This window comes from Saccharibacillus sp. O23 (assembly GCF_002205895.1).
Classification (GTDB): domain Bacteria; phylum Bacillota; class Bacilli; order Paenibacillales; family Paenibacillaceae; genus Saccharibacillus.
The window spans coordinates 285,807-343,233 of the sequence record NZ_NJDE01000002.1; the positions used below are offsets into that span (position 1 = coordinate 285,807).

51 protein-coding genes and 1 pseudogene (2 of these 52 only partly in view) are annotated in these 57,427 nt (G+C 55.1%); 31 read left to right on the top strand and 21 right to left on the bottom strand.

Going from position 1 to position 57,427, the window contains the following annotated elements:
- Positions 1-294, top strand: the final stretch of a protein-coding gene (locus CDO73_RS02790; protein ID WP_088486967.1) for a hypothetical protein. Its footprint begins 747 nt before the window's first position; the window shows 294 of its 1,041 coding nt (coding positions 748-1,041); its start codon lies beyond the left edge, outside the window; the stop codon is at positions 292-294.
- Between the two features lie 240 nt (positions 295-534).
- Positions 535-1,203, top strand: a complete 669-nt coding sequence (locus CDO73_RS02795; RefSeq protein WP_088486968.1) for a hypothetical protein — start codon at positions 535-537, stop codon at positions 1,201-1,203.
- Positions 1,204-1,370: 167 nt separating this feature from the next.
- Here CDO73_RS02795 and hcp read toward each other — a convergent pair whose 3' ends face one another.
- A complete protein-coding gene (hcp, locus tag CDO73_RS02800; RefSeq protein ID WP_179218503.1) occupies positions 1,371-3,062 on the bottom strand; it encodes a hydroxylamine reductase in 1,692 nt (563 codons plus the stop codon).
- 196 nt (positions 3,063-3,258) lie between these two features.
- Here hcp and CDO73_RS02805 point away from each other — a divergent pair, with 196 nt between their 5' ends.
- The gene (locus CDO73_RS02805; protein ID WP_088486969.1) at positions 3,259-4,041 is read left to right on the top strand and encodes a hypothetical protein; all 783 of its coding nucleotides are present in this window, start codon (positions 3,259-3,261) and stop codon (positions 4,039-4,041) included.
- 119 nt (positions 4,042-4,160) lie between these two features.
- Here CDO73_RS02805 and CDO73_RS02810 read toward each other — a convergent pair whose 3' ends face one another.
- The gene (locus CDO73_RS02810) at positions 4,161-5,549 is read right to left on the bottom strand and encodes an MFS transporter (protein ID WP_088486970.1); all 1,389 of its coding nucleotides are present in this window, start codon (positions 5,547-5,549) and stop codon (positions 4,161-4,163) included.
- Between the two features lie 156 nt (positions 5,550-5,705).
- Here CDO73_RS02810 and CDO73_RS02815 point away from each other — a divergent pair, with 156 nt between their 5' ends.
- Positions 5,706-6,089 (top strand): ArsR/SmtB family transcription factor, encoded by a 384-nt coding sequence (locus CDO73_RS02815; RefSeq protein ID WP_088486971.1) that lies wholly within the window; start codon positions 5,706-5,708, stop codon positions 6,087-6,089.
- 185 nt (positions 6,090-6,274) lie between these two features.
- Positions 6,275-7,312 carry an alpha/beta hydrolase gene (locus CDO73_RS02820; protein ID WP_088486972.1) on the top strand — a complete coding sequence of 346 codons (1,038 nt, stop codon included), beginning with the start codon at positions 6,275-6,277 and terminating at the stop codon, positions 7,310-7,312.
- A gap of 85 nt (positions 7,313-7,397) precedes the next feature.
- Here CDO73_RS02820 and CDO73_RS02825 read toward each other — a convergent pair whose 3' ends face one another.
- From CDO73_RS02825 to CDO73_RS02835, 3 genes are all read right to left on the bottom strand, one after another.
- Positions 7,398-7,739: a cupin domain-containing protein gene (locus CDO73_RS02825; RefSeq protein WP_088486973.1), complete on the bottom strand. Its 342-nt coding sequence runs from the start codon at positions 7,737-7,739 to the stop codon at positions 7,398-7,400.
- 154 nt (positions 7,740-7,893) lie between these two features.
- A complete protein-coding gene (locus tag CDO73_RS02830) occupies positions 7,894-8,517 on the bottom strand; it encodes a YitT family protein (protein WP_088486974.1) in 624 nt (207 codons plus the stop codon).
- 169 nt (positions 8,518-8,686) lie between these two features.
- Entirely contained in the window at positions 8,687-9,055 is a 369-nt protein-coding gene (locus CDO73_RS02835) for a winged helix-turn-helix transcriptional regulator (RefSeq protein WP_088486975.1), read from the bottom strand.
- A 136-nt stretch (positions 9,056-9,191) separates the two neighbouring features.
- On the opposite strand from CDO73_RS02835, the gene CDO73_RS02840 reads away from it, so the two are divergent.
- Entirely contained in the window at positions 9,192-10,145 is a 954-nt protein-coding gene (locus CDO73_RS02840; RefSeq protein ID WP_088486976.1) for a DsbA family protein, read from the top strand.
- An 82-nt stretch (positions 10,146-10,227) separates the two neighbouring features.
- Positions 10,228-10,560, top strand: a complete 333-nt coding sequence (locus CDO73_RS02845) for a hypothetical protein (RefSeq protein ID WP_088486977.1) — start codon at positions 10,228-10,230, stop codon at positions 10,558-10,560.
- A gap of 108 nt (positions 10,561-10,668) precedes the next feature.
- Here the strand turns inward: CDO73_RS02845 and CDO73_RS02850 are convergent, their stop codons facing one another.
- Positions 10,669-12,096 carry an MFS transporter gene (locus CDO73_RS02850; protein ID WP_088486978.1) on the bottom strand — a complete coding sequence of 476 codons (1,428 nt, stop codon included), beginning with the start codon at positions 12,094-12,096 and terminating at the stop codon, positions 10,669-10,671.
- Between the two features lie 122 nt (positions 12,097-12,218).
- Here CDO73_RS02850 and CDO73_RS02855 point away from each other — a divergent pair, with 122 nt between their 5' ends.
- From CDO73_RS02855 to CDO73_RS02875, 5 genes are all read left to right on the top strand, one after another.
- Positions 12,219-13,091 carry a LysR family transcriptional regulator gene (locus tag CDO73_RS02855; RefSeq protein ID WP_088486979.1) on the top strand — a complete coding sequence of 291 codons (873 nt, stop codon included), beginning with the start codon at positions 12,219-12,221 and terminating at the stop codon, positions 13,089-13,091.
- 126 nt (positions 13,092-13,217) lie between these two features.
- Entirely contained in the window at positions 13,218-13,751 is a 534-nt protein-coding gene (locus CDO73_RS02860; protein WP_256972528.1) for a TetR/AcrR family transcriptional regulator, read from the top strand.
- 203 nt (positions 13,752-13,954) lie between these two features.
- On the top strand, positions 13,955-15,004 hold the full coding sequence (locus CDO73_RS02865; RefSeq protein ID WP_088486981.1) for an NADH:flavin oxidoreductase: 1,050 nt from the start codon (positions 13,955-13,957) through the stop codon (positions 15,002-15,004).
- Between the two features lie 229 nt (positions 15,005-15,233).
- Positions 15,234-15,782, top strand: a complete 549-nt coding sequence (locus CDO73_RS02870; RefSeq protein ID WP_256972529.1) for a DUF4334 domain-containing protein — start codon at positions 15,234-15,236, stop codon at positions 15,780-15,782.
- A gap of 68 nt (positions 15,783-15,850) precedes the next feature.
- Positions 15,851-16,813, top strand: coding sequence for a bifunctional helix-turn-helix transcriptional regulator/GNAT family N-acetyltransferase (locus tag CDO73_RS02875; RefSeq protein WP_088486982.1), 963 nt, complete (start codon positions 15,851-15,853; stop codon positions 16,811-16,813).
- A 97-nt stretch (positions 16,814-16,910) separates the two neighbouring features.
- Here the strand turns inward: CDO73_RS02875 and CDO73_RS02880 are convergent, their stop codons facing one another.
- Positions 16,911-17,783 (bottom strand): AraC family transcriptional regulator, encoded by an 873-nt coding sequence (locus CDO73_RS02880; RefSeq protein ID WP_088486983.1) that lies wholly within the window; start codon positions 17,781-17,783, stop codon positions 16,911-16,913.
- A 182-nt stretch (positions 17,784-17,965) separates the two neighbouring features.
- On the opposite strand from CDO73_RS02880, the gene CDO73_RS27325 reads away from it, so the two are divergent.
- From CDO73_RS27325 to CDO73_RS02905, 5 genes are all read left to right on the top strand, one after another.
- The gene (locus CDO73_RS27325) at positions 17,966-23,641 is read left to right on the top strand and encodes a rhamnogalacturonan lyase family protein (RefSeq protein ID WP_088486984.1); all 5,676 of its coding nucleotides are present in this window, start codon (positions 17,966-17,968) and stop codon (positions 23,639-23,641) included.
- A 333-nt stretch (positions 23,642-23,974) separates the two neighbouring features.
- Positions 23,975-29,083 (top strand): S-layer homology domain-containing protein, encoded by a 5,109-nt coding sequence (locus CDO73_RS02890; RefSeq protein WP_088486985.1) that lies wholly within the window; start codon positions 23,975-23,977, stop codon positions 29,081-29,083.
- A 145-nt stretch (positions 29,084-29,228) separates the two neighbouring features.
- Positions 29,229-29,804 carry a TetR/AcrR family transcriptional regulator gene (locus CDO73_RS02895; protein ID WP_088486986.1) on the top strand — a complete coding sequence of 192 codons (576 nt, stop codon included), beginning with the start codon at positions 29,229-29,231 and terminating at the stop codon, positions 29,802-29,804.
- Between the two features lie 197 nt (positions 29,805-30,001).
- On the top strand, positions 30,002-30,337 hold the full coding sequence (locus tag CDO73_RS02900) for an Asp23/Gls24 family envelope stress response protein (RefSeq protein WP_179218511.1): 336 nt from the start codon (positions 30,002-30,004) through the stop codon (positions 30,335-30,337).
- A complete protein-coding gene (locus tag CDO73_RS02905) occupies positions 30,334-30,963 on the top strand; it encodes a GNAT family N-acetyltransferase (protein ID WP_143536055.1) in 630 nt (209 codons plus the stop codon). Before CDO73_RS02900 ends, CDO73_RS02905 begins: the two co-directional genes overlap by 4 nt.
- Positions 30,964-31,042: 79 nt before the next feature.
- On the opposite strand, the gene CDO73_RS02910 is transcribed toward CDO73_RS02905, so the two are convergent.
- From CDO73_RS02910 to CDO73_RS02920, 3 genes are read right to left on the bottom strand one after another with little or no spacing between them, the layout of a single operon-like run.
- Positions 31,043-31,411 carry a GntR family transcriptional regulator gene (locus CDO73_RS02910; protein ID WP_088486988.1) on the bottom strand — a complete coding sequence of 123 codons (369 nt, stop codon included), beginning with the start codon at positions 31,409-31,411 and terminating at the stop codon, positions 31,043-31,045.
- A 4-nt stretch (positions 31,412-31,415) separates the two neighbouring features.
- Complete coding sequence (locus tag CDO73_RS02915) at positions 31,416-32,069, bottom strand: ABC-2 transporter permease (RefSeq protein ID WP_088486989.1); 654 nt, start codon at positions 32,067-32,069, stop codon at positions 31,416-31,418.
- Entirely contained in the window at positions 32,062-32,916 is an 855-nt protein-coding gene (locus tag CDO73_RS02920) for an ABC transporter ATP-binding protein (protein ID WP_088486990.1), read from the bottom strand. Before CDO73_RS02920 ends, CDO73_RS02915 begins: the two co-directional genes overlap by 8 nt.
- A gap of 204 nt (positions 32,917-33,120) precedes the next feature.
- Here CDO73_RS02920 and CDO73_RS02925 point away from each other — a divergent pair, with 204 nt between their 5' ends.
- From CDO73_RS02925 to CDO73_RS02950, 6 genes are all read left to right on the top strand, one after another.
- Positions 33,121-35,124 carry a TerD family protein gene (locus tag CDO73_RS02925; RefSeq protein ID WP_088486991.1) on the top strand — a complete coding sequence of 668 codons (2,004 nt, stop codon included), beginning with the start codon at positions 33,121-33,123 and terminating at the stop codon, positions 35,122-35,124.
- 354 nt (positions 35,125-35,478) lie between these two features.
- Entirely contained in the window at positions 35,479-35,754 is a 276-nt protein-coding gene (locus tag CDO73_RS02930; RefSeq protein ID WP_143536056.1) for a hypothetical protein, read from the top strand.
- Positions 35,755-35,815: 61 nt separating this feature from the next.
- Positions 35,816-36,301, top strand: coding sequence for a GNAT family N-acetyltransferase (locus CDO73_RS02935; RefSeq protein ID WP_088486993.1), 486 nt, complete (start codon positions 35,816-35,818; stop codon positions 36,299-36,301).
- A 91-nt stretch (positions 36,302-36,392) separates the two neighbouring features.
- On the top strand, positions 36,393-36,632 hold the full coding sequence (locus CDO73_RS02940) for a DUF896 domain-containing protein (protein ID WP_088486994.1): 240 nt from the start codon (positions 36,393-36,395) through the stop codon (positions 36,630-36,632).
- A gap of 190 nt (positions 36,633-36,822) precedes the next feature.
- Positions 36,823-38,904 (top strand): beta-galactosidase, encoded by a 2,082-nt coding sequence (locus tag CDO73_RS02945; protein WP_088486995.1) that lies wholly within the window; start codon positions 36,823-36,825, stop codon positions 38,902-38,904.
- Between the two features lie 103 nt (positions 38,905-39,007).
- Positions 39,008-39,850, top strand: a complete 843-nt coding sequence (locus CDO73_RS02950; RefSeq protein ID WP_179218514.1) for an AraC family transcriptional regulator — start codon at positions 39,008-39,010, stop codon at positions 39,848-39,850.
- Here CDO73_RS02950 and CDO73_RS02955 read toward each other — a convergent pair.
- The 4 genes from CDO73_RS02955 to CDO73_RS02970 form a co-directional block, all read right to left on the bottom strand.
- Positions 39,810-40,310 carry a DinB family protein gene (locus CDO73_RS02955; RefSeq protein ID WP_088486997.1) on the bottom strand — a complete coding sequence of 167 codons (501 nt, stop codon included), beginning with the start codon at positions 40,308-40,310 and terminating at the stop codon, positions 39,810-39,812. The two genes, CDO73_RS02950 and CDO73_RS02955, sit on opposite strands and share 41 nt — an antisense overlap.
- Before the next feature lie 37 nt (positions 40,311-40,347).
- Positions 40,348-40,929: a TetR/AcrR family transcriptional regulator gene (locus tag CDO73_RS02960; RefSeq protein WP_088486998.1), complete on the bottom strand. Its 582-nt coding sequence runs from the start codon at positions 40,927-40,929 to the stop codon at positions 40,348-40,350.
- The gene (locus CDO73_RS02965; protein WP_088486999.1) at positions 40,926-41,387 is read right to left on the bottom strand and encodes a nuclear transport factor 2 family protein; all 462 of its coding nucleotides are present in this window, start codon (positions 41,385-41,387) and stop codon (positions 40,926-40,928) included. Before CDO73_RS02965 ends, CDO73_RS02960 begins: the two co-directional genes overlap by 4 nt.
- Before the next feature lie 309 nt (positions 41,388-41,696).
- On the bottom strand, positions 41,697-42,596 hold the full coding sequence (locus CDO73_RS02970; RefSeq protein WP_088487000.1) for an AraC family transcriptional regulator: 900 nt from the start codon (positions 42,594-42,596) through the stop codon (positions 41,697-41,699).
- Between the two features lie 134 nt (positions 42,597-42,730).
- Between CDO73_RS02970 and CDO73_RS02975 the strand changes: the two genes are divergently transcribed.
- Positions 42,731-43,642: an SDR family NAD(P)-dependent oxidoreductase gene (locus tag CDO73_RS02975; protein ID WP_256972530.1), complete on the top strand. Its 912-nt coding sequence runs from the start codon at positions 42,731-42,733 to the stop codon at positions 43,640-43,642.
- A 375-nt stretch (positions 43,643-44,017) separates the two neighbouring features.
- Here CDO73_RS02975 and CDO73_RS02980 read toward each other — a convergent pair whose 3' ends face one another.
- On the bottom strand, positions 44,018-45,133 hold the full coding sequence (locus CDO73_RS02980; RefSeq protein ID WP_256972532.1) for an MFS transporter: 1,116 nt from the start codon (positions 45,131-45,133) through the stop codon (positions 44,018-44,020).
- A 211-nt stretch (positions 45,134-45,344) separates the two neighbouring features.
- Here CDO73_RS02980 and CDO73_RS02985 point away from each other — a divergent pair, with 211 nt between their 5' ends.
- Entirely contained in the window at positions 45,345-45,989 is a 645-nt protein-coding gene (locus tag CDO73_RS02985; RefSeq protein ID WP_088487002.1) for a TetR/AcrR family transcriptional regulator, read from the top strand.
- Between the two features lie 65 nt (positions 45,990-46,054).
- Here the strand turns inward: CDO73_RS02985 and CDO73_RS02990 are convergent, their stop codons facing one another.
- The 4 genes from CDO73_RS02990 to CDO73_RS03005 form a co-directional block, all read right to left on the bottom strand.
- Positions 46,055-46,441 carry a GNAT family N-acetyltransferase gene (locus CDO73_RS02990; protein WP_088487003.1) on the bottom strand — a complete coding sequence of 129 codons (387 nt, stop codon included), beginning with the start codon at positions 46,439-46,441 and terminating at the stop codon, positions 46,055-46,057.
- 211 nt (positions 46,442-46,652) lie between these two features.
- On the bottom strand, positions 46,653-48,857 hold the full coding sequence (locus CDO73_RS02995; RefSeq protein ID WP_088487004.1) for an MMPL family transporter: 2,205 nt from the start codon (positions 48,855-48,857) through the stop codon (positions 46,653-46,655).
- 308 nt (positions 48,858-49,165) lie between these two features.
- Positions 49,166-49,831 carry a response regulator gene (locus tag CDO73_RS03000; RefSeq protein WP_088487231.1) on the bottom strand — a complete coding sequence of 222 codons (666 nt, stop codon included), beginning with the start codon at positions 49,829-49,831 and terminating at the stop codon, positions 49,166-49,168.
- A gap of 2 nt (positions 49,832-49,833) precedes the next feature.
- Positions 49,834-51,018, bottom strand: a complete 1,185-nt coding sequence (locus tag CDO73_RS03005; protein ID WP_179218516.1) for a sensor histidine kinase — start codon at positions 51,016-51,018, stop codon at positions 49,834-49,836.
- Between the two features lie 222 nt (positions 51,019-51,240).
- Between CDO73_RS03005 and CDO73_RS03010 the strand changes: the two genes are divergently transcribed.
- The 4 genes and pseudogenes from CDO73_RS03010 to CDO73_RS27100 all read left to right on the top strand — a co-directional run bounded on the left by CDO73_RS03010 (position 51,241) and on the right by CDO73_RS27100 (position 53,147).
- Entirely contained in the window at positions 51,241-51,864 is a 624-nt protein-coding gene (locus tag CDO73_RS03010) for a TetR/AcrR family transcriptional regulator (protein WP_179218518.1), read from the top strand.
- Positions 51,861-52,268, top strand: a complete 408-nt coding sequence (locus CDO73_RS27090) for an MFS transporter (protein ID WP_256972533.1) — start codon at positions 51,861-51,863, stop codon at positions 52,266-52,268. Before CDO73_RS03010 ends, CDO73_RS27090 begins: the two co-directional genes overlap by 4 nt.
- A 12-nt stretch (positions 52,269-52,280) precedes the next feature.
- A pseudogene (locus tag CDO73_RS27095) lies at positions 52,281-52,883 on the top strand (MFS transporter); the annotation flags it as partial.
- Positions 52,884-53,147, top strand: coding sequence for a hypothetical protein (locus CDO73_RS27100; RefSeq protein WP_256972534.1), 264 nt, complete (start codon positions 52,884-52,886; stop codon positions 53,145-53,147). It abuts the pseudogene before it with no gap.
- A gap of 96 nt (positions 53,148-53,243) precedes the next feature.
- On the opposite strand, the gene pdxR is transcribed toward CDO73_RS27100, so the two are convergent.
- The gene (gene pdxR, locus CDO73_RS03020; protein ID WP_088487007.1) at positions 53,244-54,749 is read right to left on the bottom strand and encodes a MocR-like pyridoxine biosynthesis transcription factor PdxR; all 1,506 of its coding nucleotides are present in this window, start codon (positions 54,747-54,749) and stop codon (positions 53,244-53,246) included.
- 106 nt (positions 54,750-54,855) lie between these two features.
- Here pdxR and CDO73_RS03025 point away from each other — a divergent pair, with 106 nt between their 5' ends.
- Positions 54,856-55,779: a dihydrodipicolinate synthase family protein gene (locus CDO73_RS03025; protein ID WP_088487008.1), complete on the top strand. Its 924-nt coding sequence runs from the start codon at positions 54,856-54,858 to the stop codon at positions 55,777-55,779.
- Between the two features lie 87 nt (positions 55,780-55,866).
- Positions 55,867-56,745, top strand: coding sequence for a DMT family transporter (locus CDO73_RS03030; RefSeq protein ID WP_088487009.1), 879 nt, complete (start codon positions 55,867-55,869; stop codon positions 56,743-56,745).
- Between the two features lie 71 nt (positions 56,746-56,816).
- On the opposite strand, the gene CDO73_RS03035 is transcribed toward CDO73_RS03030, so the two are convergent.
- On the bottom strand, positions 56,817-57,427 hold the 3' portion of the coding sequence (locus CDO73_RS03035) for an energy-coupling factor transporter transmembrane component T family protein (RefSeq protein ID WP_088487010.1). It continues 184 nt past the right edge of the window; 611 of the gene's 795 nt are visible here — the last part of the coding sequence; its start codon lies beyond the right edge, outside the window — the gene reads right to left on this strand; the stop codon is at positions 56,817-56,819.

The window sequence follows — 57,427 nt, forward strand, 5'->3', positions numbered from 1 at the left end:
AGCAGTCTGCTGGCGATCTGTCCCGAAGGAAAGAATCTGGCTCGTATCGAATACGAAGTGGAAGGCGATATCCAGCTGGATTTTTATGCGAAAGATTACTTGGATGCCGAAGCGTTGTCGACCTCATACCCATCGCCTATGTCTGTAGCGTTCGGACCCACTTCGGAAAAATCCGATGTACGTAAAAGACAAAAGGCCATGATTGGCCCGATAGACAAAACGTTTAACGGAAGTCTGGTTGTCGAATTGCTGTCTTATCATGCAGAGTTTCCGGAAATCACGATCGAACTCTGATTGATTGAATCGAAGGAGGTTATTATGCGTCTAACCGATCTGAAAGACAGAATGCTGCTGCCCGACCTTAATACCACGAGTACGGATTAAAAAGTCGAGTCAGCCTAATCGGTCCGGTGGATCGAACATTTGAAGGCAGCATCGTCATCGAACTGATGTCGTACTACAAAGAACTTCCTGAAAATATTTTAACATAATGAAAAATTCACAATAGAAAACATAAGGGGTACACTCAAAACAATGGAAAAAACGAAAACGTTAGGTATACTGGGCGTCGTACATAACAACGAACTGCGCATACAAACCGGCTTAACGCTTGAGCTCATCCGCGAATTGATTACGGAGTTCAATCCGGACGCGATCTGCGGAGAAGTGCTGCCGACCAGCTTCGAGCGATACAAGCGTAATCGGGAAGAACGGGGCTATTGGGGTGAGCCGCCGAGCGAATACTATGACCTGATCTTCCCGCTGTGCGAAGAGAAGGGGATCGATTTCGTACCGATCGATTGGATCGAGCTTGATGTCTGGAACGACTTCGATCCTTTGCGAAACTATGAAGGAGAAGAACGCGCGAGGTTAGAGCAGGAAGACGAAGAATGGTGGCAGCGTCAGCTCGCAGGTGCGAGGCAGGGGAGGATTCCTTTCAACAACGAAGCCTTCGACGAAGCGACCCGGCGCAAATACGAACGAATGGCCGAGCTGGACCCGGAAGCGCATGCGTTTCGCTGGACCGGTCGGCATCTGATCATGGTGCAGCGAATTCGCAACACCATCAAGCAGCATCCGGGCCAACGCATGCTGTGCATCGTCGGAGCCGATCATAATCATGTGCTCAACGAAGAACTTCGGAATATGGAAGGATGCGAAGTCATCTATCCGCTGCGCGGAGAGCAGAGCGTTGCAAAATAACATAAAAATAAATATTTAAGATAATGAAAAATTCACAATAATAAAACCAAAGTCAAAACCGGAAAAAATTAAACCGAAAAACCGTAAACCATCGAAACCAAAACAGCCAAAGCGCTGACCTGAAAAGACCGGCGCTTTGGCTTAATCTTATGTTAAACTCGGAGAACTTAAGCCCCCATAAACATCTTCATATCGTCTTCGACGTTCGTGATGCCGCCGATGCCGAAGTTCTCGACCAAGACGTTCACCACGTTCGGCGACAGGAACGCCGGAAGCGTTGGACCGAGGTGAATGTTCTTGACGCCCAGATAAAGCAGAGACAGCAGCACGATTACGGCTTTCTGTTCGTACCACGCGATATTATACGAGATCGGCAGATCGTTGATATCGTCCAGCCCGAAGACTTCTTTGAGCTTGAGCGCGATCACGACGAGCGAATAGGAATCGTTGCACTGTCCGGCGTCGAGCACGCGCGGAATGCCGCCAATCTCGCCGAGATCCAGCTTATTGTATTTGTATTTGGCGCAGCCGGCGGTGAGAATCACGGTATCCTGCGGAAGTTCCTTCGCGAAATCCGTGTAGTAATCGCGGGATTTCATCCGTCCGTCGCAGCCGGCCATGACGAAGAAGCGGCTGATCGCGCCCGTCTTCACGGCATCGACGACTTGATCAGCGACGTTCATCACGGCATCGTGCGCGAATCCGCCCACGATCTCGCCGGTCTCGATCTCCGTCGGCGCTGCGCAGGTCAAAGCCTGCTCGATGAGCGCGGAGAAGTTTTTCGGCGCGCCGTTCTCGCCGTCCGGAATATGAGCCACGCCCGGATAACCGGTATTGCCCGTCGTATAGAGGCGGCCGACATAACTGTCTTTCGGTGGCACGATGCAGTTGGTCGTCATCAGGATCGGACCGTTGAACGATTCGAATTCTCTGTTCTGCTTCCACCAAGCGTTGCCGTAGTTGCCGTAGAAATGCTCGTATTTCTTGAACGCCGGATAATAGTGGGCCGGAAGCATCTCGCTGTGCGTGTAGATATCGATACCTCTGCCTTCGGTCTGTTTCAAGAGCTGCTCCAGATCTTTGAGATCGTGACCGCTGATGAGAATGCCCGGACGGCGGCCGACGCCGATCTTGACTTTCGTGACTTCCGGATTGCCGTAAGCGCCGGTATTGGCGCGGTCGAGCATCGCCATCGCGTCGACGCCGTATTTGCCGGCTTCGAGGTTCAGCGCGACAAGGTCGCCCGCTTCCAGCGTATCGTCCAGCGTCGCAGCCAGCGCGCGGCGGATAAACGCGTCGATTTCCGGATCGATCTCGTCCAGATGTCCGGCGTGATAAGCGTAAGCGGACATGCCTTTGAGACCGTAGATCAGCAGTTCGCGCAGAGAACGGATATCTTCGTTTTCGGTACGCAGCACGCCGACCGTCTTGGCTTTGGCATCGAATTCGCTTTCTTCGCCGGTCCAGACGGCGGCGTCCGGCAGATTGTCGGACGCGTTCGGGAACTGCGCGCCGCGCAGCGCGCGGATCTCGTCGCGAAGCGCCAACGCTTCGCGGTTTTTCGCGAGGAAGACTTCGCGGTCGAAGTTGGCGTTCGTGATCGTCGCGAACAGCGAGTCCATGATGAACAAGGAGACGCGACGTTCCGTCTCGGTCGGCAGGTCGAGATCCAGACTGAGGAACGAGATGCCTTTGAGCGTATGAACGAGCAGATCCATCAGATTGGCGACGTCATGCGGTTTGCCGCAGACGCCCGCGATCGTGCAGCCGGTACCTTTCGAAGCTTCCTGACATTGGAAACAGAACATGGACGGTTGGTTGTTTTCGATGCTTTCGTTAGACGGGGATTGCGAATTCATGGTCGATTTCCTCCGATTCTTATCGTGCAAAATGGGTGTTCGCTTGCCGTGTGAACGGTCGTATGATTTCATTGTAAAATATTCAAATTCAATGCTTGTGATTCCGCGCACAACAAAAAACACGACTTTGCGAACGTATCCGAATCCTGATGCAACGTTTGCCGAAAGGCGCGCGTTCTAACAAAAGAGGTGAATCATGATAGCATATTCGAAACTGGTCGCTTTACGTCCTCGTCTTGATGAAGCGCTGCGGTATTCGCTTCGCTTGCACGAGAACTATACGCAGACAGCAAGAGTCAAATTCGAAGAGAGGTTGAATCTTTTTTCGCGCGAAGAATTGATTCTGACTTGGGCATGCAGCCAAATCGGCCTAAGCGCCGAAGGAGAGCGGATCGAAACGGAGAACGGCAAACAACGAATTACCCGGTATCCGATTCCGATCCCGGAATCTGCCGAAGAACTGCTGATCCGATACGCGGGATATTATGTTTTTCGCAGCCGCTCCGAACTGATTCGACGATTAAGCGGATATACGGCACTCGCGCAAGAAACGGAGAAAGGATGGAGGATTCTTCAAGGACTCCCGGTAAGCCGCGCAGCTTCTGAAAAAGAGGATCGGCTCGACTATCCGGCATGGAGTCAAGAGCCCGCGTTCACCGACCGGCCTACGCAGATCGTTGCGATGGACTATACGGACGGACAATACGATTATTTCGAAGCCCGCGAAGACGTTGCCGGGGAGCTCGCCTCTTTGCAAACTCGTTTTGACGCCTGGATGGCCGCGCAAGAAGGAATCCAACCGTTTCGCGTTCATCAGACTCACGTATACGAGAACGAGATCGTATTCGAAGATTGGGGACATCTGATCGGTCACGAAGATTTCATCGATTGGATTCATACGCGAGTATGCGGAGAACGAGTCATACGTAAGCTTTTCGAAACGCCGAACGGGAAAGCCGCGGCTTGCGTTTCGTTCTGAAATGTCGCGAATCGGCGTCTACTTCCGTTTTTTTGCGCGCAAAAAAACGACGGCCGCCCAGAAAGGCAGACCGTCGTTCGATAAAGTTTCCGATCGATATCGAAAATAAAAAGGAACAGTCAGTTCGTTTGCGCGCGAGCGCTGTGTCGGCGGTACCAGATCGCGCTCAAGATCGCGACGAATGCCGAGATCGACAAGCCCCAATAGATATTGGAGTAAGCGGTCGAGAGCGGAAGGGCATGCTGCCATTCCAGCGCCGTAGTCGCCAAGGCCACGCTGAACGCTCCGCTGAAGAACTGAAGAAGCTGGAACAGTCCCATCCCGGAGCCGATAAACGATTCAGGCAGTACGCGGGACATCTCGTTCGAGAGACTGCTGGACAGCGCCGTAAACGAGATGCTCAAGATCATGTAGATGATCATCGCCGCGACCCAAGAATGGGTGATCAACAAAGCGAAGAGCAGCGTCGAGACGAGCAGCAGCGGCGGACCGTAACGCAGAATGCCGTGGTTGCCGTAGCGGTCGATGACTTTGCCGATCTTCCGCGAAGCGATGATCGCCAGCAGCGAACCCGGGAAGATGATCAATCCGGCATGCCCGGCGGTAAACGCGAAATTCCGCGTCAGAATCTGCGGCAGCAGGAACAGCGTCGAGAAGTTGCAGATATACGCCGTCATCCCCGCCAACGCGAGCAGCAGATAACGTCGGTTGCCGAACAGCGAAGGCAGAACGAACGGATCTGGCGTCAGACGAATGCGCATGATGAACAAGATCAGCGAGACAAGGCCGAGCGCGAGCAGCGCCCAGATCTGATTCGTCAGGAACAGCAGCAAGCTGGTAATGCCGACGGCCAGCAGCACGCCGCCGATCGCGTCGAACGAACCGCGTTTCGGCAGTTCTTTAGGCAGCAGCCAGAGGAAGAACGGTACGAGCAGCAGCACCGCGGCCGTAATCGCGAACAGCCAATGCCAGCTCAAGTTCTCGACGATCAGACCGCCGATGACCGGGCCGAGACCCAGACCGAGCGATACGGCCGACATGACCGTCGCCATCGCGGATCCGCGGCGTTCGAGCGGGATATAGCGCGTGAACAGCACCATCGCGAGCGATACCGCGCCGCCTGCGCCCGCCGCTTGCACGATGCGGCAGAGCAGCAGCACGATAAAGCTCTGACTGAAGAATCCAATGATACCCGCGCCGCCCAGCGCCAGCAGGCCGGCGATCAGCAGACGGCGGAGCGGAACGAAGTCGGACAACCGGCTGAACGTGATCGACGAGATCGCGAACATGATCGAATAGCCGGTGACGATCCAAGAAGCGGTGCTTGCCGAGATGCCGAAGTCGGCCGTCACGTCGGGCAGCGCCATATTGAACATGGCCGTGTTCATCACGACGAGAACGACGGCGAGGCTGAATACGAGAATGGTTAAGCCTTCGCGCGCGAGCAAGCTCGGCGGATGGGCGGATTGCGGCGATTCGGCCGCGTAAGAGGCTGTAGTAGGTTTCATGATGGGGCTCTCCTTTGTCTCCTGGCGGAGTTCTGTCTATTTCTATAGTTCGGTAATTAACGAACAATTGGAGTATAGCAGGAGAATGAGGTAAAATACAATTGAAACTTGATTCAACGTCCGCCATGCACACATTCACGGTCAGGAGGAATCCGAATGAAACCGCTCTATCATCCCGAGCGCAAAAATATAAATCTCGTCACGGTGCTCCACGCTCTAAGCGATCCGGCCCGGCTGGGCATCGTCGCGAAGGTCGCGCGCTGCGGCGAGCAGCCCTGCAAAAATTTCGACGTCGCGCTGGCGAAATCGACGCTTTCGCAGCATATCCGCATTCTGCGCGAAGCGGGCATCACGCGTACGCGCGCGCTCGGTACCCAACGTCTGATCTCGCTCCGCGCCGACGACTTGAACGAACGCTTCCCCGGACTGCTCGATTCGGTATTGGGCAGCTTCGAACAGGATCAGCTCGGTGCGCCGCCGAACCCCGAAGAAAAGACGGTTATTTCCGGAACGGCCTCGAACGCGCAAGAACGGCATTGATCCGAAACGAACCCGACGCGAATACGAAGAACCCGAACGGCCGCAAACGGGCCGAACGGGTTCTTTTTATATAGGCCGGCGTTTGGGACGGGAAGCGTCTAACGTTACAAGGAGTAGGCGAATGCTTCAAATCGAAAAAGCAGGGTTAAGCCGATGAAGAAGGAGAAAGAGAAGGAGATGACCTCATGACGAGCAAACTTTCGATTTGGCGCCGCTCTATCCCTTACAATACCGGACAAAGCAAATACGACGAGCTGGAGCTCCGAAACGAAAACCCGTCTAAAGCTCTCGCCGGGATTCGGGCGCTTGCCGCACTTAAAAGACCTTACGCCGGGAAGCGAAGGCATCGCATTCATGAAGCGACTTACGCGATCGAGATTCAAGGCGGCGAAGCGGCGGAAACTTACGATGACGTTCCCTGCCTGATCCCTTACTTGGCCGAAGGCAGCGATCGGGCCGTTATCATCGTCCCCGGCGGCGGATACGTCACCCGTTCCGTCAAACATGAAGGCGAAGGAATCGCCCGATCGCTTAACGAAGCGGGAATATCGGCTTTCGTGCTGGAATATCGGCTGAACCCTTACAAAGCGCCGGTTCCTTTTCTGGATTTGCAGCGAAGCGTTCGATATGTTCGCTCCCATGCCCGGCAGTTCGGCCTTCACCCGCAGAAGATCGGCGTGCTCGGTTTCTCGGCGGGCGGGCATATGGCCGCGGTACTGATGACGCTGCTGCGCGGTTCTTCCGTGAACGCGCAAGGTTACGACGAAGACGATATCGACCGCGCAGACGACCGTCCGGATCTAGCCGGATTAGTCTATCCGCTGCTTGATTGCGGCGATCTGCCTTCCGTCGCGGTTTCTCTTTTCCATAAGGAAGACGCGGAAGATGAACGAACGCGCAAGCGGCTGCTCGATCATTATTCGCCGGCACAGCATGTCCGGCCGGGCGACCCGCCGCAGTTTCTATGCTTCGGCGACAACGATATGCTGATCGGCTCCCGAGGCATTCTGGATTATAAGCGAAGCCTGGATGACAACGGCGTGCCGAATAGGCTGCTGACGCTCGAAGGAGCGAACCACGGTTTCGGAGACTGCGAAGCGAACGGTCTCGCGGAACGGCTGGTGGTGTCCGACAAATACGCCTATTGGAAAAAAGCGTTTGCCGATTGGGCCAATGCGATCTTCGACGGAGACCCCGAAACGCCGAGTTCTGGGCAGCCCTAAAGAAAATAAAAAAAGCCGGAACGCGATTGAGCCGCGTTCCGGCTTTCTTATCTTCTTCTTTTGATCCTTTTGGTCCATGCAAACGTCAAATGTTTTTCGCGTACTCTTCGCTCGGCGTGTCGATCAAGACTACCGACAGGCTCGAGCGGGCATCGTCCGCGCTGCGGTAAGCGAACGCTTCATGGCCTTCGACGCGTACCAGATCGCCGGCCTTCACCGGAGTCTCGACGCCGTCGGCGATCATGAAGCCGCTGCCTTCCAATACGGTCAGATACAAGGTCGCGCCCGGATGGTTATGCGTCGGAAGCTGATGTCCCGGTCCGAAATTCAATACGAACGCCGTATGGCTTTCTTTTTTGAACACGATTTTCTTCGTAAACTTGTCTGCCCGGTATTCCTGAAAGGTACTTAACGCTTGCTTTTCCATCTATGACTCACTCCTCGATTGGATTGTCGGATCTTCGGATCGCGTCTTCGTTTTCATTATAGACGACCGATCGCGAAGACTCGTGATTTGAGTCACAAATCTTGATAAAGATTCTCATTGCGTAAAAAAGAAAAACCGCGACCGAACGGGGAGGTCAAGCGACCTCGTCCCGTTTGCGCGGCATGACCGCAGCCGGTTTCTTCGCGCTGCGATCCGCGGTGATCAGATCGATCGCTTTGGTCGCGACCACCAGCATGATGATCGTGAACATCAGTTTCTCGATCCCGATAATGAAAAACGAAGAGACGGCGACCAGCGCGTCGCACAGCAGCAGCGCGTAGCTGACTTTCCAACCCCAGAATTTGTGCATGAGCTGCGCGATAATGACCGTTCCGGCCGTCGTGCCGCCCGCGCGGATGATCAAGCCGATTCCGAATCCGATCATGGCGCCGCCGAAGATCGCATTGACCATCAGATCGTCCGAAGGAATCCGCCAATGTTCGGTCAGATGCAGCAGCAGCGAATGAAGCGAAACCGCGACGACGGTATACGCGATCGTTCTGCGAGACAGCAGCTTATAACCGATCCCCACCAGCGCCAGATTGATCAGCAGCCCGGTCAAGCCCGGCGACCATTGGAACACGTAATACAAAATAACGGTGATCCCTACGACGCCGCCTTCGGCCAGCCCGTGCGGAATGACGAACACGTTGATGCCGATCGCGAAAGCCAGAGCGCCGATCGCGATCAACAGCAGGTCCATGCCTGTTTTCTTCACTCGAATAGCCTTCTTTCCCGCAATGCATTGCTGTCCACATTTAATCACGGAGGCGGGAAAATTCTCAAGAACTTGGACTACCAAGATACCATGCTGCTTCATTAGCAAGCTAAAGAAAGCCGCAGCGGCGCATAAGGCAGACTCGGTCTTCGGGAACGGTTCGAAGGATTCAGAGCGGTCGGGGAGACACGGAAGAAGAATCGGCGGCGATCAACGATTCGATATGCTGTTCGCCCCAGTCGACGATGGACGAGATCAGCGGAACCAACGCTTGCCCCGAAGGCGTGAGCGAATATTCCACGCGCAGCGGAATCTCCGGATACTGTTCGCGATGCACGATGCCGTAATCGATCAGTTCTTTGAGGCAGTTGGTGAGCATGGTTCCGGTAATGCCGTCCAAACCGCGCTTCAATTCGTTATACCGCACGACCGGCTGATTGGAGAGCATGGAGAGAATCGGCAGATTCCATTTACCTCCGATCACGCCGAACGCGAACGTGGCCGGGCAGAGCTGCTGCAAGTTTTCTTTGTACTGCATCGGACCTATCTCCTTATCCAAATTGATTTCTCAATAGTATACTTTTTATACTTGGTCAGAAAAATGATCGTACTTGTCGAAAGGATACCTTGTTCTATAATAATAAGCAAGAACAAGAGAGAAAGGAACGATTCTAATGAACACGCATTCTTCCGATTCCGGCCAAAAGCCGGGCAATAAGCCTAACATGGTCTGCGATCTGCAAACCGGGATTTGCGGCGAAGTCGAAGACGCCGGGATCGAAATGTTCGAGTTGGCCGCGCCGGCTCCGCAAATCACCCTTTACTATGTCACCGATCCGATCTGCTCGCATTGTTGGGCGCTCGAACCGGTCTTGAACCGTTTCCTGTGGCAGTACGGGCGGCATGTGAATGTTCGAACGGTGATGGGCGGTCTGCTGCCGGGATGGTCCGGTTTCGCCGACAAGGCGAACGGGATCGGACAGCCTTCCGACGTGGCCGGGCATTGGCGCGAAGTCGGCGAACATTCCCGTATGCCGATCGACGGATCGCTCTGGCTTACCGATCCGATTCAGTCGTCTTATCCGCCTTCGCGCGTATTCAAAGTAATTCAGGCTCGCTACCCCGGCCGGGAAAACGATTATCTGCGTCTGGCCCGCGAAGACGTCTTCGTGTTCGACCGGAATATCGGGCAAGAACGCGTGCTGATCCCACGGCTGAACGCGATGGGACTCGACGGAAAAGCGATCATGGCGGAAGCCGGTACCGAAGCGGCACAGGATCTGCTGGATCAGGATTTCGCGCTGGTCGCCCGTCTCGGGGTGCGGGGATTCCCGACGATCGTGCTGGCCGACGACAAGGGACAGGCCGTCAAGATCGTCGGCGTTCGTCCGCTGGAGACGTATGTCGAAGGTCTGGAACGTCTGCTCGGCCGAACCGTCGAACCTGAACCGGTACCCGAACTTGAAGATTGGCTAAAAAAAGGACAGACGCTGTTCGCCCGAGAGATCGAGGTCATGTACGATCTGAAGCCCGATGAAGTGGAGAATTTTATCAACGGGCGATTAGAAACGGGTCAATACGGGATCTGTGAAATTCTGGACGAACTTCTTGTGCAAAAGGTACGCTAGAACCAAATCGACCACAAATTTCTCGCTTCGATCATCCTGTGTTACAATCAAAGGAGGACACAAACAAAGAGGAGCAAACGAGATGCAATTGATCGGACAAGAGGTAGAGCACGTTACCTACGGGCAGGGGCAGATCGTTCAGAACGAAGACAAGCGAATCGAAGTGAACTTCTCCGGCGAGACGGAAAACAAGAAGTTCATGTATCCGGATGCTTTCGAACAGTTCCTCAGCATGACCGACGCGGCTTCTCAGGAAAAAGTATTAAAAGAAGTCGAACTTCTCAAAGAAGCTCGCCAAGCGAACGTCGACCGCATGGAGCGCGAACATCAAGAAGGGCGCGCAGCGGAGGCGGCCGCCAAGAAAACGAGAAAGTCGCCGGCCAAAGCCAAAAAAGAAGCGGCCGCGGCAAAGTGAACAGTTCTCCCGTCCATTCGGCAGACGCCGGAAGACGCGCGAAAGAAACCGAATCAGACATAAAAAAGCCGATCGATCCGTATGTTAGCGGATTCGATCGGCTTTTTATTATTTCCGGTCCGTTCGTCGTTCGAAGTCGGGGCGCGGCGGTACGCTCGAAGCCAGCAGGATCAGCGCCGCGGCCGTCAAGACGAGGCCCAACGTCCGAAGACCGGCCCCGGTGAATTCGCCGCCCATCGCGAGACCGGTCAGCAGCGAAGAGAAGATCGTGCCGAGATAACGAAACGTGTTGAATAGTCCGGAAACGACGCCGGCCGATTCTTTCGGCGTGCTCGCGAAAAGCGCGGACTGCATCGCGACGCCGTTCAGTCCGTTGGCGATGCCGAAAGCGGCGAGGATCAAAACGATCAGAAACAAAGACGAGCCGTCGTTCAAGAAGACGAGGCCGATCGAGCCTGCCGTCATCGCGAGCGCGGAAATCCGCAGCACGACGGCCGCTCCCGCGCGTTCGACCCAACGGCCCGCGATCGGCGAGAAGAAGAGCGAGCATAGACCCAGACTGAGCATCAGCAGTCCGGCTCGGGATTCGTTCATATGACGGACCTGCTGCAAATACGAAGGAAGACCGAAAAAGACGGCATAAAAAAGCAGGTTCGCCAGCATGAACTCCATATTGACCCGGGTAAGGGCCGGATACCGGACGAACAGCCGCAGCGGAACGAAAGGCGCCTCCGCGCGAAGCTCGTGCCGGACGAATAGCGCGAACAAAGTCGCGCCGATCGCTGTCCAAACGGCGGCCGGTCCGCTGCCCGATCGAAGCGAACCGCCCGGCTCGAACGACAGCAGCCCGACGAACAAGGTCGACAGCCCGGCGGCGAACAGAAGCGTGCCCGGCAGATCGAAGCGTGTGATCCAGAAGCGCAAAGACGAGGTATCGGCGGCTTCGCCCGCTGCCGCTATCTTGATGTCGCGAGGAATCGTTCTGCGAGCCAGTGCGAAACCCGCTGCGGCAAGCGGCAGATTCGCGAGAAAGATCGCCGGCCATCCCCAATGGGCGGTCAATAGGCCGCCGATAAACGGACCGATCGCCGCGGCGCCCGACAGGAAGATCGACAAGGTCGCGAGTGCCGAAGCCTGCCGCTCGTGAACATGGACGCGGACGATCGCCATGCCTACCGCGACCATCATGCTCGTGCCGATCGACTGGACGATCCGCAGCGCGATCAACCAAACGAAATTCGCCGACAAAGGCGCGGCGGCCGAGGCGGCGAACGCGACCACCAAGCCGCTTAGAAAAATACGGCGGCGACCGAACAAATCCCCGGCTTTGCCCATAATCGGTTGAGCCGCGGCGCTCGAAACGTAGAACGCCAAGACGATCCAAGATACGCTCGTATAATCGAGGTTGAACGCTTGCTGCAGCGCGGGGATCGCCACGGACACCATCGACGAGTTGAGCGGATTGAGCATCACGCCCAGTCCGATCGAGATCATCAGCAGACGGGAGTTTGCTTTCGAGAAAATTTCGTTTTTCATGATCATTCCTCCTTAACTTGCCATGAATGAAGCTTAACGCAGCAGAATCATTTCCTCCAACGCCTTTTATGCTATGATTTCATAGACTGGAAGGAATGACGAAGAAAAGGGAGGAAAGCGAAATGGAGCTGCTGCAGCTGCAGTATTTCATCGAAGTCGCCCGACTGGAGCATATGACGGAAGCGGCTCGAAGTCTGCACGTCACGCAATCTTCGCTCAGCAAAACGATTCAGAGACTCGAAGAAGATCTGGGCGCTCCGCTGTTCGATCGGACGAACCGGAAGCTGCGTTTGAACGACTTCGGCCGTCTTTTTCTTGCGAGAGCGGAGCGGGCTTTGTTCGAGTTGGAGCAGGGCCGCCGGGAATTGCGGGATCTGGCCGACCGGGAATCGGGTACGCTGAAGCTTGCCGTGACGGCCGCCAGCGTGCTGCCGCCTATTCTTAGCGAATTCCGCAAACGGATGCCCGAGGTCCGATTCCATGCGGAACGGTTGACGAAGATGGAGACGACGGAGCGGCTGCTGCGGGGAGAGATCGATTACGCGTTATCTTCGCCTTCCGCGCAAGTCGAAGGGATCGTCTGCCGGATCGTGCATATCGATCCGATCGTCGCGGCCGTTCCCGCCTCGCATCCGTTAGCAGGCCGTGACCTGCTTTCTTTGAAAGAACTTCGTGGAGAACCGTTGATCGGCGCGAAAAAAGGCTACGGCACCCGCGATCTGGTGGAGCGGGTCGCAGCCGGCTATGGTTTCGAGCCTGACTACGTCTATGAAGGCGACGAGCCGTCCCGGTTGATTCCGCTGGCGGAAGCCGATATCGGAATCGCCCTTATTCCGGCGACGGCGCGGGAAGATCGGCCAGGCGTGCGCTATATCCCGTTAGAGGAACCGGAGCTGAAGCGCGAAATCGCGCTGCTCCGCAACCAACACCGATACTTGTCCCGCGCGGCGGCGGCGTTTCGGGACATCGTGATCGAATATTTTGCTGCCGAATAATCCGAGAACGCGACAAAGTAGCGATATAACTCCCATTTTATATTTGACTACGCGGTCAAGAACTGATACACTCCTTGCATGAGCAGACCGAGAGAATTCGACGCCGATGCGGTGCTCCGTCAATGCATGGACGTATTTTGGGCGAAAGGCTTTCATGCCACGTCATACGAAGATCTTACGCGTACCACGCAGGTGAAGAAGCAAAGCTTATACGGCGTATTCAAAAACAAACGGGAATTATTTCTGAAATCGTTAGCGTTATACCGCGAAGAAAACCTTGCGATTCTGGAAGCGAAGGCCGCAGGCGAGACGCTGCCGCTTCGCCGGCTGGAAGCGATCTGCGAAGGAGTTCTGTATGCGGATGAGGCAGCGCGGCAGCGCGGCTGTATGGTCATCAACTCCGCGTTGGAATTCGGCGGCGAAGACGCCGACGTCAATCGCGAGATCGCGCAGATGGCGCAGCGTACGGAGGCGCTGATCGAAGAAGCGATTCGCGAAGGGCAAGCGCAAGGAACGATCGCGTCCCGTTTCGGCAGCCGCGAACTGGCCGTCTATCTGGGCAACGCGATCAACGGCGCGAAGATGATGGAGAAGTCCGGAGCTTCGCGCGAAGAAGCGGCCGGCGTGCTGCGCACGTCGATTGCTTTGCTTGAAGCCTAGCGAGCGATCAGGCTTCGTCAGGAGGCTTTTGGAGAAAAAAAGACCGGCTTATCGGGAAGATACGCCGGTTGCTTTTTGATTAGTTATTGACTGCGTGGTCAAGAATTCGATATTCTGTCAAGGAGGTGAGACTCGGTTTCGCGCAAGCACATATCCGAAAGTTTCGATTACATCCGATACCTATCTAACAGGAGGCTATTCTCATGACCGATACGCAATCCGCCAAGTCCGTTCAAGCTCTGTTCCAACCGTTTACCGTGGGTAACCTTTCTTTGGCCAACCGCGTCGTAATGGCGCCGATGACCCGCCAATTTTCGCCGGAAGGCGTCCCGGGCGACAATGTTGCCGCTTATTACCGCCGCAGAGCGGAGAACGGCGTCGGCCTGATCGTGACCGAAGGTACCGTCATCAATCACCCGGACGCGTCCAATCAGCAGAACGTGCCGCATATTTACGGCGAAGCCTCGCTTAAGGGATGGACGAACGTCGTATCGGAAGTTCACGCCGCCGGCGGGAAGATCATTCCGCAGATCTGGCATATGGGCGCTCGCGGTCAAGTGAACGATTATACGGAAGAAGAGATCGCCGAGCTGGTCCGTCAGTTCGCGCATTCGGCCGCGGAAGCCAAGCAAGCAGGGTTCGACGGCATCGAACTGCACGGCGCGCATCAATACCTGATCGACCAATTCTTCTGGGACCAAACGAACGCCCGCACCGACCGCTACGGCGGCGATCTCGTGGGACGTACGCGTTTTGCCGTCGAAGTCATCGAAGCCTGCCGCGAAGCGGTCGGCCCGGACTTCCCGATCGTGTTCCGCTTCTCCCAATGGAAAGGCAGCGATTATTCCGCGAAGCTGGCGCACACGCCGGAAGAATTGGAACGTTTCCTGAAGCCGCTCGCCGAAGCGGGCGTCGACGTGTTGCACTGCTCCACCCGCCGCTTCTGGGAACCGGAATTCGAAGGTTCGGACCTGAACTTGGCAGGTTGGACGAAGAAGCTGTCCGGCAAGCCGACGATCACGGTCGGTTCGGTCGGACTGGACCGCGAATTCACGGCGCTGTTCAGCGACGGCAAAGGTGCCGGCGTCAGCAACATCGACGGTCTGCTGGAACGTCTGGGACAAAACGAATTCGATCTGGTCGCGATCGGACGGGCGCTGCTTGCAGACCCGGCGTGGGCGCGCAAAGTGCAAAACGGCCTGCTCGACGAGCTGGTTCCGTTCTCCCCGGAAGTGCTGCAAACGTTGGAATAACGAATCATTTCGCTTCATTTAAGGCCGATAAGCCCCGCTCGCGCAGGAATCTGCGTAGGCGGGGCTTTTTGGTTCTGCGGCCGATTCCCCGCTGCAAGGCCGAGACGCGGTCGACGTTTGTACGACTGGACCTCCCATGTTACGATCGGCTTAGCTTATACGCAGGCGACGCCTTTTTTGGACCGAGGGCGCTTGTTTGACGAAAGAACCGAAAAGAGGGGAAGAAATCTTGTCAGTCGACAAAACGAAGTTCGAACAGATGCTGAGCCGAGGAGCCGCGCAGGAAGAAGCCTTCGCTTTTTACGACGGGTTGGAAGGAGCTTCGACGGAAGACATGCGCGGACTTTGGAAAGGCGAAGAATGGGTCACCGGCCATCCGCTCGAAGGATTATTAACCGCATCCGGCTGGTACGGCAAAGAGTTCGTCAGCGCCGAACACGTCCATCCTTTGATTTTCGAGAAAAAGAACGGCGGACTGTATAAGGTGAATCCGCTGTGGATTCCGATGAATCTTCCTTTCGATAAAATTCCGAGATCGCTGATCCGCCCCGCCATGACGCTCGCCCGCCCGCTGATCTCCACGCGCAAAAGCGCGGCCCGTCTGCGAACGATCGAATATCGCGGCAAACTCTGCGCGGCAATGATCTACGATAAAAAAGACATCATCGACGTGTTCCGCAAAGTGGACGACGATACGCGGCTCGGCATTATGGACATCAAAAGTCTCGACACGGACAAAACGTATTTTTTCGTACTGCGTCGCCCTTCTTTTAGTTGACGAAGTCAAATAAGAGAGATATACTTGACTCAGTCAATCGGTTTCGCCCAAGACGAAGGAGGAACAGCATGGAAACGAAAACGTCCGCGGTCGCCGCGATTCGCCGGTTCAGCCGGTTCTACACGAGAGTGCTTGGATTGTTGGATTCGCGTCTGCTCAGCAGCGAATTCACGTTGTCGGAAGTTCGGGTACTGTACGAGATCGGGAAGATAGAGCGCTGCACGTCCAAGAAACTGATCGAATGGCTGAATATCGACGCGGGGTATCTGAGCCGGATCATGAAAAGGTTCGAAAAAGAAGGCCTCGCCTACAAAAGGCAATCTCCGGAAGACGGCCGTTCTTACCTGCTTCATCTGACGGACGAAGGCCGGGAAACGTTGGCGCGAATGGACGCGCTGTCCGACGGACAGGTTCGCGAATTGATCGGCGGTTTATCGGAACGCGAGCTAACGCGGCTGTCCGACAGCATGAAGTTTATCGAGAAAACGTTGGCGGAAGAAACGCCGGTTCCGGAGATCGCCGTCCGCACCGAGATTCGCCCGGGCGATATCGGGATGCTGATCCATCTGCACGGCTGGGTATACGCGCTGGAATGCGGCTATAATCACGTTTTCGAAGCTTATGTGTGCAAAACGTTCTACGACTGGATGCGGACGTACGATCCGGATCGGGATCGGCTGTGGATCGCGGAAGCGGACGGGCAGATCATAGGGAGTCTGGCGATCGTCGGCAAACCGGACAATCGGGCGCAGCTCAGATGGTTCATCGTGCATCCGGACTACCGGGGAACGGGGCTGGGGCGTCAATTGTTCCGGGAAGCGATGGCGTACTGCGAGTCGAAGGCTTTCGATCGGGTCGTCTTGGAGACGACGGACGATCAGGAGAAAGCGATCGGCATGTACGTCAAAGCCGGTTTTCGGCAAACAGGCGAGCAGGCCAACGAAGCTTGGGGCGTGCGGCATACGGAGCGGACGTACGAGCTGGATCTGACGGCGACCGACCCGCGCTCCGATCAACAATCCGATCAATAATCGAGTTCCGGCATCGCGAAGAACCGGCTTCGGCGCACCTTGCGTGCTTTTGCCGAAGCCGGTTCTTTTTCGTTCGTAGAGGGTCGGGAATTCCCCTTTACTCGTAATAAATCGCGGCATACGGAAATTCGAGCTGATTCAGACGATATTCCGTAGGCGACATGGACATGTACTGCCGAAAGACTTTGCCGAAATAGCTGGGACTGTCGAATCCGCACTTCCGTCCGACGTCCGCGATCGGCAGTTCGGTGGTGCGCAGCATCGTCAGCGCGGCTTCGATCCGTCGATCCTTAAGGTAGGATAACGGCGAAGTCTGTTCGAAACGCTGAAACAGCCGGCACAGATAATGTTTGTTGATTCCGCAGCATTCCGCCAATTGATCCAACGTAACGGGCAGCGCGTAATTCGCCCGAATAAACTGTTTGCACTTTTCGATCGTCGTGACCGATAAAGCGCCGATCTCTTTGTCCGCGTTCCGGCTGCTCCGTACCAGCGTCAGCAGCCATTGATACACCTGCACGGACAAACGATACCGGTCCGTCACTTTCTCCTGATTGATCAGACGGATGATGTTCCATAACTCTTGAATCACGGGCGAATCCGCGCCGCGTTTGATCACATGGCCTTCTTTGCCGATGATCAGATCCCAGATCCGATTGGCTTCTTCGCCCCGAATATTGATCCACACGAACTCCCACGGTTCCGAATCTTCCTCCTTATAATAGTAACAATGTTCTTCTTCGACTTTTACGACCAGCGCATGCCCTTGCGGCAGTTCGAATGTACGGCCTTCGATATCCAAATACCCTCGGCCGCTTAACGTGTACTGGAAGACGACGTGCCCGTAATCCGGTCTGGCATCGCTCGAACAGCGGTACTTAGGATGGGACACGTTCTGCCAACCGACGGAGTCGATCGTCATGATCGAAGCATCCTCGTTGCGAAAAGCGAACGAAACCGTATGATACATCGTTTCCGCCTCCGAAAGTCAATTTTGTTATAGAAGAAGTCACGTTTTTTAGATTGTCTGCCTTTTTGACGGCCTGTAAAATAATTGTAAACGTTACCAAGAAAGGGGGAACCGTGACCGAACCGAAGAAATGCGTGTCCGAAGTCCAAAAACGATATTCATAAACAGGAGGGATTCGTTAGATGAACCGCAAACCGGTTTCCCTACGGAAATCTATATTCGTCAGCCTGTTAGCTTTGCTTATGGTCGTTTCCTTAATCGCGCCTCCACCGTCGGTCCGTGCGGAAAACACAGATTCGCAGGCGAGGCAGGCCGAATACCTCGATCGCGGGCTGGTTGCCGTGCTGACGGACAACGGCGTCTTCTTGAGCTGGAGATATTTAAACACGGATTCGAATGATACCGCTTTCAATATATATAAAAACGGCAGCAAAGTAAACGCGGAGCCGATCGCCGACGTGACGAATTACCTCGATACGACCGGCGCGGACAGCTCGCAGTATCGCCTCTCGACGATCGTCGCGGGCAAGGAAGAGATGCAGCCGGAAGCCGCGTCCGTCTGGCACAAGAACTATCGGCCGATTCCGCTCGACAAACCGGCCGACGGACGCACCAAAGACGGCGGCACGTACAGCTACTACGCGGGCGACGCTTCGGTCGCGGATCTGGACGGAGACGGCGAATACGAGATCGTCTTTTTGTGGAGTCCGAGCAATTCCAAAGACAATTCGCAGGCCGGTTATACCGGCAATGTCTATATCGACGCGATCAAGATGGACGGCACCAAGCTGTGGCGGATCGATCTGGGCGTCAATATCCGGGCGGGCGCGCATTACACCCAACTGATGGTGTACGACTTGGACGGAGACGGCAAAGCCGAAGTCGCGGTCAAGACCGCGGACGGGACCCGGGACGGTCAAGGCAAAGTCATCGGCGACGCGTCGAAAGACTATCGCAACGACGGCGGATACATACTGTCGGGAGCGGAATATCTGACCGTATTCGACGGCTTGACGGGAGCGGCCGTATCGACGATCGATTACGTGCCGCCGAGAGGCAGCGTCAGCGATTGGGGCGACGGTTACGGCAACCGGGTCGATCGGTTCCTCGGCGGGATCGCGTATCTCGACGGATCGAAGCCGAGCCTGATCATGAGCCGCGGCTATTACACGCGCACGGTCATCGCCGCTTACGATTATGTCGGCGGACAGCTGGTTAACCGTTGGACGTTCGATACGAATGAAGCCGGCAAACAGTACGAAGCGCAGGGCAATCACAATCTGAGCGTGCTCGACGTCGACGGAGACGGCAAAGACGAGATCATGTTCGGGGCGCTCGCGATCGACGACGACGGCAAGCTGATCTACAGCACGGGCCTCGGCCATGGCGACGCGATCCATGCGGGCAAGCTGAATCCCAGCCGCGAAGGATATCAGGTCATGAGCGTGCATGAGCACAGCGACGCCGCTTACGGCGTAGAGATGCGCGACGCGGGCACGGGCGAGATCATCTGGGGAGAATTCACGGGCCGCGATACCGGACGGGGCATGTCCGCCGATATCGATCCGAACTATCCGGGGTACGAATCGTGGGCGACCACGATCGCGGACGGGCAGAGCGTTCCGGTAACCCGTACCTATTCGGCCGCGGGCGAAGCCGTCTATACGCCGGAACAATCGCCGAAAAGCGCGAATTTCGCGATCTGGTGGGACGGCGATCTTCAACGCGAGCTGTTCGATCACGTCTGGGACGCGAGCACGGCCAAAGGAATCCCGGTGATCTACAAATGGGATTACGCGAACAAACAATTGAAAGAGATTTTCCGGGCGAACGGGGCGCTGACCAATAACCATACCAAAGGAAACCCGGCTCTTCAGGCGGATCTGATCGGAGATTGGCGCGAAGAAATTCTCGTGCGGAGCGAAGACAGTTCGGAATACCGCCTCTATACCACGACGATTCCGACCGACTACCGCATTCCGACGTTGATGCAGGACCCGGTCTACCGGTTGGGCATTGCGTGGCAGAACGTCGCGTACAATCAGCCGCCGCACACCGGATTCTATCTCGGCGCGGAAGCGACCGAATTTCCGAAAGCGAATCTGAACTTGACGGGCGGCGCGCCGCAGACGGAATCGGTCTACCGGTTCGATTTCGGAACGGAAACGGAATCGGGCAGCACGGGCGTGCAGAATACGCTCTACACGGAGCAGACCGGATACGGATTCAAAGACGCAAGCGGCGTGAACGTCGCAGCCGATCAAGTCTCCGCTTCGTCGGGAACGACGTTCGCCGTCGATCTGCCGAACGGCGATTATAAAGTCACCCTTCGTCTGGGCAGCGAATCGCGGGATTCCGACGTCGGCGTCAAATCGGAATTCGTGCAGAAACTGGCGGTCGGTCCGGTGAAAGCCGGTACGCCGCTGGACTATACGTACGACGTCGCGCTGGTAGACGGGCAGCTCGATTTCCTGTTTACCGGAACGGCGATCGATATCCGGGAGCTGAATATCGAGAAATACCCGGCCCGCCAAGCCGGAGCGGCCGCCACCGTCTACATGGCCGGCGATTCGACGATGCAGTCGTACAGCGAATCGCAAGCGCCGCAGCAGGGTTGGGGCCAACCGTTCGAACGTTACTTCGCGAACGGCGTTACGGTCTCGAACGAAGCGATCGGCGGACGCAGCAGCAAATCGTTTATGGTCGACGGAAGGCTCGATTCGATCCTTCAGCGCATCAAGCCGGGCGATTATCTGTTCGTTTCGTTCGGGCATAACGATTCCAGCGTCGGCATACCGGACCGCTACGCGTCTCCGGCCGATTACAAGACGTATCTGGCGCGTTACGTCAACGGCGCGAAGCAGCGCGGCGCGACGCCGGTGCTGCTCACTCCGGTCGGACGCCGGGATTTCAATACGGTGACGCAGTCGTTCAACGTGAGTTTCCCGGAATACGTGAAAGCGGCCAAAGAAGTCGCGGCGGAGCTGAACGTGCCGCTGATCGACCTCAGCAGCTTGAGCGTGGCGTATTACGATCAGCTCGGCAACGCGGCCACGGAGAAGCTGTTCTTGTACGCGAATCCGGGCGAATATCCGAAATACCCGAACGGCGTCGGCGATAATACCCATTTCAGCGGTTACGGAGCGGCGAAGATCGCCGGATTGGTCGCAAGCGCGCTCAAAACCATGAATCTCGGCCTCTCGCCGCTGGTGATCGACCCGGATCTGGAAGAACCGGAGCCGGAACCCGAAGCACAGCTCTACGAAGAGAATTTCGAAGGCGATCCGGCGGCTTACCGCTACGCGCTGATCAACGCGACCGGAATCGGCGGCACGATGGCCGGCACGGTCGTCGAGCAGAGCGGCAGCAAAGTCTTGTCTTTCGCGGGCAGCGGTTCCGGCAATCGGGCGAAGACGTTCCGGTTGTTCGACGCCGTAAACGGCGACAAGGTCAACGTGCAGTTCGATTGGAATTCCGGCAATGTCGGCGCTTATCCATCGGAAGGTCATATAACCGTTCAGGACGCGAACGAAAATGCGTTGTTCACGTTGGCGGCCAAAAACAGCGACGGCAAGCTGCATTATGTCGTCGGTCCGTACGCGGCGGATTACGGCACGGGCACGAGCGCGCTGCCTGAAGGCGGGATCGCCACGACGATTCCGAAGAATCAGTGGGTGAAAGTGGATGCGACGATCAACTTCGCCCAGAAGACGCTGGATCTGACGCTCACGAGCCAAACCGATCCGTCCGTCACCCAGACGATCGAAGGCTTGAAACTCAGCCCGGTCGCTTACGCCGACAATGTCCGATCGATCCGTTTCCTCGGCACGCGAAAAGGCGGAGGCGGCACGTTAAATTGGACGACGGCGATCGACAACGTTCGGATCGAAGGCACGGAACTGCCGCCGGAATCCGGCAATCAGGCCGAATTGACGGCGCTGCATGACGATCTGAAGAAGCTGGATCTGTCGCCTTACACGGAAGCTTCGCGCGCGGTATTGACTCAAGCGTTGGCCGCGGCCGAAGCGATCATCGGCAAGCCGGCGACTCCGGCGCAGGTCAAGCATGCGCTGAATCTGCTAAGCGTCGCCAGAGACTCGCTGACGAGCGAACCGGCCGAACCGGTCGCTGCTTACCGATTCGATTTCGGCTCCGGAGAAGCGGCCGAAGGATATACGCAGGTTACGGTGAATCATGCGTATCTCGAAGGCAACGGCTACGGTTTCGCGGATACGGCGCTGACCGAAGACGAGAACCGGAAAACGGACGACGCGCTCAAAGAAGACTTTGTCCGGGTCAACGCGACTTCGTTCCTGACCGAGATGGAGCCGGGCAATTACCGGGTCACGATGACGGTCGGCGACTCCGAAGAATCGACGAGCACGAGCGTGATCGCCGAGCAGATGACCAAGCTGCCGCTCTCGACGATCGCCAAAGGCGAGTTCAAAGAAGTGATGTACGACGTTGCTTTGATCGACGGCGTATTCAACTTCGAATTCTCCGGCAATTCGCCGAAGATCAACGCGCTGACGATCGAACGTCTGCCGGATAACGGTATGGCCGAGCGGCCGACGATCTATCTGGCGAGCGATTCGACGGTAGCTAACTATGCGGAGGGCTATCGCCCGCAGGCGGGATGGGGCGAAACGCTCGGCCAATATTTCGATCTCGACCGCATCGGCATCGATAATCGGGCCGTCGGAGGCTTGAGCAGCAAAACCTTCTTGGTCGGCGGTTATCTGAACGATCTGCTGCTCGACGTGCACGAAGGCGATTATCTGTTCATGCAGTGGTCGCATAACGATTCCACGCCGTCCCGTCCCGAGCGTTATCTGACGCCGGAACAGTTCAAAGTCTATCTGAAAACGTATATCGACGGCGCGCGTCAGCGCGGCGCGACGCCGGTGCTCGTTACGCCGGTGAACCGGCGCGATTATACAGGCGACGTCTTGAACAAGAGTTTCCCGGAATACGTGCAGGCGATGAAAGACACGGCGGCGGAAACGAATACGCTGCTGATCGATCTGAACCAAGCGAGCTGGGAGTATTTCGACGGGCTCGGACCGGAAGGCACCAAGTCGATCTTCCTGTGGGTCGGCGACAAAGAAGACAACACGCATCTGCAGATGACCGGAGCGATCGAAGTCTCCAAACTCGTAGCGGGTCTGGTCAAAGAGTTGAAGATTCCGTTGTCGGATCTCGTCGTCTTGGATAACGGTCCGGTTACCGAGCCTATGCCGACCGACGTGCCGGGCATGCCGGTTCTCTCCGATAATAACGGTCATGACACGGGTTTAAAAGACGGCGATTATACGATTACCATGAATCTATGGTGGGGCGTGAACGGCCGTTCGTTCAAGCTGTACGAGGACGGCAAGCTGATCCAAGAGATACCGTTGACCGACGCTTCGCCTGCCGCGCAATCCGCGCAGATCGAGATCTCTGGCAAATCGAACGGCACTTACGTCTATACCGGCGAGCTGATCAACGCGCTCGGGAAAACGACGAGCGCTCCGCTTACCGTGACGGTCACGGACGCCGCTCCGGCGCAGGCCGTCTTGTCGCACGATAACTGGGACGAAGACGGGAATTACAAGATCAGCATGAACCTGTGGTGGGGCACCAACGCGGCCGAATACCGGTTATACGAGAACGGTGAACTGCTCGACACGCAGAACCTGACAGTCCGTACCCCGGGCGCGCAGTCGGCGGTGACCGAAGTGAGCGGCAGAGCGGCGGGCACATACGAATACGAAGCCGTGCTGCTGAACGCGGCAGGCGAGAATCGTACGGCCAAGATCGCGGTCACGGTGCGAAGCGGTTCGGCGCAAGCCGCGCAGAGTGCGGCCGCCGAATAAATAGAAGGGTTCGATCAGAGTAACGAATCGCGATAACACTTTGCCTTTTGAATATTCGCCAAAAAGACTCCGGCGCGCATAAGCCGTACATGCGCCGGAGTCTTTTCATGAGTTGGCAATCCGATTCATAAATATTGAACTTAATGTCGAATTGAGTCGATTATTTAAATAAATTTTAGCAAAAAAATTTAAAATTCGTGATTTATATCTTTAAACACGCATGATTTCGTCCGATATACCTAGTTAGCAAAATCTGATCTTGGACAAAGGAACAAGGTCTTCCGAACGAATTCTCCATCACTACCATAGAACATAGACAAAGGGGATACCTGAGTGAGAAGTCGTTTATCCAAACTCGTGATCGCGACCGGCATGTTGACCGCCGCGATCGGACCGAATGCCGAATCGATACGCGCCGCCGAAGCTCGTCCGGCCGCAAACCCGAATTCGGGATTCCTTGATCTTGCGAACGTGCCGGCCGATCAGCGCCAAGCGATCCTTGAAGCCGCCGAACTAGGCTTTCTGACAGGCGGAACCGACGGACGTTTTCGTCCTCAAGCGACCTTAACGCGGCAGGAGTTGGCGGTCGTGTTGACGCGAATCCTTAAGCTCGATACCGGCAGGACGGCTGCGTCCTCGTTCCGGGACGTCTCGGCTCAAGCTTGGGGCAGTCCTTATATCGAAGCTGCGGCCAAATCCGGTCTGATGAAAGGCGACGGACAGCACCGTTTTCGCGCAAACGCACCGGTTACCCGTCAGGAACTCGCCGCTGTACTGGTGCAAGCCGCCAAAGGCGCCGCAATCGTAACCGGCGAGCCGATATCGCTTCGCGACGGTACCCAGATCGGATCTTGGGCCGAAAAAGCGGTACGGATCGCGCTGCAAAACGAATGGATGCAAACGGAAGACGGATCTTTCCTTCCCAGACAGGCGGTAAAACGGCAGGACGTCGCGAATATGTTTATGGAAACGTTCTATCCGGATAAACATCCGAACGTGACCCGCACGATTCAGGACGTTTCCGATCTCGGCGTGACGATCAACGGCTTCACGTACTCCGTTTCGGATCGAACGAAAGGGATTCTGAGCCGGGCGAACCGTGCCGCGCTGCAAGGCGCGAAGATTCGGTTCGAAGCGACGGGGCGGCATGTGGACAAGATTACGGAGCTCGAGCTTCGCCGAGGCGGAACGGCCGCCGCGAAAGGCAAAAAAGAATTCAGCGGCAACCTGCTGCTCGACGGCAAGCAAAGCATCGTGGACGGGAACATCAAAGTCGCAAACGATTATGTGTCGTTGGCCAACTTGACGGTGACCGGGAATCTGGAGATCGGCCGGGAACTGGAGAACGACTTCTACGGCAGAGGAATCGAAGTGCAAGGCAAGACGATCGTGAACGGGGGCGACGCGAACACGGTCGTATTCGACGGTTCGAATCTGTCCGCCGTCGATGTCAACAAAACGAATGTCCGGGTGGAAGCGCTCGGACAGACCTTCGTGCAGACCGTGAACGCGAACGTCGATTCGACGATCGTCGGCGCGCCTGCCGCGTCGATCGATCAGCTTAACGTAACGGGAGCCGCCCGGCAGATCAGCTTGCAAGGCGCGGTTTCTTCGGTGAACGTCAATACGGCGTCGACGATCGGCGGAACGGCCAATATCGGCCAGATGACGGTACAGACGACTTCTCCCGTCGCGCTCAATACGACCGGCACGATCGGAAAACTGACCGTCACGCAGCCGAACGCCGCGATTACGGTAGGCTCGAATCTGACGGTCGGCAGCCTCTCGACGCCGGCCGGCGTAGCTCCCGGAGCGGTCATCGCCAATTATGCGGCGGCACAGCCGCAGATCGGCAGCGCGAACGGCGCGGCTTCCGCCAATACGGGGCCGGTTAACAGTCCGCCGGTCGTCCGCACGCCGATCAAAGATTTCACGATGACCCTCGGAGAAAAGAAAACGATCGATCTGTCTCAGGTGTTCAGCGATGCCGACGGCAATCTCTCGTATTACAAAGCGACGCTGGTCAAAGCCTCCTCCGCGCCCGAATTGGTGACGGCGACGGTAGACGGCAACAACTTGATCATCGAAGCGAAGTTGGCGGGCAAGATCACGGTTCGCACGCAGGCTTACGACACCAACAACGCCCGCGTCAATCACGACTTTGCGGTAACGGTGAACCGCAATCCGGTCGCGAAAAATATTCCGGAGCAAACGGCGACGCTTGATGCGGCGGCAAGCACGCTGGATCTGAGCGCTTACTTCAGCGATCCGGACGGCGATCCGCTGACCTACAAAGTCGTCTCCGCGGACAAAACCGTCGTCTCGGCTTCCGCAGTCGGCAAGCAGCTTCAATTGCAGGCCGCCGCGCTGGGACAGACGAAGGTTACCGTGACCGCGGAAGACGGCCGCGGCGGCACGCTTACCCAAGAAATCGCCGTCCGCGTGAATCGTTCGCCGCAGATCTCGGCCCCGCTGGCCGATCGCAAAGCTTCGGTAGGCACGAACGTTCAGGTGGATCTATCGGGCGCTTTCCAAGATCCGGACGGCGATCCGCTGACGTTCGAAGCCTCGTCGCAAACCGCTTCCGCGGCTTCGACCCAGATAAACGGCAGCGACTTGACGATTACGCCTCTGGCCGAAGGACCGGTATCGATCACCGTGACCGCCAAAGACGGCAAAGGCGGTTCGGCGAAACAAACTTTCGTCTTGGAGGTCAATCATAGTCCGAAACTGAGTCAGGCGATCGAAACGCAGGACATGATGGTCGGAAAAAGCGAAGTTCTGATTTCTCTGGCTTCGGCGTTCAGCGATGCCGACGGCGATCCGCTGACGTATGAGGTTCATTCGGCTTCGCCGGCGATCGCGACCGCGGCGTTCAGCCCCGCCTATGGCGATTCCGTATTGTTGTCTCCGGTATCGGGCGGAAACACGACCGTTACCGTTACGGCGAACGACGGACGCGGCGGAAAGACCGATATGACGTTCGACGTGCGGGTTAACGCGGCACCGACCGTGAAGCAGGCGATCGGCGATCGTTATGTTCAGTTGACCGGCGGCGATGCGACGATCGATCTGGCCGGCGTCTTCGACGATCTGAACGCCGATCCGTTGACGTTGTCCGCCGAATCCGCCGATCTGTCGGTTCTGCAAGCCGCCGTGGTCGGAACCGCGTTGAAGCTGACCCCGTTGTCCGCAGGTTCCGCGACAATCAAGCTGACCGCCGACGACGGACGCGGCGGACAGGTCGACAGCAGCTTTGCCGTTCGGGTCAATCGGGCGCCGCAGTCTTCGGGATCGCCGGCCGATCAACTGCTGACGATCGGAAACGGAACACGTAAAGTCGACGTCTCCGGACTTTTTGCCGATCTTGACGGCGATGCGCTGACATTCGCCGCTTCTTCGTCCGATGCCGGGGTGGCTTCCGTATCCGTTTCGGGCACGGAAATCACGGTCGATCCTCACGCGGCCGGTACGACGACCGTTACGGTTACCGCGAGCGACGGATACGGCGGCAAAACCGACAAAACGTTCGACGTCGTCGTCAACCGTTCTCCGATCGTCGCCCGTGCCGTTCAAGATCGCTTGATCACGCTCGGATCGGGCGATGAGGCGATCGATCTGAGTCAGGTCTTCCGGGATGAAGACGGCGACGCGTTGACTTTAACCGCTTCCTCGCTGAACATAGATCTGGCATTCGTATCGTTGAACAGCGCGTCCGATACTTTGACGATTCGTCCGCTTGCCGGAGGAACGGCTTCGATCCGTCTTCAAGCGGACGACGGACGCGGCGGAAAGACCGAACAGATCTTCAAAGTGACCGTGAACCGGGCTCCGCAAGCCGGAGACCTGACGGATCGCACGCTGTCGCTCGGAAGCGTCGACCGGAAAATCGACGTAAGCGGATTGTTTACGGATGCCGACGGCGACGCATTGACGCTGAGCACAGCTTCCGACGACGATTCGGTCGCGTCCGCTTCCTTAAGCGGGAATCAATTAACGCTGGGCGCGGTATCATTGGGCCGTACCCGCGTAACCGTGACCGCTTCCGACTCGCGCGGAGGTCAATCTTCGAAGACCTTCGAAGTCGAAGTCCGTCCGAATCAAGCGCCGGTCGTCGCGCAGACGATCGCCGCGCAGTCCGTTCAACCGGGCAAAACGGTCGAAGTGGATCTCGCGAACGTATTCGGCGATCCGGACGAAGACGCGCTGACGTATCAAGCCGTGTCCGCCGATACTTCTGCGGCATCCGTATCGGTCTCGGGTCAGAAGCTGAACGTAACCGGAGTGGCGGACGGAACGTCGGTCATTACCGTCACGGCGACGGACGCAGCCGGCAACAAGATCGATACCGTCTTTACGGTCACCGTGCTGTCGAACGAAGCGCCGGTCGTGATCGGGTCGGTTCCCGAACAGCTCGTGGTATCGGGATTCGGCACTCAGTTCGCTGTCGATTCGTTGTTCCGCGACGATGACGGGGATCCGCTGACGTACAGCGCGCAAGCCGCCGACGGCAAAGTCGCCGCGATCGTCGACGGAAACCTGCTCAAGCTGTCTTCGGGAATCGGCGGCGGCAAAACGTCCGTGACGGTCACCGCCGATGACGGACGCGGCGGCAAGACCAGCACGACCGTGCAAGTCAACGCAGCCGAGCTGGTACATCAGAAAACGATCGCCACCAAGACAGGCATCGCCAACGTTTCTTACGATCTCGCGCCTTACTTCCCTGCGCAGCAGCCGTTTACGGTCTACCGGGCGGAGAACGGGACGCTCGTCCGAGAAAACGCGCCGGTATTAAGCGGAAATACGTTGAACATGGTGCCGGGCAGCACGCCGGGGATCGTTTCTTACGTCGTGGTCTCCGCCGACGGCAAAGCCGCGTCGGTTCAGTTGGATGTACGTTCGCAGCAGGGCGCGGCCGCGTTCTTCTCGGAATACTCGCGGGAGACTTCAGCGAATATCGTGCTCGAAATGTATAATCTGAACGAAGATAATCTGAACTATCAGATCATCGGATACCGCTATAATCTGCAGACCGGACAGATGGAGAGAATGTTGGATCGGGATTACAAGCCGAATTCTCAGGCCAACGTCATGGGGATTTATAAAGGAAATACGGGACTTGTGATCAACAATGTATTTTATGAATTCATGGATCGAAGCCAAGTTGCGGGTTATCATGATGAACTGGTCATGAACCTCGACTGGAATTACAAGTTCGACGGTTATATCGTCTGCGCGTTCGAACTGGTCGAGAACGGGCAAGTCATCGACGTACTGGGCGACAAGAATTGGACGCCGGCTTCCGGTGCGAAACCGCTGACGACAAACGGCACGTTGATCCGCAAAAAAGGCGTCGCGACGGGATCGTCCGCATTTAACTTGAACGGCGAATGGGATCTTCTTCCGTTTACGTTGAACAACGTGGCCAAACACACGCCGTAACTTCGAACCGAACACAGAGATAGGAGAAAAGAGGCTTCCTTTAGAGGAAGCCTCTTTTTTACCGTTGGACCGATCGATCTTTCCGATATGCTATACTATCCCATATGGCTTCAACGATCCTGCCCGTAAAGAGGTGTACCGTAGCATGAACAGCAAACCGTTAACGCCGATCAAGCAAGCCCGTCTGAATACGCTGCTGGACCAAGCGACGCAATGTCTGGTGAAGAATCCCGGCGCGTCGCTCGGCGAGATCGCGGAGTCGGCCGGCGTCGGCATCGCCACGCTCCACCGTTACGTAGAAAGCCGCGAACAGCTCATGATCCATCTGGGCTTCCGCGCGATCGAAGTGGTGGCCGAGACGATTCAAGGTATCGAGTTCGACGAAGAAGAGGCCGAAGCGTATATTCCCAAGCTGATCGAAGCGCTGATTCCGCTGGGCGACAAGATCTATTTCCTGAATCACGATGCAAGCGTCAACAGCAACAAAGAGATCGAGCAGCAGGACCGTGCGCTGCGTCAGCCTTTGCTTCACGCGATCGAGCGGCTGCAAGAGAACGGTCATTTTCGCCGCGACATGGATAAGAACTGGATTGCGGAGGTGCTCTATTCGCTGCTGTTCCTGACGTGGCAGCAGGTGGTCGAAGGCAATGTGGCCCGCAATTCGGCCGCGCAGCTTCTGGTCAACACGTTCTATCACGGCGTTCGGCATAGCGAGGCGTAACCGTTAATCGGCGTCTCTCCGAACGCGGAATGGCATGAAGCAGCAGCGACCTCTTTCGATTCGTCTTCGCCAACCTGCCGCGATCCGATGTAGAAAGTTGACCCGCGTCTAAAAATGATATAAATTACTATCATAAAGTATTTTTATTTATCAAAAATAGCGAAAATGATATCATGAATAAAGGCGGGGGAAGACCGATGCATATTCAAAATCCGTTAGGCAAGATCGACATTTCGAAGCGGATCGTCTCGAAGATCATTCTCGATTCGGTACAGGTGACAGTCGGTACCTTGATCGCTTCGAAAAGGAACTCCGGTCGCAGGGTGTCATGGTTCGGAAGCCGACCCGATCCCGTCGATCTTCAGGATTCGCCTCAAGGTCTGGATATCCATGTATCGGTCCTGATTCGGCATCGCCTGAACATGCCCGAGGTATGCCGACGTTTGCAGGCGAATATTCGGGAAAAGGTCGAAGCTTTTACGGGATTGCCCGTCGGCCGCGTGAACGTAACGATCGAGGGGGTCTTTGCATGACAACGAATCTTTCGAATCCCGTAACCGTGACGATCCGGCGCGCGCAGGCGCATTCCGCGATCGGCGGCAAGCTCAATCAGATGGCGCTCGACTATATGGCCTACTGTTTGTCCGGTTCGGAGGACAGGCAAGTGCTGGCGCATACGTTCCGCAAATTATGGAAAAACGGCGGCAATCGCTTCAGTCACGAATATGCATTCGAAGCGCGGGCGGGCGAGCAGATCGTCGGCATGGTCACCTGCTATCCGGTCAAAGTGCTCAAACGTCTGGCTTGGCCGACTTTCAAACAGCTGTTGAAGCTGCGCAAACTCGAACTTCTGCGCTACAATCTTCGCCATCTCAAGCTTCTGTATTCCATGATCAGCATGACGGAAGGCGAAGACGACGAGTTCCATATCGGGACGTTGGCTTCCGTGCCGGAGAGTCGGGGATTGGGAGTCGGCACGAAGCTGTTGGCTTTCGCCGAAGAACAAGCCGCCAGGCAGGGATTCTCGAAGTGCTCGCTTACGGTCAAAAAAGAAAACGAGCGGGCTTTCAACTTGTATCAACGTCTGGGCTACCGGGTATCGGGCGAGATCGATAAGCCGGCTTTCTCGATGTACCGCATGGTGAAAACGCTCGGATAAGCCGAACACCCCGATTCGTAAAGCGCGAAAGGCTGCGCCGAATCAGGGTGTTTGTTTTGTTGTTTCTTTTTCTTGTTTTTTACTCGTAAATGCTTTTCAACAGCTCGACCACTTCGTCCAGTCCGAGTCCGAACGAGCGGTAATATTCGATATCGACCGCCATCTGTTTAAGAATCATTTCGTTGCGCTTCTCGATCATCCGATCCGGCGACAGCTCCGTGATAAAACAGCCTTTGCCGGTTACCGTATAGATCAAGCCGGAACGTTCCAGCTCTTCCCAAGCTTTTTTGACCGTGATGATGCTGACTTGAAGCTCGACGGCCGCCTGACGGATCGGAGGGAGCGAATAACCGCCTTCCAACTCGCCTTTGAGGACTTGAGCGCTGATTTGTTCGAAAATTTGCTGGTAGATCGGTTTTTCGGAGGTGTTGGAGATCCTGATATTCATGAGGCTACACTTCTACTTTCTTGAATCGTTGATAGGCCGTGCGATAAGCGACGAAAGTCAATGCGGCGAAGATCAATACCCCCGTAATCAGAATCGAATATTGAATCAAGCCGTTGTCGGAACCGCTGCCTTTGAACACGTCGTGCACGAACTGATTTTGAATGCCGAGCCATTCGGCTCCGCCCGCGAACAACACGGCCACCGTGCATGCGACCAGCGTCGCCGCCCCGTACTTATACGCCGTTTTATAATACATCGAGATGAAAAAGAGATTGAACAGCGCCAACATCACCAAAGTCAGTCCCCAGAAACCGGGAGTCGGCTTAAAGAAAATGTAGTCGAGACGCGGATAGAGACTCAAGCTGATTTGACCGTAGATCATCGCCGCGATGACGTGCAGAGCTTCCAATAGCACGATCAGCATCACTTTGGCTCGGACGATATTCTTCTTGTCGACGGGCAGCATGCTGGTGAACATCAAGTCGTTCTGACTCTTGTAACCGCCGAACATATTCGGAACCGTGATCATGCAGAAGTATAACGAAACGATAAAGTACAGCCAGCCGGGAATCAGCATAAGCGCTCCCGTGATCAGAGGAAGCACGAAGAAGAACGGATTCACGCCGAGCCTCAATTCTTTCAACAGCAAATTATACATGCGCGGCCTCCCTTTTGGAATAATAGATCATGATTTCTTCGAGATTCGGAATCGAGGCCTTAAACGCGGGGGAAGGCATGAAGTGCTCGGTAAGGATCAGGCCCGTAAAGCCGAACGAATTCACTTTATGCGCGATCAGGCGATCTTTGATGGTTTCCAGATCTTCGACTTTGCCGTGAATCAGGCGATACGCATCGACGAATTCTTCTTTCTCCGCGCTGTTGATGATGCGCCCTTCGTGAATGTAAGTAATGTAATCGGCGCATTTCTCCAGATCGGAGGTGATATGGGTCGAGAAAAGGATGCTGATCTCCCCGTCTTGCACCAGTTCGCGGAATACGTCCAGCAGATCGTCGCGCGCCGCCGGATCCAGGCCGCTCGTCGGCTCGTCCAAGATCAGCAGCTTGGCGCCGTGCGACAGAGCGAGGGCCAGACTGTATTTGACCTTCATTCCCGTGGACAGCTCGGCGATTTTCTTGTCTTCGATCAGCTTGAACTTCCGGATATAAGCTTGATAAGTCTCTTCGTCCCAATGGTCATAGAACGTTTTGAAGACTTTGGTCAGCGTTTTGATTTTGCTCCGCGTGTAAAAGTCGATATTGCCGAACGCGTATCCGACTTTCTGCTTCAGCTCGACCTCGTGTTCGTTCATATTTCGGCCCATAATCCGAATGTCCCCGCCGTCGATCGAAATCAGGTTCAAGATCGATTTGATCGTGGTGGTCTTGCCCGCGCCGTTAAGCCCGATAAAGCCCATAATATAGCCTTGCGGCAGTTGAAAAGAAACGTCGTTCAATTGAAAGTGCGGGAACTTCTTGTTGAGGTTCCGGACGTCCAGCATGATCATGTGCTCATCTCCTTTATCGCGTGTATATCGTGTATGCACAATATATCATCGAGATATGAGCATGTCAACGGGATTCGCAATCGGCTCTTTTTTTCTTTTTGTGCATTCACTTCCAATAGAAAAGAGAGTACTATTTAGAGAGCGAGTGGAACTTTAGAACTATACTTATTTTTAGAGAGAAATTTCCTCAAGGAGGGGCATCTTATGGGTTCCAGCAGTTACCGCAGTTCGTATCAATCGTACTTAAACCGCCAAAGCGTCGAAGGTGACAAGATGAACGTCATCCTGATCGTCAACGTCGCAGAGGGATTGCAAAAATACATGAAACGCAACAATATGCAAACGGTGTTCAACAAGCTGTCTCCGCTGACGCTGAACGGTCCGGTCAAAGTGGTCGCCCAGCAGGACGGATCCTTTTACCAATTGCCGGCGTTCACGCACGAAAACACCCATACTTACATGAAAGAACAGATTTATGGTCTGGACCCGGCACGCGGCGAAAAGATCGACTTGTTCTCCAAACTGTTCACGACGAGCGAAATCACGCATCTGATCTGGTTTACGGACGAAGAAGTGACGCCTTATCTGACCCGGATTACGGCCATGAACGCGCCGCATCTGTTCTGGAATTTCATTTCGATCAAAGGCTATCCGCTTCGCTGCACGGAAAAAACGCCGAAAAACGTAACGCTGACGCACGCTCCGAAAATCTCCGGTCTCGCAACCTCCGTGCTCTATCGCAAAGTATTCAACAAATTCACCCAATATATCAATAAAACCAATCTTCCGATGAACGGGCGGGTTCGCGTGATGCAGACCGAAGACCGTTCCGCATCTCGGCAGGTGGTCAAAGGCTCCAAGACCCCGATCGAACCGAACAATCTCAAGGTAGGCATCGGTTGGAAAACGTCGGAGGGCGAGTGTCTCACCGCGGGCATGCTGCTTGCGAACAATCTTCTGCCGGACGCGGAAAGCATCGCTTTTTTCGGAAACAAGTCGACGATCGGCATGACGCATGTAGACGGTAGAGAGCTGCCGACGGAAGATATGGAGCTGTATACGGTCAATCTGGCGGCGATCGGGCAAGCAGGTCCGGACAAAGTGCTGTTCACGCTCGTCATGCCGCACGGCGTGCCGGAAGAACTGTATATCCGCCTGATGACCTACGACAATCGAGAACTGCTGCGATATGAAGTGGATATGAGCACTTGCGCAAGCAATACGGCATTGGAGTTAGGTTCGCTGTACGCGTACAAAGACCAATGGCGCTTCAATGCGATCGGAAACGGCTACGATGCGGGTATGGAGCTGATCGCGAAACATTACGGCATTCCCGACCTGACGACGACCTATTCGTTCACGCCCGAAGTGCTCGAGGAGATCGCGCTCGACGGCCGAACGTTCGAATATCAGATGCAGGACTTGTTCACGAAGCTCGGCTATGACGTGGAAGTGCCGACCAGCGATCCTTATGCGCCGGATTACGGAGTCGACTTGGTTCTGATCAAAGGCGGCGTCCGCACGGCGGTGCAGCTCAAATGCTTCAGTAACGTCGTGCCGGTACGTGCCGTGCAGGAAGTGTACGCCGGCGCGAAAATGTACGATTGCGATCGTTACTTGGTGGTGACGACCAGTTACTTCAGCCGCGCCGCGCTCCAGATGGCGGAGCAGCTCGGCGTGGAAGTCTGGGACAAAACGCAGCTGAACAAAACGGAAGAACGGCTCCGTTCGCGAATCGGGATCTCGCCGGAGCATGAACTGAAGCTCAAGCTGTCCAAGCTGGACTCGGAAGACGAAGTGGATATCGATATTTCGGCTTTTCTGGTGAACGAACAGGATCGCTGCGCGGGCGAAGACGACTTCGTCTTCTACAATCAACCGGATCATCCGAGCGGCTGCGCGAAGCTGATCAACGACAGCGTGTGGGAAAAGCTGCTGATTCTCGATCTGGCGAAGCTGCCTGCGCACTGCACGCGGATCGTGGTCGTCGGTTCGCTCGATACGTATAAACGCAAAGTGGAGCTGACGATCGATAACGAGTTGGATCTGTATCATACGTTCGAATACATGCCGAGCGCGGTATGCGATACGTTGGTACTGGGCCAGTTCCGGAAGATCGACGGAGAATGGGCGTTTACGACATCGGAGACGTACTTCGCGGGCGGGTTGGAAGAGGCTTGCCGGGCTTACGGGTTAGAGGTTGGTTGAATGAGAGCCGATCTACCTTAGATTTCGTGATGGTTCCATTATTCGCTCGACGGCGAACGATTCTTCATAGTGCGCTTCTTCAATTTGCCGGTCGGCAATATACGAAGCGGCGAATAAGCAATAAAATAGCTTGTACAGCCAAAAGGGCCTTCGATAGCGGAGAGCCCTTTTTTCGAACTTTTAAAAGATTCATTTTAATTTTCTATGTTTTATGAATTATTTGCCCTATTTATTTCTAATTATTTAATTTTTTATGGATGTACAACGAAACAAAAACTGGTAAACTGACAAAAGCCATCGACAAGATGGTAAATTTATTACGCTGCTTATGCGATAAGAAATGAGGACTCGGGAGTGACAAAAGCTTGGGGGATGTTGACTAGGTTTGAAGAAGATTCGGTAACGGATGCTTTGAATTTCAACGCTGGCCGAATCAATACGAAAGTATTGAAAACGTCGATTCTGGGGGACAGATACGAGTACGTCGTGTTTGCGCTGCAAGGCGGCGTCTTATTATGCAGAAGCGAAAATGTTGAAGAAATCGAAGACTGGATCGACGAGAAGTTCGAAGAGGTCTTCAGACCGAAGAAAGCACCGGCTTCGAGAGAAGCAGAGCTCGTACATAGCTAAAAAGTCATCTTGAGAACCGTCAGTCGTTATGTTGAATTTGCTAAGAAGAGGTAGAAGTCCCATGATTACTTTACGAAACGTACGCCCTACAGATCTGGACCGGCTCGTCCTGATCGAAAACGAAGGCTTTACGGCAGACGAAGCTGCTACTCGGGAAGCCTTTATCGAGCGCATCCGATTCATACCGGATACGTTCATCGTAGCCGAGCAGGAAGGCACGCTTCTCGGTTACGTCAACGGCCCGATCATCGATCAGCCGTATATCACGGACGACCTGTTCACCGAGAGTCAAGCCAACCCCGCTCGCGGAGGCTATCAGAGCATTCTGGGTTTGGCCGTATCCGGTCAAGCGAGAGGTCGAGGCGTCGCGAAGCTTCTGATGGACAAGTTGGAAGAGTTGGCCGAGACGAACGATCGGGAAGGGATCACGCTGACCTGCAAAGAGGAACTGATTCCTTTTTACGAAAAACTCGGCTTTGCGAATGAAGGCGTATCGGAGTCGGAGCACGGCGGGATACGCTGGTACAATCTGCTCAAAAGACGCTGAGAGAACTGAAGCTTACCCTGCAAGGATGTACACGACAGCCGAAATTCGTTAAAATATGATATAAAAGGCGTAAAGTCAGGGAGGACATCCTATGGTAAACCCGAGTTTGGAACGAATCAACGAGCTGTCCAAGAAACAAAAAGAAGTCGGTCTGACCGAGGCGGAGAAGGAAGAACAAGCATTGCTTCGCAAAGAATATCTGCGCACGTTCCGCGGTTCGGTCGACGAGCTGCTAATGAATTCGACGATCATCGATCCGCTGGGAGACGACGTGACGCCCGAGAAATTGAGAGCGAAACAAAACGAGATCGGGAAAAGAAAAGACAACTAAGTTTAATTTTATGCGATCGACACAGGAGAGGACTTCCGGGTTCTCTCCTGTTTGGCGTATCCGCCGAAGCGCTCATGTTCATTTTGTGCTAATTTTGATGCTTCGAATCCTAACGGGACGTTCGTCTTCTTAGCTACAATGAGATCGGCAAAAGAATCGGAAAACGATCACGGCGAAAGAGGGCGAATCCATGACTTACACGTTTAAAGCGATCCCGCAACTCCAACTGCTCCGCAACCATCTGGATCTCGGAGGAAGCAATCCGGCAGGCGAGAAGATCGAAGTCACCAGCTTGTATCTCGAACGAGGCGGCAAGCCGCATATTCCGGTAATGGGCGAGTTCCATTATTCCCGATGCGATCGCGGCGATTGGCACGACGAGCTGTGCAAGATGAAAGCCGGCGGGATCACGCTCGTCTCGACCTACGTCTTCTGGATCTACCATGAAGAGATCGAAGGCGTCTTCGATTTTTCCAGCGATAACGATCTGCGCGCTTTTATCGAAACATGCCGAAAAGTCGGGCTGGACGTCGTGATCCGGATCGGTCCGTGGGCGCACGGCGAATGCCGCAACGGCGGATTTCCGGATTGGCTGTTGGAGAAACCGTACAAACTCCGTGAAAATGATTTGGAATACCTCGCGCAAGTCCGAACTTGGTACGCAAAGATTTTCGAACAGGTCCAAGGACTCTTCTACAAAGACGGAGGCAACATCATCGCGGTGCAGTTGGAGAACGAGCTGACGGATCAACCCGATCATCTCGCCAAGCTCAAAGAAATCGCGATCGAATGCGGGATCATCGCTCCGATCTATACGGTGACGGGATGGAACGCCGTAGAAGGCGCTCGGATTCCGGTAGACGAAGTGCTTCCCGTATTCGGCGGGTACTGCGAAGCGCCGTGGGAAGAACATTTGGACCCGCTGCCGCCGTCTCCGCATTACTTTTTTACGGGTATGCGAAACGATACGGGCATCGGGGCGGATCTGCTTCCTCAGGTCGTCGACACGGATTCGAAATGGCGGCTGCCGTATGAACGGTATCCGTTCGCGACATGCGAGCTGGGCAGCGGGATTCAAGTGACGCATCATCGGAGGCCGCTGATCAAGCCGATGGACATTTACAGTATCTCGCTCGTGAAGATCGGAGACGGAAATAACCTGATCGGCTATTATATGTATCACGGCGGCACCAATCAGATCGGCAGACGATCGACGTTCCAAGAATCGAAAGCGACCGGCTATCCGAACGATTATCCGATTCTGTCGTACGATTTTCAATGCGCGTTATCCGAATACGGCGAAGTGAGGGAACAGTATCGGCTGCTCAATCTGCTGCATTTGTTTGTCCAAGATTTTCAGGAAGCGCTTGCGCCGATGGTCCGGGTCGAAGCTGCGCATGCCGTTGGCAGAAACGATACGACTTCCTTGAGATACGCGATGCGTACGGATGGACATAGCGGATTCGTGTTCGTGAACCACGTTCAACGCTTGACCGAGCTTGCGGATGTGCGAGAGGTCGTGATCGATACGGGCAGCATCGCGTTTCCGGAAATAGACGTGTGCGGCGAAGTCAGTTTCTTTATGCCGTTCGGGATGGAACTGTCCGGCGTCGTTCTCGATTATGCGACGGCGCAGCCTTTGTGCAGAGCCGGGAATACGTATTTCTTCGCGCAAATTCCGGGGATTACGCCGGAGTATCGATTCGATAACGGTCAAAAGACGATCGCTGAAGCGGGGTTAGAATCGGCGGTGCAAGTTGAAGGGACGACCATCGTGACGCTGACTTGGGATCAAGCCCGGTATTTGCGCAGATTGGACGGAGAATTGGTTGTAGGAGATGGCTGCGATCTGTACAAAACGGATGGCGAAATTCGGTCCGTCGCAGGCGGCGATATTCGTTATTGGCATTGGAAAGGGGCTAGGTTTGATTCGAAGTCTATTCGACAAGCCTATACGGCACCTATCGTGACTTATGAGGCGGTTACGGAACTTCCTTTTGAACCGAAACATACGGAAGAACTGCATATCGGCGGCGAACGGCGAGTCGACTGGCAAAAGCTGTCCGTTACGGAAACGCAGGGGATGATCGACATTGATTATTACGGCGATGCGGCGCAGATCTATGTAGACGGCGAACTCGCGGCGGACAGTTATTACTACGGAGCGACGTGGAGAGTTCCGGCCAAGTTATTGGCAGGTAAGGCGTGTTATTTGGCCGTATCTGAAATGCGGGATGACTTTTACAAAGAGTTCGAGAGAAAGGCGAATTAAGACAGTTGCCGTGCGGAACATTCGCGTATACGCTAAGACCAGAACCCTGAAGCGGACAGGGAACTGGTCTTATTTTCGGATTCGAAAGAAAGCGAGGCAGAAGATGTTACCGTTCAAGCTTTTTCATCAGCACAGCAAGATCCAATGGCCGTTGTCTTTGTATAGCTGCGGACTGCATCACCAGCATCAGATTCATCGTCCGATCGGTTACCCGACTTTTCAATGTATGATCGCTTTGGAAGGGGCGGGGATTTTCGATTTTGAAAACGGATTGTCCGTTACGCTGCAAAAAGGAGAGATTCTGCTTGTTCCCGGCAAACAAGCCCATGATTACGGTCCGACGACGGAGCGTTGGATCTTAGGGTACATGGGGATCGAAGGGAAGCTGGTCGAACCTTTGATTCATGCGCTGGAGATTCCGGTTAGACGACCACTTGCGGTGAGCGAAGAGCATTTGCGGCAGCTTGAAGCGGGTCTGATTCGGTTATGGAACGGGAAAGAAACGGACGAGCGGGACTATGACCAGCGCGTATCGACCGAGATTTATGATTGGCTCACCTCGATCGCCGCCATGACTCAGATCGGCAGCCAGTCATCTGACGATCGCAATCACGCGGGAGCTACAGCGCTGATTCGCAAGTCCGTGCATTATATGGAGCAGCATTACATGGAAGAGTTAAGCATCGCGAACATCGCCGACACGGTCGGGTATTCGAAGCAGCATTTTCAGCGCAAGTTCAAAGAGAACTACGGCGTAAATCCCGGCCAGTATTTGCAGCGTCTGCGACTGCTTCGAGGCGCGCAGCTTCTGGCCGAGCAATCCGATTTGTCCGTAGGCGAGATCGCGACAAGAGTAGGCATGGAGTTTAATTATTTCGTGCGTTTGTTCAAACGGGAGCACGGCATTACGCCGGCGCAGTATCGGTTGACCCGGGCGTATGAATGAGAAGTCTGTTTATATTTTTTATCGTGGCAAAGTGCATGGCTTCGTGATAGATCAGAAAAGCCAGCAATTGTTCGACCTGAATGAAAAGAAGCCCTATAGAAGACTTGTAAGGAGGATTGACTTCTTCTTTCATTTTGCTTGCCAGAATCTGTTCGACTCTTTCGATTTGTTCGATCAACAAGTCGATGATCTCGGACAAAGGCGGAGGTTCGATCGTCCAATCAGACGGCTTAGTGCCTGGATCAAACAATAGATTGAAGGTGTCCGGATATTGCGTTTCGTGACCGGTAAGCTGAAAAGCGAATTTCTCGTGTACCACATACATATGGCCCAAGTTCCATTTGATATGATTCTTCAAACCGGTCGGAACGATTTCCGATGCGGAGTCGTTCATATTTTTCGCGTACTCGATGGTCTGACGGCGTACAAATCCCAATTGATCGATAACAAAATGGCTCATGATTGGACCTCCGATAGATTGATTGCTGAAACGGGCATCATTCGACGGATCGGCTTGCAGATAGAGCAGTAGAGACTCGCTGCGAGAGGTTGGCCAACATGCGTCCGAAGAAGGCCTCGTCATGAAGCGCTCTGCTTAGAACCAATCCTCCTTGAATCCCGGCAATCGTTTCCTCCGAAATGACATCGGCAGCTTCGCGGGAGAGTCCTGCTCGGACCAATGCCGCACTGAACGCTTCAATCCATCTGACAAAGTACTGCCGAATCGCGGCAGCGAACCGGTCTCGGGTTTCGTCCAAAGCAAATGCGCCGATGAGGCATATACGCTGGCCGGACTGAAAATAGGCATCGACCTCCTGCCACATGTGATCGATTGCCGCGCGCGCTTCGTTCTGCTCGAGCGGTTCAAACAGATGTCGAACAAACCATTGATCGATATGAGCCAGAATTTCGGCAGCCATCTCGTCTTTTCCGCCGGGGAAGAAGTGATACAAGCTCCCTTTGGACAGTCCGGTTCGGGACGTGATCTTGCTCATGGATGCACCTTCGTAACCTAACTCGCGAAATACCTCGGTAATAAGAGGGATGACGTCGGGTTTCTCAAAAACAGTCCGCGTCATAGGCCTAACTCGCTTAAGCTTGGATGTTCGGAAGGACGCGTCCCGAGCGGCCAATGGAATTTTCGATCTTCTTCTTTGATCGGCATGTCGTTAATGCAAGCGAATCTGCGCTGCATCAAGCCGTCTTCGGCAAATTCCCAATTCTCGTTTCCGTACGATCTGAACCAATTGCCGCTGTCGTCATGCCATTCGTAAGCGAATCGCACCGCAATACGGTTATCCGTAAATGCCCACAATTCTTTGATCAGCCGGTAGTCCAATTCCTTGGCCCATTTGCGAGTGAGCAAAGAGACGATCTCGTCGCGGCCCGTGATGAATTCGCTGCGATTTCTCCAATAACAATCCTCGGTGTACACCAACGAAACGCGCTGCGGATCTCGGCTGTTCCAACTGTCTTCGGCCATACGCGTTTTTTGAATAGCCGTTTCGAGAGTAAACGGGGGAATCAGTTTTGTCATGATTATTTCCTCGCTTTCTATACTGTTTGTTTTACTATAAACCGATCGGTTTAGAAAAGCAATTCTTATTTTTCGAAGTGATGCCGAATCATGCGTACGGACCGATAACCGGGACGCCTATGATTATCATCAGGCTTCGACTAAACTCGGGCGTATGAAGGATAAGCTTTCATCGCAGCGTCTTTTGATTATTTATCCATGCCAAATGGGCGTTTCCTCGAAGGCTATATCTTATAAAAGTTACATAAATCCATGATTAATGAAGTTTGAAAACAAGAGCTTTTTACGCGGTTCGGGTTTCTTGGCAATTCAGACGAACCGCTTTATATCGCTTACCGGAGAAAAGCCGAATAGGCGTGCATATTCTCTGCTGAATTGGGAGGGGCTTTCGTAGCCTACTTCGAATGCGATGTCTGCCACGTGGGTCGATTCGGTTAGAAGGCGACGGCGCGCTTCTTGTAATCGGATTTGCTTCTGATACTGTACGGGGGTCATGGCGGTTAGCTCTTTAAAATGACGATATAACGAGGAAGTGCTCATATTCCCCAGCTCGGCTAATTCTTCGATACGAAGAGGTTCGTCATAGTTGTTTTTGATCCGCTCAACCACTTCTGCAATAGAGGCATACTTATTTCCAACCAGAGCAATTTGCTTAAACACACCTCCATGATCATCGCTGAGGAGTCTATAGATCATCTCGCGTATGACAAGAGGAGCAAGTGCCGGAATGTCTTTCGGCGTCTCTAAAAGACCTACCAGTCTAACGGCTGCATCGAGAAGAGCATGATTCATTTTTCCTACGAATAGCCCTTTATGATACTTTTTATTGTTCTCAGGCAGTAATTCGGTTTCCTTCATGATCTGAAAAATTTGGTTAGCCTCTAAATCCAAACGAATCGCTAAGTAAGGAACCTTAGGTGAAGGATCAACAGCGCGACCGGTGATCGGCACATCCAAAGATACCGCTAAGTAATCGGATACCCCATATTGATAGCGCTCGTTTGCGAGCATAATAACCTTCTCGCCTTGAGCTACAATGCATAGCGAAGGTTTTTGAATTCTACATACGGGAACATCGGATCGAGAATCTCGAACCAGATGCAAGGAAGGGATCGGAGTGATATGGTCGCCGTCTGCAACAGAGAACTTCTCGACGAGCTTTGCAAGTTCTAACTGCTTGAAGTATGTTTTTTGATCTTCATCCAGCATGCGTATCTCTCCTATATCTATATTTCGTTTTAAAGCCATTATAAATTCTCGAACTGTCTTTGTTAAGCAGATGACAATAATAGGCAAGAATATGGAGGTAATAGGCTAAAGGAATTCAGAAGGAGAGGCACATAATGGATTTGTTCCGACAGGCGTGTCGCAATCGACCGTTTACGCAAAATGATTATCTATTTGGAGGGAAAAACATGCAGCAGGCTAAAGTATGGTATGTAACCGGTGCTTCGAAAGGACTCGGATTATCTTTGGTCAGAAAATTGATTAAGAGCGGATACAGAGTGGCTGCAACTTCACGTCAGATCGAAGAGTTAAAGCAAGCGGTCGGAGAGGTGTCAGAAGGACGATTTTTACCGTTGGCGGTTGATTTGACGCAAGCGGATTCGATTCAGAAATCCGTGGAGAAAACGTACGAGACGTTTGGACAAATAGACGTAGTTGTCAACAACGCGGGCTATGGGATCGGAGGCGCGATTGAGGAGTTATCCGAGAAAGAAATCGTTGCAAGCTTTGAAGTCAATGTTTTTGGACCGATCAACGTCGTTCGGAGTGTACTGCCGTATATGCGAAAACAGCGTTCAGGGCATATATTTAACATCGCTTCGATTGCGGGTTTTGCTCCTACTATGGGCTGGAGTGTGTACGCGGCTACGAAGTTCTCGCTAATGGGATTGACGGAGGTCCTTGCTCAGGATGTGAAGCATCTGGGAATCCAAGTAACGGCAGTAGCTCCGGGCGGATTTAGAACTCAGTTTAACAAAGCGGATTCGCTGGTTTTATCTGCCGATAAAATAGAAGATTATAGCGAGATTCACTCGGGACACGACCGATTTGTATCGACGGATGGCAAGCAGCTCGGTGATCCTGAAAAGGCAGCCGAAGTATTCATTAACCTGGCAGAATCGCCGAATCCGCCAGTTCAATTGTTTTTGGGAAGCGATGCTTATCAGAGAGCATCTGAAAAGCTGGTTCAATTGCATGAAAAGCTTGAAGCCAATAAGAGCATCAGTTTTCAGACGGATTTCGAATAAGCGTTCTGCATGAGCTAGTTTGGGGAACAAGAAACCAATCAAACGGAAAAGCAGATTTCAAAATAGCTTTTCCGTTTTTTCCTATACATACATATGTACAAAATACGGATTTTGTGTTTATGTATAACGATTAAAAAGTCCAAACAGTCTATTTGCAATCCTTCTTCGAATTTCCGCTAGCTGCTTAGCAACCTGCACATTTATGAATGATTTGAGCGCGTCATTCTGTTTTTGTGCTGAATCGGCGCTGCCGACCCTCCGATTTGTCGTTCGGAAATCATATAAAGACGCGTATTAGCTCGCGTCTTTATATCGTGGACCTCATTACAAGCAATCTGTTAAAACCCGCTCGGAGTTCCGGATCGAACCCTGTGTCTATTTTCTTGGAAAACCATGGATCTTAGCTCGCCACGCTATAATCAACCCTATAAGCAGCAGCGCCAACAAAACTGCCGGAAACCACTGAACCCCGACAACTTCCAGCAAAGTACCTCCTATAAGGCCTCCGCCGGCAATCGCTATGTTCCATACCGTGGTATTGATCGGCATGACGACGTCGACTCCTTCTTCGCCGCTGGCATCAGCCAACGCGGTTTGCAGCAAGGTAGCTGCACCTCCGAACGTAAGTCCCCATACGACGACTGCCGCATAAACGATAGGCGCCGATTGAGCTCCCGCCCATAATACGGCCGCTACCAGCGCAAAACAGATCAGACTGATCAAGACAAGCGTTCGCAGCATGCGGTCTACCCATAGGCCGACAATCCAAATCGAGATCAGCGCGGCCAAACCGAAAATCAGCAGGACCAAACCGACATTCTCCACGAGTCCGGAAGGCTCCAAGAACGGCGAAATATACGTGTATAAAATATTGTGCGCCAACATCCACGCGAGCACGACCGCAAGGATCGGACGTATGCCGGGCAAAACGAGCACCTGTCTTACCGTCATTCTCTGCTTCGCGGATTGTCCCGGATAATCCGGCACTTTCCAGAACACCCATCCGATCAACCCCAGAGTCAGAACAGACATCAGTCCGAATACGGCACGCCAACCGATCAGATCGCCGAGCAAAGTCCCGATCGGCACTCCGAATGTAAGCGCAATCGGCGTCCCGACCATCGCGACAGCCAACGCGCGCCCTTTCAAGGCATCCGGTACCATCCGCCGCGCGTAACCGGCGATCATGCCCCAAGCCGCACCGGCCGCCACGCCGGCAAAAAAACGCGCGATAAGCGTCAAAACATAGCTTGTCGACAAAGCGGTAATCGTGTTAAACACCAAAAACCCCACGACGATCGCGATCAGCAGCGGACGCCGTCTATACCCTCCGGTAAAAATCGTGAACGGAATGGCGGCCACCAGAGAGCCGAGCGCATAAAAAGTAATGAGCTGACCGGCCAACCCTTTGGTGACATGCAGGCCCTCTCCGATCAACGGCAGCAGCCCGGCCGGGATCGTTTCCGTCAGGATACATATGAATCCCGTCATGGCAAGCGCCAGAAGCGCAAACCAGGGAAGCCGTACAGAAGCATTCGCGGATCGTGCCCTATTCGCGGATGATGAAAAGTCAGCCATCTTCGTTTCCTCCTTAAAATGAGTCGATATATGGATCAGTCATTCCATATATTAAATTCAATCCTCTTTTCTTGTCAAGGACTTCTGGAACGACTATTATATAATTAACAAAGGAGGTCATCTTATGCCACGAACCGGACGTCCCCGCGAATTCGATCGTGATCAGGCGGTAACCGCGGCTATGCTGCTATTTTGGGAACGCGGCTTTGAACCCGCTTCGCTCGCTCAGCTGCGCGCGGTTATGGGAGGCATCTCTCCGGCGAGCTTCTACGCCGCGTTCGAGTCCAAAGAAGCGTTGTTCCGCGAAGCGGTGCAGCAGTACATCTCCACCTACGGTCAGGTATCGGAGAGTTTCCGCGATACGAGTTTGACGTCGAAAGCCGCCATTGAACAAGGTTTGCGGCGATCCGCGCGAATGCAGACGGAGAACTCGCACCCTCTGGGCTGTCTATTGGTTCTGTCCGCCGTAAACTGTTCTCCCGAGCAGCAGCAAATTCGAGATCTGCTCGCCAAGGAACGGGAAAAAGTTCGCGGTTGGATCAAAGATTGCATAGAACGGGCTGTAGCAAACGGAGAACTGCCCGATTCTGCCGACGTCGATATGCGGGTCACCTTGTTCGAAACCTTTCTTCGAGGCATTTCGATACAAGCTCAGGACGGCGTTCCTTACGAGAAGATCGATGCGGCGATCACCCGATTGATGAGCACATGGGATCTGATGATTGCGCAAGAAGTGCAGGATCCTATGACAAAAGCGCCCTATCTCTAAGGAGAAGGGCGCTTTTTGTAAAGATATCGGTACTCCGTGCTTATTGGAATTTTTCCATTCCTCTTCTATGTCTTCTGCCACACGCCGCCCGAACCTACGTGGAACCCGCAGCGTTCGTAGAAAGAAGCATGCCGCTCCGCAAACGTCAGCGTCACGATCTCCAAGCCGTAAGCTTGCGCTTCTTCGAGCAGTTTTCGCACCAGTCGTTCTCCGATCCCTTGGCTCTGATAATCCGGATGCACGATGATATCTTCCATATACCCGTGCTGCAAGCCCATCCCGGCGACGTAGCCGAAAGCGATCAGCTTGCCCTGTTCGTTCCGCGCGCCTGCCCAGAAATTGCAGCGTTCGAATAAAGCCGGATAATCGCTTTCCCGTCCGTCCCATCCGACGGCTTCTCGCAGGCGCGGTACTTCATGACTCTTCAAAGGTAAATTGATGAACGCTTGCATCCTCGCTCCCTCCTTTCGACTTTAATCATTAACAAAGCTCGTTCCGTTTGAAACCGGATCACGAACAAGCTTGGTTCACATCAAGCACTCTGCCGTTTCCGACTAGCCGTGCATCTTCCGGTTCGATTCGGCGGGATTGCGTCCTGCTAGAAGCTCCGCTTCGATATCCAGTTCCGAGACGATCTTCGGGTACGCACGGCCGTCGTTCGCGTCAGGCCGCTTCCTTTTTGCGGCGTTCGACTTCTTCCATGACCGATTCGCCTTCGACGTCGATATTGGGCAGGATGCGATCCAGCCATTTCGGCAGATACCAAGCGGAACGGCCCATCAGCGTCATCGCGCCCGGCACGATCAGCATGCGGACGACGAACGCGTCGAACAAGATGCCGAACGCGAGCGCGAAGCCCATCGATTTGATGATCGGATCTTCCGCCAACATAAAGCCTACGAACACAGAGATCATGATCAGTCCGGCTGCCGTGACGACGCTGCCGCTGTGCTTGATGCCGGCCAGAACGGCGCGCTTGGCATCGCCGCTATGCTTGAATTCTTCGCGCATTCGGCTAACCAGAAAGACCTCGTAGTCCATTGCCAGACCGAACAGGATGCCGACGACGATGATCGGAAGGAAATTCAGTACGGGTCCGGGGCCGCCGAAGCCGAACAGCGTGCCCAGATTGCCGTCTTGAACGACAAGCACGACGAAGCCGAACGTTGCCCCTAGCGACAAGACGAATCCGAGTACCGCTTTGATCGGCACCAAGAGAGAACGGAAGACCGCCATCAGCAGCAGGAAAGCCAGACCGATGATCACGAGACAGAATTTCGGCAGCGCGTCGCTGAGTTTTTGCGAGATGTCGATACCGACGGCGGTGCTGCCCGTGACCATCAAGCGCACGCCGGTCTCCTTCTGGATTACGGCGGAATCGCCTCGAATCTCCTGAACTAAGTCGCGCGTCTCCCGATCATGCGCACCCGTCGCAGGAATGACGCTGATCAGGAACAGATGCCCCGAAGGACCCGGCATCGCCGGTGCGATCGTGCCGATGTTTTCGAATCTCTCGAGCGCTTGGATCGCTTTCTGCACGGCGGCCGTCGCTTGGGTTCCGGCGGCCGTCTCGGCCAGAATCACCAGCGGGCTATGACTGCCGGCGCCGTACGCTTCGGTCTGTAGATCGTAAGCGCGCCGCTCCGTTTGTTCGATCGGTTTCTGCGCATCGTCAGGCATACCTAGCTCCATCCGGCTGAACGGCAGCGCGATCGCAGCGAGCAGAATGACGCCTGCCGACACGGCCAGCCACGGACGGCGGGTAACAAAGGCACCCCAAGCGGTATCGACGCCTTCGCGCCGCTTAGAAGACCGGTTAGACGGCTTGCGCGAAAATTTGGCGAGCAGCGAATTCCGGGGTTTGGCGCCGATTCGATCGCCCATCGCCGACAAGACAGCGGGTACGAAGATGACGGCGACCAGAACCGCGACCAGCACGCACAGCGCTCCGGCCAGACCCATCGCGGTCAAGAAAGGAATTTGCGCGACGGCCAGACCGCACAGCCCGATGATGACCGTAATGCCAGCGAAGACGACCGAACTGCCGGCGGTTCCGTTGGCGATCGCGATCGATTCTTCCCGATCATACCCTTCGCTCAACTGCTGCCGGTACCGCGAGACGATGAACAGCGCGTAATCGATGCCGACCGCAAGTCCCAACATGGCCGACAGCGATAACGAGGTCGAAGACATATCCAGCACGTTCGAACCAAGCAGGACGCCCATCAAGCCGATGCCGAGCCCGACGACGGCCGTCGCGATCGGCAATACGCCGGTCAGAAACGAAGCGAATGTAACGGACAAGACGAGGAAAGCGATAAACACGCCTACGACTTCCATCACGCTGACGATTTTCATTTTCACGTAGCCGTCGCCCGTCAGCTCGGCCTGCCAGCCGGCGTCGCGCAGTTTCTCGATGGCGGCTTCGATATGCGTTTTCGATTCCGGGGTCACGTCTCCGCCCGGTACTCGATAAGCGACGGTTGCGTAAGCGATCTTGCGATCGGCGCTGAGCGACCCGTTCTTGTACGGACTGATCGTCTCTTGGACGGCGGGGTCTTCAGCGACTTGTTTGAGCGTCGCGGCGATCAGCGTTTGCGCTTTCTGCGAAGATAACCTTTCGTTATCCGGCGCTTTGAACACGATCTTCGTTTCTCCGCCTTTCGACGGAGGCGAAGGGAACTCCTTATTCATCGTTTCCAAAGCCTCTTGCGACTGCAAACCCGGAATCGGCGTATTCTCGTTAAAAGCGGGACCGATCGTCAATGCCAAGATCGCGGTCGCGATCAGTAGTCCGATTCCTCCGAAGATGACTTTAAAGCGATGTGTGGCCGACCATAGGCCGAGACGGTACAAATATTTTGCCATATGCAGATTCCACTCCGTTTCGTTGATGTTCGATGTCTGTCTGCATTCATCTTATCGCCGAAACGACGCAGTGCCATCGTACGAACGGGCGGCTGGCGGACCTGTACCTTCGGGCAAGAAAGTGCAGATTCGCGGACCGCGGCAGCCGGGACGAATCAGACTGCGCGAAGCTTCCGAACTTTCGGACGAAACGGCAAAAAGCCCTTTTCCGCCAGCACGGACAGGGCTTTTTCTTTTGCTTATGGACACGTTCGTTTATGGATTCGCTCGACGCATTCGGGTTCGCGAAGAGTTGCAGACTTGCGGAGTTACAGATGCAAAATCCCCTGCTCCACCGCTGCCGAAATGGCCTGCATGCGCGAATCGACGCCGAATTTGTTATAGATATTCGTCAGATGCGCTTTGACCGTCCGTTCGGAAATGCCCATGTCGAAAGCGATCTCTTTGCTGCGGTAGCCTTTGGCGACGAATTGAAGAATCTGCACTTCTTTGACGCTCAGTATCGCTTGAGGTTTCACTTCCGCCTGCTTGGCTTCTCTGCGCTGCCTTGCGGCGAACGCGCGGCCGACAATATCGGCCTGCAGCAGCGTCTCGCCGCGCACCGCGGATTCGATCGTGCGAAACAAATGCTCGCGGCCGGTGTCTTTGAGCAGATAGCCTTTGGCTCCGAGTTCCAGACCGTCTGCGATCAGCTCGTCTTCGTTATAGGTCGTCAGAATGATGACCGGAATCTCGATGTTTTTGCTTTTCAATGCTCTCATCGCTTCCAGACCGCTCATCACGGGCATATTGAGATCGAGCAGAATCGCGTCGGGATTCAACTGTTCGGCCAGACGTACAGCGATTTCCCCGTTCTCTGCTTCGCCCGCCACTTGAAACCGAGGATCGGTCTCCAAGATCAATTTCAAGCCTTCCCGCACGACCAGATGGTCGTCCACGATCAAGACCCGGTAACGGTTATCGCTCTGCTGCATATTCATGCCGTCCCCCCTTCGCTTAACGGAGCTTCTACCCGAATCCGGGTGCCGTCGCCGCTGCTGTGCACATGCAAAGTTCCGCCGAATAGGCGGACTCGCTCCTGAATGCCGAGCAGTCCGTAATGCCCGGCCTGTTTGCCGATCTGATTGACGTTGAATCCGCTGCCGTTATCTCGAATCTCCAGATCGAGCCGTCCGCCGTGTTCGGAGACCGAGACCCATACTTTGTCCGCTTGCGCATGTTTGGCGACATTGGTCAGGCATTCGCTCAAGATCTGCAGCAGATGTTCGGCGGCCATGCGGGACGGCGAACGGACGAATCGGATATCGGCGTAGACGACCATTCCGATCGCCTGCAAGAAACGTTCGATCTCCGCTTCCGCCGCCTCGCGAAAATCCGTATTCGCGGCCGATTTGGTTCGTAGATTATCGATCGCTCGCCGGGCATCGGCCAATGTTCGTCTCGCCTGCTCTTTGGACTGCCGGATAATGGTCTCCGTCCGTCCCGTGTTGCCCTGCATCATAAAGGCTTCGGCCGCTTCGAGCTGCATGATCAATCCCGCGACGCCCTGCGCCAACGTATCGTGCAGATCTCGGGCCATGCGTTGGCGTTCGTTGGCCAGCGTCAATTCCTCCACTTTGCGATGTGCGATCTCCAGATCATTCAGGAACGCTTGCGTGCGGACGCGGGCATGCACCTGATTAAAAAATAACAGCGCATAAGCGATCACGACCACGAGCATCATGATGAGCAGCGGACCGAGCAGCGCCAAATCCCGCAGTTGACCCAGCACTCCGACCAGAGCCGAGAACAGCGCGACGCTTACCAATAAAACGCCCGCGATTTTTCTTTTCTGGTCGAAGACGGCCAGACTCTGCGCGACCAACACAGGCAAAAATCCGATCAGGATCGCTTGATAACCTTGAGGCAGCAGCAAAGCGCCGATTCCGAGCAGCATATGCTGAATCAGGACATACCCCCACGGATACGTCTGGGCGAACCGGTGGGCCATCCAATGGATATAGAAATGCAAAGCCATCACCAGCGCGAAGATCAGACTGGCGATAACGGCCGGCCGAGTGAAATTTTGCAAGATCAGCGAAGCCGCGAATACCAGACTCAGCCAGATCGCGATCGGTAGTCTGGATACGAGCAGCTCGTCCGACGAAACGGTAGTCGACATCAAAATAGCGCCCCCTTCTCTCCTATTATAAAGGCAGAAAGGAGGCGTGAATATTGTACCTTCGTACATGTTCGTCGGTACAAGGGTGGCAGTCGATCAGGACAAGCGGCAGGTTCGCAAAAAAGTCCGAAAATCTACATCTTGCAAAATGAACCCTGTGTCATTATAATAAAAATGACACAGGGTTCATTTTATATCCCGAATTCGGAAAGGCGGTTCTTTATGTCCCCTAAACTGACCGACGATCGCAAAGAGCAGCGCAATCGGCAAATCCTCGAAGCGGCCGAGCAAGTGTTTATTCGCAAAGGCTACAGCGCCGCTTCGCTCAAAGACATTATCGAGGAGACCGGCATGAGCCGCGGATGGATCTATCTGTACTATTCGACCAAAGAAGAGATTTTCGAAGCGCTGTTGGATCATCGGGATATCGAATACGAGAAAGATCTGGAACGGCGCCTAGCGGATTCGCCGACGGTCTGGCCGGTCATCCGAAGCTTGTACGAGCAGCAGTTGGACGATCTCGAACAACGCGGCGGCGGGATGATGCCTGCTTTCTACGAGTATTTTCTGGTCGGCTGGCGCGATCCCCAGCGCAGCGAGCTGTTGCAGCGGCGCTACGATCAAGGGGTATCGCGGTTCGAGGAGCTGCTGCGGATCGGAGTCGAACAGGATGAATTCGCGCCTGCGATGGACACGCTCGATATCGCCAAGCTTGCGGCTTCGCTTCAAGAAGGCATCGTGACCCACGCGATTACGATCGGGGTCGAGAAAACGAATGCCCGTATGCAGTTCGACGCGCTGCTTCGTTATCTATACGAGCTGCTGCTGGGAAGGCCGACGTTATGAAGGCGCTGCTGCGCAATGCCACGTTTCGCAAACTGTTTATCGCCGCGTTCGCTTCCCAGCTCGGTACGGTCGTCGGCAATATGGCATTCGCTTATTATCTGGTCGACCGGTACAGCGAACGCCCTTCTCTCGCCGCGACCGCGGAGCTGATGTATTCGCTGCCCGCGCTGGCCGTCTTCTGGATCGTAGGCGTGATCGCCGATTTGTTCGATCGCAAGTTGATTGCCGCTTACAGCGACTGGATTCGCGCCGGCTTGACCGTACTGCTGCTGCTGTTCGTGCATTACGATTGGATTCCGGCCTGCTTGACCGTGCTGTTTCTTCGCAGCGCGATCTCCCGATTCTTCGGTCCGGCCGAGATGGGCCTGCTTCAAGGCAGCATCGACAGCAAGCTGTACGTGTAGGCTTCGGGACTCAATCAGACGGTCTCGGGCATGTTCATGCTGTTCGGAATGAGTCTGGGCGCGGCCGCTTACCATCTGATCGGAGTTGAAGGCGCGATCATCGTGGACGGACTCAGCTTCTTGCTCTCCGGCGTGCTGCTTGCTCGCGGCGATTTCCCCGAAGCCGCGCGGCTGCCGAACGGACGCAACCGCGTTCGCGATCTGCGCCTGCGCCTGCGCTTGATCGTGAGCGACTTCTGGGTCGGGCTGCGGTATATCGTCGCTCACAAGCTGCTGCGCGTACTGATCAGCGGCTTCCTGTTCTTCGGCATCATCAACGGCGTGTTCTCGGTACTGCCGATCTTCGCGATGAAATACAAGCTCAGCCCCGACGGTTACGTCGTCTATTCGTCGATGATCACCGTGTGCCTCGGGATCGGCTTTCTGGTCGGAAGCGTGCTCGGTCCGAAGCTGATCGCCCGATTTACCCGGACGCCGGTATTAATCACGGGGTTGTTCGTCGCTTCGCTGTTGATCTTCGGATTGGGTCTGGCCGATCGCGTGGAGATCTATCTGGCGATCGTCGTTGCGGCCGGGATCACGCTTGCGCCGGTCAATATCGTATTGGGCAGTTGAATGCCCGAGCTGGTCGCTCCGAAAAATATGGGCCGGGTCAACGCGTTGATCGAACCGATCATGATGTCGGGCCATTCGCTGGCGCTCGGCGTCGTCGCGCTGGCTTTTCCCGTATGGATCTCCGTCACTTGGCTGCATTACGGGCTTGCGATCTGCACGGTCATCATCGGCGTCACGTATCTGCTCGCTCTGCCTCCTCTCGCCCGCCGGACGCGCGAAGGAGCGCAGCCGGACGAGGCGTCTCCGCCGAGCGAGATCGCCTGAGCGACAGCAAACGGCCCGAGACCTCGAGGTCTCGGGCCGTTTGCTGCAAATTTTGACGCGAGGTTCCGAAAAAAGCCGTTATGCCGCCTATCGAGACTAACGCCAAGCTTCCGCAAGCCGCTTGATCCCTTCCCCGATCTCTTCCTCGCTGAGTCCCGCGTAGCCGAGCAGTACCCGAGCTTGGGCTTGTTCCGGCCGGTTCATGTGGAATTCCTCTACGGGATAGACCCGCACGCCGGCTTGCTCGGCCGAGGCAATCAATTCTTGCTCCGTCATGCCGTTGTTCGGTTCCAACAGCAGATGCAGTCCGGAAGACGCCCCGATGACCCGCATTCGCGTTCCCATGTGGGAACGGATCGCCGCATGCAGCGCCGTATATCTCTTTTTGTACAGATTCCGCATCCGATTGAGGTGTCTGGCCCATTCCCCGCTCTGCATGAACATGGTCAGCGTGTGCTGATCCATCCGGGAAGCCGTCTGTTTATAATGATGCCCCCGCCGGCGGTACACGTCCATCAGCTTGTCGGGCAGCACCAGATATCCGATACGCACCGAAGGCATCAGCGATTTGGAGAAGGTTCCGAGATACACGGTATTGCCGTGATGGTCGAGACTGTGCAGCGAAGGAATCGGCCGGCCTTCGTAGCGGAATTCGCTGTCGTAATCGTCTTCGATAATCGTGCCTCCGTGCGTCTTCGCCCATTCGATCAGCTCCAAGCGCCGGGAGACCGGCATCACGATTCCCGTCGGGAATTGATGCGACGGCGTGACATAGACGGCCTGCGCCCCGCTGCGCAGCAGCTCGTCGATCCGCACGCCGGAATCGTCCAATCGGATCGCCGCCGGAGGTCGTCCGCAGTCTTCGAAAATGGTACGGACCCGCGGATAACCCGGTTCTTCCATCCCGTAGAGGGTATCGCGACCGAGCAGGCGGCACAGGATATCGAGCAGCCACTGCGTGCCCGCTCCGATGACGATCTGCTCCGCCGAGCTGTGCACGCCCCGGGATTGATAGAGATAATCGGCGATCTGCCGACGCAGTTCCAGCTCTCCCTGCGGATGGCCGTACTGCAGCAGACGCGCATTATCCGCTGACAGCATGCTGATGCTGAACTGCCGCCACAGCCGATAAGGGAAATGCCGGGCATCCACGCTGCCGTTCCTGAAGTCGTACTTCGCTGACGGCGTCTCGGACGCGGCGGATGAAAAGCGATTTTTTTCGGCTGGAATCATTCGGTTCGCCATCGCATGAGAATCCGGTCCGACAGGAGCTGGCTGCCGAACTTGAGCCGACGTCTTTGCATCCTCCGACAGCGTATGCGGCTGCGTTTTCAGATCCGGCAGCTCGGCTACGAACAATCCGCGCCGCGGTTCGCTGTACAGATAGCCTTCCGAGAGCAGCTGCTGATAAGCGCTGTCCACGGTGTTTCGGCTCACCGACAGGTGGAGAGCCAGTCTGCGCTGGGAAGGCAGCCGGCTTCCCGCCGAGATTCGGCCGCCGCGAATTTCCGTTTTGATATGGTCGTACAGCTGAAGGTAGAGCGGTTCTTCCTCGGAAGATCCCGCAGAATGTTTAGTTAAAAGGGGCGTGATTTCCAACATGTCATTCTGGCTCCTTTGACATTGGTTAAACTGGTTCTATCGAACGGACCAGATTCCTTATATACTAAACGAAATTCTTATCGATTGTGAAGAGGAGCGTGACAAAATGTTTACCGGATTATCCGCTTTTCCGCTGACCCCGCTAAAAGAAGAAGTCGTGGACGAGGCTGCTTTTGCCGGTTTGATCGATCGGCTGGTTCAAGCGCGCGTCGATTCGATCGGGGTATTGGGTTCGACGGGAAACTATATGTATTTCGATCGCGAGGAGCGGCGCAGGATCACCGAGCTGGCGGTGGGCCAAGCCCAAGCCGCAGCGATTCCGGTCATGGCCAGCATCAGCGCGCTGCGCGTCCGCGATGTGCTGAACTTGGCGGAAGATGCCCAGCGTGCCGGAGTAAAAGCGGTCCTGCTCGCGCCGGTATCTTACCAGCCGCTAACCGACGAGGAGACGTATTCGCTGTATGAGCAGGTTACGCGCCATCTGTCCGTCCCGCTCTGCGTCTACGACAATCCGCGAACCACGAAATTCGTTTTCAGCGACGAGCTGCACGGTCGGATCGCCGCCCTTCCCCGCGTTCAATCGATCAAACTTCCGGGCGTTCCCGCCGATCCGAAGGAAGCCGCGGAACGCGTGAACCGCCTGCGTGCGTTTGTGCCGGACGGATTCGCGCTCGGCGTAAGCGTCGATCGATACGGCGCTTCGGGACTGAACGCGGGCTGCGACGTCTGGTATTCGGTGCTGGGCGGGTTGTTTCCGCGCACCTGTCTGGAACTGGTTCGCCATGCGCAGGCGGGCCGTGCAGAAGAAGCGCTTCGGCTGTCCGAGCGTCTTGAGCCGATCTGGGCTTTGTTCGATCGTCACGGCGGCCTGCGGGTGGCGGCGGCGATCGCGATCAAGCTGGGGCTGTCGGAAGCGCCGGCACTCCCTCTGCCGCTTGCGCCGATCGAGCAAGCCGAGCTCCAGGAGATAGAAGGACTTCTGGAATTCCTTTCGGCCCAAGAAGGAATCGCGAAGGCCAAGATCGAATGATGCTTAGAGCATCCGCAAAAGACGAACCCGAATGCCGGCTTCCTTGGTGCGAAAAGGGAGTGACGATCAAGGAGGTCAGCTCATTACGTGTGGTTTCTATTCGCCGCCTGCGCCGCGCTATGCTTCGGCGTAAGGGGGATTCTGTATCAATGGACGTCCCAGCGTCCCGTCGACCGCAATCTGCTGTTCGTCGGCGTGTACCTGTCCGGCGCTCTGATCTCGATCCTGCTCAATCTGCACGCCGGACAGCCTTGGAACGGCGGAATCGTATTCGGCGTGCTGATGGGATTGTTTTCGTTTGCGGCCAATGCTTCGCTCTACAAAGGGTATGAAGTCGGCCGCGCCTCGGTCGTCGCCTTTTTCTCGGGATTGACGCCGATCGTCGTCGTGCTGGCCGCTTACCTGCTCTGGCGCGAAACGCTCGGTCCCATGCAGCTGATCGGCTTCTCGATCGTTGTCTCGGCCCTGATCATCGTGCGGTACCGCAGCGATCTGCAGAGCGGCCGGCTCTCGGGGTGGCAGTGGGGGCTGCTGGCGATGCTGCTGTATGCCTTCACGGATCTTAGCTCCAAACAGTCGGTGCTCGCGGGCGGTTCCTTGTTTCCTGTATTGACGATAATGTTCGCGACGGGCACGCTGCTGTTTTTCCTGATGTACGCCGTGGATCGGATTCGAAAACGATCGGGCGACGCGAATGCGCGCGCTTCGAATCCGCCTTTGTGGTCCGCCAAGCGGACGCTGCTGTGGGGCATGACCGTGGGCTTGACGAATATCGTCGGCATGGTGCTCATGCTTAGTGCCTACGAAGACGGCATCACCGGCATCGTCTCCGCGATCGCCGCGCTGAACGTGGTCATCGTGCTGCTGTATGCGCGCTTTTACCTGAAAGACGTGATGAGCCGGCAGGAAACGATAGGGATTATCTTGGCGCTGACGGGGATCTTGGTGCTGCGTCTCGCCTCTTGAAGGTTCGTACAGATCCTCGTCGGACAAAAAGCAAAAAAGCATCCGGACGCCCCGGATGCTTTTTTGGTAGGTTAACCGATCGCCCAAAGGATGCTCCCGATTACCAACAGGAAGCTAAGGGCCCAGTAATCGCTTGAAGCAAACGTCAACGGACGATAGACGGTTCTCCCTCTCCCGTCTCCGTACCCTCTTGCCTCGATCGCCAGCGACAGCTGTTCGGCACGCTGAACGGTGGTCACCAGCAGCGGAACGAGGATCGGAATGAACGCGAAGAGACGTTTAACCGGAGGAAGCGCCGAAATATCGTGCCCTCTGGCTTTCTGGGCCAGCAGAATCCGTTCCAGTTCTTCTCCGATCGTCGGGATGAAGCGGACAGCCATGACGATCATAAGCGCAAACTGTTCAACGGGGACGCCCAGACGAGACAGCGGCTTCGACAGCGTTTCGAGCCCCTTCGCCAGAGCCATCGGACGCGTGGTCCCGGTCAGGATCGAGGCCAGCAGAATCATCAGCAGGATCCGCCATACGAGGCGCACGCCTTCCTGCATGCCTTCGGCTCGAATAACGAACCCGCCGTAAGCCCACAAGATCGTCTCCCCGCGACCGAAAAAGAGATGATACAGCAGCGTAAAAGCCAGAATCGGCAGGACGGGCAGCAGTCCTTTGAGAAGCAAGCGCGGCG

What these genes read in the sequence shown, in the direction of transcription:
- CDO73_RS02820 (WP_088486972.1), top strand. Translation starts at nt 6,275, where the DNA reads ATGACGAGCAAACTTTCGATTTGGCGCCGCTCTATCCCTTACAATACC.
- pdxR (WP_088487007.1), bottom strand. Translation starts at nt 54,749, where the DNA reads ATGTTGGAAATCACGCCCCTTTTAACTAAACATTCTGCGGGATCTTCC.
- CDO73_RS02915 (WP_088486989.1), bottom strand. Translation starts at nt 32,069, where the DNA reads ATGTATAATTTGCTGTTGAAAGAATTGAGGCTCGGCGTGAATCCGTTC.
- CDO73_RS02925 (WP_088486991.1), top strand. Translation starts at nt 33,121, where the DNA reads ATGGGTTCCAGCAGTTACCGCAGTTCGTATCAATCGTACTTAAACCGC.
- CDO73_RS02905 (WP_143536055.1), top strand. Translation starts at nt 30,334, where the DNA reads ATGACAACGAATCTTTCGAATCCCGTAACCGTGACGATCCGGCGCGCG.
- CDO73_RS02815 (WP_088486971.1), top strand. Translation starts at nt 5,706, where the DNA reads ATGAAACCGCTCTATCATCCCGAGCGCAAAAATATAAATCTCGTCACG.
- CDO73_RS03010 (WP_179218518.1), top strand. Translation starts at nt 51,241, where the DNA reads ATGTCCCCTAAACTGACCGACGATCGCAAAGAGCAGCGCAATCGGCAA.
- CDO73_RS02990 (WP_088487003.1), bottom strand. Translation starts at nt 46,441, where the DNA reads ATGCAAGCGTTCATCAATTTACCTTTGAAGAGTCATGAAGTACCGCGC.
- CDO73_RS02880 (WP_088486983.1), bottom strand. Translation starts at nt 17,783, where the DNA reads ATGTATCATACGGTTTCGTTCGCTTTTCGCAACGAGGATGCTTCGATC.
- CDO73_RS27325 (WP_088486984.1), top strand. Translation starts at nt 17,966, where the DNA reads ATGAACCGCAAACCGGTTTCCCTACGGAAATCTATATTCGTCAGCCTG.
- CDO73_RS03025 (WP_088487008.1), top strand. Translation starts at nt 54,856, where the DNA reads ATGTTTACCGGATTATCCGCTTTTCCGCTGACCCCGCTAAAAGAAGAA.
- CDO73_RS02945 (WP_088486995.1), top strand. Translation starts at nt 36,823, where the DNA reads ATGACTTACACGTTTAAAGCGATCCCGCAACTCCAACTGCTCCGCAAC.
- CDO73_RS02810 (WP_088486970.1), bottom strand. Translation starts at nt 5,549, where the DNA reads ATGAAACCTACTACAGCCTCTTACGCGGCCGAATCGCCGCAATCCGCC.
- CDO73_RS02995 (WP_088487004.1), bottom strand. Translation starts at nt 48,857, where the DNA reads ATGGCAAAATATTTGTACCGTCTCGGCCTATGGTCGGCCACACATCGC.
- CDO73_RS02845 (WP_088486977.1), top strand. Translation starts at nt 10,228, where the DNA reads ATGCAATTGATCGGACAAGAGGTAGAGCACGTTACCTACGGGCAGGGG.
- CDO73_RS02875 (WP_088486982.1), top strand. Translation starts at nt 15,851, where the DNA reads ATGGAAACGAAAACGTCCGCGGTCGCCGCGATTCGCCGGTTCAGCCGG.
- CDO73_RS27090 (WP_256972533.1), top strand. Translation starts at nt 51,861, where the DNA reads ATGAAGGCGCTGCTGCGCAATGCCACGTTTCGCAAACTGTTTATCGCC.
- CDO73_RS02895 (WP_088486986.1), top strand. Translation starts at nt 29,229, where the DNA reads ATGAACAGCAAACCGTTAACGCCGATCAAGCAAGCCCGTCTGAATACG.
- CDO73_RS02955 (WP_088486997.1), bottom strand. Translation starts at nt 40,310, where the DNA reads ATGAGCCATTTTGTTATCGATCAATTGGGATTTGTACGCCGTCAGACC.
- CDO73_RS02835 (WP_088486975.1), bottom strand. Translation starts at nt 9,055, where the DNA reads ATGCAGTACAAAGAAAACTTGCAGCAGCTCTGCCCGGCCACGTTCGCG.
- CDO73_RS02965 (WP_088486999.1), bottom strand. Translation starts at nt 41,387, where the DNA reads ATGACAAAACTGATTCCCCCGTTTACTCTCGAAACGGCTATTCAAAAA.
- hcp (WP_179218503.1), bottom strand. Translation starts at nt 3,062, where the DNA reads ATGAATTCGCAATCCCCGTCTAACGAAAGCATCGAAAACAACCAACCG.
- CDO73_RS02865 (WP_088486981.1), top strand. Translation starts at nt 13,955, where the DNA reads ATGACCGATACGCAATCCGCCAAGTCCGTTCAAGCTCTGTTCCAACCG.
- CDO73_RS02860 (WP_256972528.1), top strand. Translation starts at nt 13,218, where the DNA reads ATGGACGTATTTTGGGCGAAAGGCTTTCATGCCACGTCATACGAAGAT.
- CDO73_RS02825 (WP_088486973.1), bottom strand. Translation starts at nt 7,739, where the DNA reads ATGGAAAAGCAAGCGTTAAGTACCTTTCAGGAATACCGGGCAGACAAG.
- CDO73_RS02920 (WP_088486990.1), bottom strand. Translation starts at nt 32,916, where the DNA reads ATGATCATGCTGGACGTCCGGAACCTCAACAAGAAGTTCCCGCACTTT.
- CDO73_RS02900 (WP_179218511.1), top strand. Translation starts at nt 30,002, where the DNA reads ATGCATATTCAAAATCCGTTAGGCAAGATCGACATTTCGAAGCGGATC.
- CDO73_RS02970 (WP_088487000.1), bottom strand. Translation starts at nt 42,596, where the DNA reads ATGCTGGATGAAGATCAAAAAACATACTTCAAGCAGTTAGAACTTGCA.
- CDO73_RS02805 (WP_088486969.1), top strand. Translation starts at nt 3,259, where the DNA reads ATGATAGCATATTCGAAACTGGTCGCTTTACGTCCTCGTCTTGATGAA.
- CDO73_RS03000 (WP_088487231.1), bottom strand. Translation starts at nt 49,831, where the DNA reads ATGCAGCAGAGCGATAACCGTTACCGGGTCTTGATCGTGGACGACCAT.
- CDO73_RS02850 (WP_088486978.1), bottom strand. Translation starts at nt 12,096, where the DNA reads ATGAAAAACGAAATTTTCTCGAAAGCAAACTCCCGTCTGCTGATGATC.
- CDO73_RS02980 (WP_256972532.1), bottom strand. Translation starts at nt 45,133, where the DNA reads ATGACGGGATTCATATGTATCCTGACGGAAACGATCCCGGCCGGGCTG.
- CDO73_RS02795 (WP_088486968.1), top strand. Translation starts at nt 535, where the DNA reads ATGGAAAAAACGAAAACGTTAGGTATACTGGGCGTCGTACATAACAAC.
- CDO73_RS27100 (WP_256972534.1), top strand. Translation starts at nt 52,884, where the DNA reads ATGCCCGAGCTGGTCGCTCCGAAAAATATGGGCCGGGTCAACGCGTTG.
- CDO73_RS02975 (WP_256972530.1), top strand. Translation starts at nt 42,731, where the DNA reads ATGGATTTGTTCCGACAGGCGTGTCGCAATCGACCGTTTACGCAAAAT.
- CDO73_RS02840 (WP_088486976.1), top strand. Translation starts at nt 9,192, where the DNA reads ATGAACACGCATTCTTCCGATTCCGGCCAAAAGCCGGGCAATAAGCCT.
- CDO73_RS02910 (WP_088486988.1), bottom strand. Translation starts at nt 31,411, where the DNA reads ATGAATATCAGGATCTCCAACACCTCCGAAAAACCGATCTACCAGCAA.
- CDO73_RS02950 (WP_179218514.1), top strand. Translation starts at nt 39,008, where the DNA reads ATGTTACCGTTCAAGCTTTTTCATCAGCACAGCAAGATCCAATGGCCG.
- CDO73_RS03005 (WP_179218516.1), bottom strand. Translation starts at nt 51,018, where the DNA reads ATGTCGACTACCGTTTCGTCGGACGAGCTGCTCGTATCCAGACTACCG.
- CDO73_RS02855 (WP_088486979.1), top strand. Translation starts at nt 12,219, where the DNA reads ATGGAGCTGCTGCAGCTGCAGTATTTCATCGAAGTCGCCCGACTGGAG.
- CDO73_RS02960 (WP_088486998.1), bottom strand. Translation starts at nt 40,929, where the DNA reads ATGACGCGGACTGTTTTTGAGAAACCCGACGTCATCCCTCTTATTACC.
- CDO73_RS02940 (WP_088486994.1), top strand. Translation starts at nt 36,393, where the DNA reads ATGGTAAACCCGAGTTTGGAACGAATCAACGAGCTGTCCAAGAAACAA.
- CDO73_RS02985 (WP_088487002.1), top strand. Translation starts at nt 45,345, where the DNA reads ATGCCACGAACCGGACGTCCCCGCGAATTCGATCGTGATCAGGCGGTA.
- CDO73_RS02935 (WP_088486993.1), top strand. Translation starts at nt 35,816, where the DNA reads ATGATTACTTTACGAAACGTACGCCCTACAGATCTGGACCGGCTCGTC.